General features: G+C 72.2%; 50 protein-coding genes and 1 tRNA gene. 32 read left to right on the top strand and 19 right to left on the bottom strand.

The window, feature by feature from the left end:
- From ACIPTO_RS24305 to ACIPTO_RS24290, 4 genes are all read left to right on the top strand, one after another.
- Positions 1 to 1,249, top strand: a 1,249-nt coding sequence (locus ACIPTO_RS24305; RefSeq protein WP_401195449.1) for a (Fe-S)-binding protein, incomplete at its 5' end; no start/stop codon positions are given.
- 312 nt (positions 1,250 to 1,561) lie between these two features.
- On the top strand, positions 1,562 to 1,966 hold the full coding sequence (locus ACIPTO_RS24300) for a hypothetical protein (protein ID WP_401195446.1): 405 nt from the start codon (positions 1,562 to 1,564) through the stop codon (positions 1,964 to 1,966).
- An 86-nt stretch (positions 1,967 to 2,052) separates the two neighbouring features.
- Positions 2,053 to 2,520 (top strand): hypothetical protein, encoded by a 468-nt coding sequence (locus ACIPTO_RS24295; protein WP_401195444.1) that lies wholly within the window; start codon positions 2,053 to 2,055, stop codon positions 2,518 to 2,520.
- A gap of 204 nt (positions 2,521 to 2,724) precedes the next feature.
- Positions 2,725 to 3,786: a Yip1 family protein gene (locus tag ACIPTO_RS24290; RefSeq protein WP_401195441.1), complete on the top strand. Its 1,062-nt coding sequence runs from the start codon at positions 2,725 to 2,727 to the stop codon at positions 3,784 to 3,786.
- A gap of 180 nt (positions 3,787 to 3,966) precedes the next feature.
- Here the strand turns inward: ACIPTO_RS24290 and ACIPTO_RS24285 are convergent, their stop codons facing one another.
- Entirely contained in the window at positions 3,967 to 4,464 is a 498-nt protein-coding gene (locus ACIPTO_RS24285) for a phosphoribosyltransferase (protein ID WP_401195439.1), read from the bottom strand.
- Positions 4,465 to 4,991: 527 nt separating this feature from the next.
- Here ACIPTO_RS24285 and ACIPTO_RS24280 point away from each other — a divergent pair.
- The 4 genes from ACIPTO_RS24280 to ACIPTO_RS24265 all read left to right on the top strand — a co-directional run bounded on the left by ACIPTO_RS24280 (position 4,992) and on the right by ACIPTO_RS24265 (position 7,773).
- Positions 4,992 to 5,744, top strand: coding sequence for a helix-turn-helix domain-containing protein (locus ACIPTO_RS24280; RefSeq protein ID WP_401195437.1), 753 nt, complete (start codon positions 4,992 to 4,994; stop codon positions 5,742 to 5,744).
- 129 nt (positions 5,745 to 5,873) lie between these two features.
- Positions 5,874 to 6,770 carry a thymidylate synthase gene (gene thyA / locus ACIPTO_RS24275; protein ID WP_401195512.1) on the top strand — a complete coding sequence of 299 codons (897 nt, stop codon included), beginning with the start codon at positions 5,874 to 5,876 and terminating at the stop codon, positions 6,768 to 6,770.
- 17 nt (positions 6,771 to 6,787) lie between these two features.
- Complete coding sequence (locus ACIPTO_RS24270; RefSeq protein WP_366318377.1) at positions 6,788 to 7,318, top strand: dihydrofolate reductase; 531 nt, start codon at positions 6,788 to 6,790, stop codon at positions 7,316 to 7,318.
- Positions 7,315 to 7,773 (top strand): HIT family protein, encoded by a 459-nt coding sequence (locus tag ACIPTO_RS24265; RefSeq protein WP_366318379.1) that lies wholly within the window; start codon positions 7,315 to 7,317, stop codon positions 7,771 to 7,773. The genes ACIPTO_RS24270 and ACIPTO_RS24265 overlap by 4 nt, the downstream gene beginning before the upstream one ends.
- A gap of 66 nt (positions 7,774 to 7,839) precedes the next feature.
- Here ACIPTO_RS24265 and ACIPTO_RS24260 read toward each other — a convergent pair whose 3' ends face one another.
- Together ACIPTO_RS24260 and ACIPTO_RS24255 are read right to left on the bottom strand one after the other, a co-directional pair.
- Complete coding sequence (locus tag ACIPTO_RS24260) at positions 7,840 to 8,715, bottom strand: deoxycytidylate deaminase (RefSeq protein WP_401195434.1); 876 nt, start codon at positions 8,713 to 8,715, stop codon at positions 7,840 to 7,842.
- Between the two features lie 55 nt (positions 8,716 to 8,770).
- The gene (locus tag ACIPTO_RS24255; RefSeq protein WP_401195431.1) at positions 8,771 to 9,361 is read right to left on the bottom strand and encodes an adenylyltransferase/cytidyltransferase family protein; all 591 of its coding nucleotides are present in this window, start codon (positions 9,359 to 9,361) and stop codon (positions 8,771 to 8,773) included.
- A 280-nt stretch (positions 9,362 to 9,641) separates the two neighbouring features.
- Between ACIPTO_RS24255 and ACIPTO_RS24250 the strand changes: the two genes are divergently transcribed.
- The 8 genes from ACIPTO_RS24250 to ACIPTO_RS24215 all read left to right on the top strand — a co-directional run bounded on the left by ACIPTO_RS24250 (position 9,642) and on the right by ACIPTO_RS24215 (position 16,066).
- Positions 9,642 to 10,670, top strand: coding sequence for a dCTP deaminase domain-containing protein (locus ACIPTO_RS24250; RefSeq protein ID WP_401195428.1), 1,029 nt, complete (start codon positions 9,642 to 9,644; stop codon positions 10,668 to 10,670).
- Positions 10,671 to 10,830: 160 nt separating this feature from the next.
- Positions 10,831 to 10,904: transfer RNA gene (locus ACIPTO_RS24245), tRNA-Gly, on the top strand.
- Between the two features lie 135 nt (positions 10,905 to 11,039).
- Positions 11,040 to 11,351 (top strand): hypothetical protein, encoded by a 312-nt coding sequence (locus ACIPTO_RS24240; protein ID WP_401195426.1) that lies wholly within the window; start codon positions 11,040 to 11,042, stop codon positions 11,349 to 11,351.
- Between the two features lie 225 nt (positions 11,352 to 11,576).
- Positions 11,577 to 12,080 carry an RNA polymerase sigma factor gene (locus ACIPTO_RS24235; protein ID WP_401195509.1) on the top strand — a complete coding sequence of 168 codons (504 nt, stop codon included), beginning with the start codon at positions 11,577 to 11,579 and terminating at the stop codon, positions 12,078 to 12,080.
- A gap of 77 nt (positions 12,081 to 12,157) precedes the next feature.
- Positions 12,158 to 13,093, top strand: a complete 936-nt coding sequence (locus ACIPTO_RS24230; protein ID WP_401195424.1) for a zf-HC2 domain-containing protein — start codon at positions 12,158 to 12,160, stop codon at positions 13,091 to 13,093.
- Between the two features lie 44 nt (positions 13,094 to 13,137).
- Entirely contained in the window at positions 13,138 to 13,974 is an 837-nt protein-coding gene (locus ACIPTO_RS24225) for an ABC transporter ATP-binding protein (protein WP_401195422.1), read from the top strand.
- A 50-nt stretch (positions 13,975 to 14,024) separates the two neighbouring features.
- A complete protein-coding gene (locus tag ACIPTO_RS24220; protein ID WP_401195507.1) occupies positions 14,025 to 15,425 on the top strand; it encodes a hypothetical protein in 1,401 nt (466 codons plus the stop codon).
- 38 nt (positions 15,426 to 15,463) lie between these two features.
- Positions 15,464 to 16,066: a hypothetical protein gene (locus ACIPTO_RS24215; protein WP_401195505.1), complete on the top strand. Its 603-nt coding sequence runs from the start codon at positions 15,464 to 15,466 to the stop codon at positions 16,064 to 16,066.
- A gap of 24 nt (positions 16,067 to 16,090) precedes the next feature.
- On the opposite strand, the gene ACIPTO_RS24210 is transcribed toward ACIPTO_RS24215, so the two are convergent.
- Together ACIPTO_RS24210 and ACIPTO_RS24205 are read right to left on the bottom strand one after the other, a co-directional pair.
- Positions 16,091 to 16,840, bottom strand: a complete 750-nt coding sequence (locus ACIPTO_RS24210) for a hypothetical protein (protein ID WP_366318408.1) — start codon at positions 16,838 to 16,840, stop codon at positions 16,091 to 16,093.
- On the bottom strand, positions 16,833 to 17,363 hold the full coding sequence (locus ACIPTO_RS24205) for a SigE family RNA polymerase sigma factor (RefSeq protein WP_401195420.1): 531 nt from the start codon (positions 17,361 to 17,363) through the stop codon (positions 16,833 to 16,835). The genes ACIPTO_RS24210 and ACIPTO_RS24205 overlap by 8 nt, the downstream gene beginning before the upstream one ends.
- A gap of 159 nt (positions 17,364 to 17,522) precedes the next feature.
- Here ACIPTO_RS24205 and ACIPTO_RS24200 point away from each other — a divergent pair, with 159 nt between their 5' ends.
- The 7 genes from ACIPTO_RS24200 (at position 17,523) to ACIPTO_RS24170 (ending at position 24,452) form a co-directional block, all read left to right on the top strand.
- Positions 17,523 to 18,737, top strand: a complete 1,215-nt coding sequence (locus ACIPTO_RS24200; protein ID WP_401195417.1) for a sigma factor-like helix-turn-helix DNA-binding protein — start codon at positions 17,523 to 17,525, stop codon at positions 18,735 to 18,737.
- Positions 18,734 to 20,614: a transglycosylase domain-containing protein gene (locus ACIPTO_RS24195; RefSeq protein WP_401195415.1), complete on the top strand. Its 1,881-nt coding sequence runs from the start codon at positions 18,734 to 18,736 to the stop codon at positions 20,612 to 20,614. Before ACIPTO_RS24200 ends, ACIPTO_RS24195 begins: the two co-directional genes overlap by 4 nt.
- A 107-nt stretch (positions 20,615 to 20,721) precedes the next feature.
- On the top strand, positions 20,722 to 21,153 hold the full coding sequence (locus ACIPTO_RS24190; protein WP_401195413.1) for a hypothetical protein: 432 nt from the start codon (positions 20,722 to 20,724) through the stop codon (positions 21,151 to 21,153).
- Positions 21,154 to 21,285: 132 nt separating this feature from the next.
- Positions 21,286 to 21,561 (top strand): hypothetical protein, encoded by a 276-nt coding sequence (locus ACIPTO_RS24185; RefSeq protein WP_401195411.1) that lies wholly within the window; start codon positions 21,286 to 21,288, stop codon positions 21,559 to 21,561.
- A 217-nt stretch (positions 21,562 to 21,778) separates the two neighbouring features.
- The gene (locus tag ACIPTO_RS24180; protein ID WP_401195408.1) at positions 21,779 to 22,933 is read left to right on the top strand and encodes a lactonase family protein; all 1,155 of its coding nucleotides are present in this window, start codon (positions 21,779 to 21,781) and stop codon (positions 22,931 to 22,933) included.
- Positions 22,934 to 23,118: 185 nt separating this feature from the next.
- On the top strand, positions 23,119 to 23,703 hold the full coding sequence (locus ACIPTO_RS24175) for a sigma-70 family RNA polymerase sigma factor (RefSeq protein ID WP_366318422.1): 585 nt from the start codon (positions 23,119 to 23,121) through the stop codon (positions 23,701 to 23,703).
- Positions 23,700 to 24,452: an anti-sigma factor domain-containing protein gene (locus ACIPTO_RS24170; RefSeq protein ID WP_401195405.1), complete on the top strand. Its 753-nt coding sequence runs from the start codon at positions 23,700 to 23,702 to the stop codon at positions 24,450 to 24,452. Before ACIPTO_RS24175 ends, ACIPTO_RS24170 begins: the two co-directional genes overlap by 4 nt.
- A gap of 14 nt (positions 24,453 to 24,466) precedes the next feature.
- On the opposite strand, the gene ACIPTO_RS24165 is transcribed toward ACIPTO_RS24170, so the two are convergent.
- From ACIPTO_RS24165 to ACIPTO_RS24155, 3 genes are read right to left on the bottom strand one after another with little or no spacing between them, the layout of a single operon-like run.
- A complete protein-coding gene (locus ACIPTO_RS24165) occupies positions 24,467 to 24,829 on the bottom strand; it encodes a hypothetical protein (RefSeq protein WP_401195403.1) in 363 nt (120 codons plus the stop codon).
- Positions 24,826 to 25,458, bottom strand: a complete 633-nt coding sequence (locus ACIPTO_RS24160; protein WP_401195401.1) for an Asp23/Gls24 family envelope stress response protein — start codon at positions 25,456 to 25,458, stop codon at positions 24,826 to 24,828. Before ACIPTO_RS24160 ends, ACIPTO_RS24165 begins: the two co-directional genes overlap by 4 nt.
- Positions 25,455 to 26,045, bottom strand: a complete 591-nt coding sequence (locus ACIPTO_RS24155) for an RNA polymerase sigma factor (protein WP_401195503.1) — start codon at positions 26,043 to 26,045, stop codon at positions 25,455 to 25,457. Before ACIPTO_RS24155 ends, ACIPTO_RS24160 begins: the two co-directional genes overlap by 4 nt.
- Positions 26,046 to 26,370: 325 nt before the next feature.
- Here ACIPTO_RS24155 and ACIPTO_RS24150 point away from each other — a divergent pair, with 325 nt between their 5' ends.
- The 5 genes from ACIPTO_RS24150 to ACIPTO_RS24130 all read left to right on the top strand — a co-directional run bounded on the left by ACIPTO_RS24150 (position 26,371) and on the right by ACIPTO_RS24130 (position 29,589).
- Positions 26,371 to 26,877 (top strand): Asp23/Gls24 family envelope stress response protein, encoded by a 507-nt coding sequence (locus tag ACIPTO_RS24150; RefSeq protein ID WP_366318430.1) that lies wholly within the window; start codon positions 26,371 to 26,373, stop codon positions 26,875 to 26,877.
- Positions 26,878 to 26,944: 67 nt separating this feature from the next.
- The gene (locus ACIPTO_RS24145; protein WP_366319209.1) at positions 26,945 to 27,130 is read left to right on the top strand and encodes a hypothetical protein; all 186 of its coding nucleotides are present in this window, start codon (positions 26,945 to 26,947) and stop codon (positions 27,128 to 27,130) included.
- Positions 27,127 to 28,128: a DUF6286 domain-containing Asp23/Gls24 family envelope stress response protein gene (locus ACIPTO_RS24140; protein WP_401195398.1), complete on the top strand. Its 1,002-nt coding sequence runs from the start codon at positions 27,127 to 27,129 to the stop codon at positions 28,126 to 28,128. Before ACIPTO_RS24145 ends, ACIPTO_RS24140 begins: the two co-directional genes overlap by 4 nt.
- The gene (locus ACIPTO_RS24135) at positions 28,128 to 28,712 is read left to right on the top strand and encodes a hypothetical protein (RefSeq protein WP_366318434.1); all 585 of its coding nucleotides are present in this window, start codon (positions 28,128 to 28,130) and stop codon (positions 28,710 to 28,712) included. The genes ACIPTO_RS24140 and ACIPTO_RS24135 overlap by 1 nt, the downstream gene beginning before the upstream one ends.
- Positions 28,702 to 29,589, top strand: coding sequence for a YihY/virulence factor BrkB family protein (locus ACIPTO_RS24130; RefSeq protein ID WP_366318436.1), 888 nt, complete (start codon positions 28,702 to 28,704; stop codon positions 29,587 to 29,589). Before ACIPTO_RS24135 ends, ACIPTO_RS24130 begins: the two co-directional genes overlap by 11 nt.
- A gap of 40 nt (positions 29,590 to 29,629) precedes the next feature.
- Here the strand turns inward: ACIPTO_RS24130 and ACIPTO_RS24125 are convergent, their stop codons facing one another.
- The 9 genes from ACIPTO_RS24125 to ACIPTO_RS24085 form a co-directional block, all read right to left on the bottom strand.
- Positions 29,630 to 30,298: an alpha/beta fold hydrolase gene (locus tag ACIPTO_RS24125; protein WP_401195500.1), complete on the bottom strand. Its 669-nt coding sequence runs from the start codon at positions 30,296 to 30,298 to the stop codon at positions 29,630 to 29,632.
- A 62-nt stretch (positions 30,299 to 30,360) separates the two neighbouring features.
- Entirely contained in the window at positions 30,361 to 31,167 is an 807-nt protein-coding gene (locus tag ACIPTO_RS24120) for a DUF1295 domain-containing protein (protein ID WP_401195395.1), read from the bottom strand.
- Positions 31,164 to 32,480: a class I SAM-dependent methyltransferase gene (locus ACIPTO_RS24115; RefSeq protein WP_401195392.1), complete on the bottom strand. Its 1,317-nt coding sequence runs from the start codon at positions 32,478 to 32,480 to the stop codon at positions 31,164 to 31,166. Before ACIPTO_RS24115 ends, ACIPTO_RS24120 begins: the two co-directional genes overlap by 4 nt.
- Positions 32,477 to 33,265, bottom strand: coding sequence for a DUF1365 domain-containing protein (locus ACIPTO_RS24110; RefSeq protein ID WP_401195389.1), 789 nt, complete (start codon positions 33,263 to 33,265; stop codon positions 32,477 to 32,479). The genes ACIPTO_RS24115 and ACIPTO_RS24110 overlap by 4 nt, the downstream gene beginning before the upstream one ends.
- 41 nt (positions 33,266 to 33,306) lie before the next feature.
- Positions 33,307 to 34,599: an FAD-dependent oxidoreductase gene (locus tag ACIPTO_RS24105; protein ID WP_366319150.1), complete on the bottom strand. Its 1,293-nt coding sequence runs from the start codon at positions 34,597 to 34,599 to the stop codon at positions 33,307 to 33,309.
- Positions 34,600 to 34,753: 154 nt separating this feature from the next.
- Positions 34,754 to 35,971 (bottom strand): serine hydrolase domain-containing protein, encoded by a 1,218-nt coding sequence (locus ACIPTO_RS24100; protein WP_401195386.1) that lies wholly within the window; start codon positions 35,969 to 35,971, stop codon positions 34,754 to 34,756.
- Between the two features lie 191 nt (positions 35,972 to 36,162).
- Positions 36,163 to 38,694 carry an FtsX-like permease family protein gene (locus tag ACIPTO_RS24095; protein ID WP_401195384.1) on the bottom strand — a complete coding sequence of 844 codons (2,532 nt, stop codon included), beginning with the start codon at positions 38,692 to 38,694 and terminating at the stop codon, positions 36,163 to 36,165.
- Positions 38,695 to 38,697: 3 nt separating this feature from the next.
- Positions 38,698 to 39,456 carry an ABC transporter ATP-binding protein gene (locus ACIPTO_RS24090; RefSeq protein ID WP_401195382.1) on the bottom strand — a complete coding sequence of 253 codons (759 nt, stop codon included), beginning with the start codon at positions 39,454 to 39,456 and terminating at the stop codon, positions 38,698 to 38,700.
- Positions 39,453 to 39,662 carry a hypothetical protein gene (locus tag ACIPTO_RS24085; protein ID WP_366318450.1) on the bottom strand — a complete coding sequence of 70 codons (210 nt, stop codon included), beginning with the start codon at positions 39,660 to 39,662 and terminating at the stop codon, positions 39,453 to 39,455. The genes ACIPTO_RS24090 and ACIPTO_RS24085 overlap by 4 nt, the downstream gene beginning before the upstream one ends.
- Before the next feature lie 166 nt (positions 39,663 to 39,828).
- On the opposite strand from ACIPTO_RS24085, the gene ACIPTO_RS24080 reads away from it, so the two are divergent.
- Positions 39,829 to 41,118 carry a sensor domain-containing protein gene (locus ACIPTO_RS24080; protein WP_366318452.1) on the top strand — a complete coding sequence of 430 codons (1,290 nt, stop codon included), beginning with the start codon at positions 39,829 to 39,831 and terminating at the stop codon, positions 41,116 to 41,118.
- Between the two features lie 65 nt (positions 41,119 to 41,183).
- Positions 41,184 to 41,843, top strand: a complete 660-nt coding sequence (locus tag ACIPTO_RS24075) for a response regulator transcription factor (protein WP_366318454.1) — start codon at positions 41,184 to 41,186, stop codon at positions 41,841 to 41,843.
- Positions 41,844 to 41,997: 154 nt separating this feature from the next.
- Here the strand turns inward: ACIPTO_RS24075 and ACIPTO_RS24070 are convergent, their stop codons facing one another.
- Positions 41,998 to 42,828 (bottom strand): hypothetical protein, encoded by an 831-nt coding sequence (locus ACIPTO_RS24070; RefSeq protein WP_401195378.1) that lies wholly within the window; start codon positions 42,826 to 42,828, stop codon positions 41,998 to 42,000.
- A 131-nt stretch (positions 42,829 to 42,959) separates the two neighbouring features.
- Here ACIPTO_RS24070 and ACIPTO_RS24065 point away from each other — a divergent pair, with 131 nt between their 5' ends.
- Complete coding sequence (locus tag ACIPTO_RS24065; protein WP_366318458.1) at positions 42,960 to 43,637, top strand: response regulator transcription factor; 678 nt, start codon at positions 42,960 to 42,962, stop codon at positions 43,635 to 43,637.
- The gene (locus ACIPTO_RS24060; protein ID WP_401195375.1) at positions 43,634 to 45,007 is read left to right on the top strand and encodes a sensor histidine kinase; all 1,374 of its coding nucleotides are present in this window, start codon (positions 43,634 to 43,636) and stop codon (positions 45,005 to 45,007) included. Before ACIPTO_RS24065 ends, ACIPTO_RS24060 begins: the two co-directional genes overlap by 4 nt.
- Before the next feature lie 13 nt (positions 45,008 to 45,020).
- On the opposite strand, the gene ACIPTO_RS24055 is transcribed toward ACIPTO_RS24060, so the two are convergent.
- Positions 45,021 to 45,812: a hypothetical protein gene (locus tag ACIPTO_RS24055; protein ID WP_401195372.1), complete on the bottom strand. Its 792-nt coding sequence runs from the start codon at positions 45,810 to 45,812 to the stop codon at positions 45,021 to 45,023.
- Positions 45,813 to 45,991 lie beyond the last annotated feature (179 nt).

Here is a 45,991-nt window from a genome sequence, read left to right as displayed (position 1 = left end):
CATGGAGGGCGAGGAGAAAGCCACCGCCGAACAGCTCGCCGGCGTTCCCGCGGCGGCGCTGGCCGAGGCCGAACGTCCGCTGATCGGCACCGCCGAGGAGGGCGGGGTGATCGACCCGGACGTGCTGTGGTCGTGCACCACCTGCGGCGCCTGCGTGGAGCAGTGCCCGGTGGACATCGAGCACGTCGACCACATCGTCGACATGCGCCGCTACCAGGTGATGATCGAGTCCGCATTCCCCTCCGAGGCCGGCACGATGCTCAAGAACCTGGAGAAGAAGGGCAACCCCTGGGGCCTGGCGAAGAAGCAGCGCCTGGAATGGCTCAAGGAGGTCGGCTTCGAGGTCCCCGTCGTCGGCCGGGACATCGAGGACCTCACCGGGGTCGAGTACCTGTACTGGGTGGGCTGCGCCGGCTCCCTGGAGGACCGCGCCAAGAAGACCACCAAGGCCTTCGCCGAACTCCTGCACATCGCGGGCGTGACGTTCGCGATCATGGGCGGGGACGAGAAGTGCACCGGCGACTCCGCCCGCCGCCTGGGCAACGAGCCCCTGTTCCAGGAGCTCGGCATGGACAACGTCATGGCGCTGAACACGGCGTTCGGCGAGGAGCTGGACGACGACGGCAAGGTGACCGCCGAGTCCCGCAAACCGAAGGCCGCCAAGAAGATCGTCGCGACCTGCCCGCACTGCCTCAACACCATCGGCAACGAGTACCCGCAGCTGGGCGGCGACTACGAGGTCATCCACCACACCCAGCTCCTGCAGCACCTCGTCGACGAGGGCAAGCTGGTCCCGGTGACCCCGGTCGAGGGCATCATCACCTACCACGACCCCTGCTACCTGGGCCGCCACAACAAGATCTACACCCCGCCGCGCGAGATCATCGCGAGCGTGCCCGGCCTGCGCAACGAGGAGATGCACCGCCACAAGGAACGCGGCTTCTGCTGCGGAGCCGGCGGCGCCCGCATGTGGATGGAAGAACGCATCGGCAAACGCATCAACAACGAACGCGTCGACGAAGCCCTCTCCCTCAACCCCGACATCGTCTCCACCGCCTGCCCCTTCTGCCTCGTCATGCTCACCGACTCCGTCAACGGCAAGAAGAACGACGGCAAGGCCAAGGAATCCGTCCAGGTCGTCGACGTCGCCCAACTCCTCCTCGACTCGGTCAAGAAGCCGACCGAGGACGAGCCCCCGGCGGGCACCTCGGAACCGGAGAACGCCCCGGAGCCCGAGCCGGTCAAGTAACAACCCGCTCGTCCACGCCTACGACAGCGCCCCGCGCCCTCACGAGAGGGAGCGGGGCGCTGTCGTGCGCCGGGGGTGCAGGACGGTGCAGGGGGATGGGGGGAGGGCGTTCCAGGGGGATAGGAGCGGGGGGCGGTGCGGGTGCAGGAGACAGGAGGCTGAGGGAGGACAGCGGGCTGGGGGGTGCAGCGGGCTGGGGGTGTAGCGGGCTACACCAAGCATCCGGGAGAGCGGCCCCTCGTGACGGCGAGCGCGCGACGGAATCGTAGAGGGCAGAGAGACCAGCCCCTCCCTCCTCCGAAGGAAGTCCCCGTGAAGTCGCTGCTCACCACCGCGAAGTCGTTCGTCACCAACCTCCTCCTGTGGTCGTCGTTCATCGCAGGCCTCGCCGCGAGCACGGCCTCCGGGGCGGTACTGGACGGCACGGCGAAGACCGCCGCCACCTTCACCGGCATCGCCGTCTCCCTGCTGGCCGGTTCACGCATCGCGAAGAAGCCGAGGATCAAGGCGTTCCTGTCGAAGCCGTCGACGCTGTGGTTCCTGTTCCTCTTCAACGGCGGTGTGGCGGCCTTCTGCTACTTCTCCATGGACGGCGCCAAGGGCATCGCGACCGCCGCGGGCATGGGCCTGGTGTCCCTGGGCGCGGCAGGCGGCCTGGTGTCGGCCCGCCGAGCCACACCCGCGAAGACACCGGCGACGCAGGAGCCCTGGGCCTGACCTGCCGGGCCCGCCTGGCCCACGTCAGCCGCGTCGAAGCCGTCTCCCAGCCTCCTCCTCCGACTCCGACTCCGAAGGGCACGCCCATGGCCAGACTCCCCCGCCCCAACCGCCCCCTCCACGTCCGCCGGGTTCACCGGGTCCGCCGCACGGCCGCCCTCGTGACAGTGGCCGCAGCCGTGGCGCTGACCGCGGGACTCCTCACGGCCTGCGACCCCACCGACACCTCGGACGTGTCCGACGCCTCCAACTCGCTGAACTGCCTCAAGAACTGGAGCACGATCTCCGACAGCCTCAAGGCGATCCACGACGCGGGCGTGGACGCGGCGAAGGATCCGACCCGTACCGACGAATCCATGAACACGATCGACGAGAACCTCACCAAGATCGACGCGGAATCGGACGACAGCAAGGTCGGCAAGGCGGTCGACGACCTCGACAAGGCGATCTCCGACTACAACAGGTCCATCCTGAACGGCGACACGACCCCCGACTCCAGCAAGATCGACAAGGCGGCGGACAACCTCAAGGACGTCTGCACCAGTAACCGGTAGTTGGTAACCGGTAGTTGGTAACCGGTAGTTGGTCACCGCTGGTTGGTAACCGCTGGTTGGTAGTTGATGGCCGGGACGTAGTTCGTCCCCACCCCTGAGGCAGCGATCCTCCGCCCCTTAGGGGATGTCACAGCTCGGCAGCAAAGCCCCTCCCGAAACCCCGCCCCGACACGTGACTCAGCGGAACCAGGTACGTTCGATGACGTGGCTGGATTCAGGATCGGACGCGGCAACCGGGACTCCCGGTCCCCGCAAGCGCGCCCTCAAAACCCCCCATACGGTCAGCAGGTGCCCCCGGGGCCCCAGGGCCGGCCGTCGTACGGCTACCCCGCGGCCCCGCAGCCGTACCCGCAACAGCACCCCCAGCAACACCCCCCGTACAGAGGTGGCGCGGGCGGCGCCGACCGGCAGTGGCCCCAGGGCAGCGCCCGCAACAACGGAAACGGCGCCCACCGCGACGAGCCGGAGTACTTCGGCGACAACGGCGGCTACGGCCAGGGCGGGTACGGCCAGGGACCCCACGGGGGCCAGGGCGGTCAGGGCGGCTACGGAGGCCAGGGAGGCTACGGAGGCCAGGCCGGCCCGAACGGTCACCCCGGCACCCCGGACCCGTACGCCGCGAACAACCCGGGCCACACCCAGTCGTTCGCCGTGGGCGAGGACCCGTACACGCAGGGCGGTACCTATCGCGCAGGCTCGGCCCAGGCCCCCAGCGGCCCGATCGGCCCCCGTCTGCACTGGAAGGACCTCCTGAGGGGCATCGTCTTCGCCCCCCAGCAGACCTTCCTCCAGATGCGGGACTACACGATGTGGGGCCCCGCCCTGATCGTGACGTTCCTCTACGGCCTGCTCGCGGTCTTCGGCTTCGACGGCGCCCGCGCCGACGCCATAAACGCCACCCTGTCGAACGCGGTCCCGATCGTCCTGGTGACCGCCGTGGCGATGGTCCTGTCGTCCTTCATCCTCGGCGTGGTCACCCACACCCTGGCCCGCCAGCTGGGCGGCGACGGAGCCTGGCAGCCCACGGTCGGCCTCTCCATGCTGATCATGTCCATCACGGACGCCCCCCGCCTGGTCTTCGCCATGTTCTTCGGCGGCGACGCGACCTTCGTCCAGGCCCTCGGCTGGGCCACCTGGGTAGCGGCCGGCGCCCTCCTCACCATGATGGTCAGCCGCTCCCACGACCTCCCCTGGCCCAAGGCCCTGGGCGCGTCGGCGATCCAACTGGTCGCCCTGCTGTCGATCGTGAAGCTGGGCACGTTCTAGAGGTCCCGAAGACGTTCCGAAGACAGTCCCGTTACGACGGCGAGGGGCTCCCGGTACACACCGGGAGCCCCTCGCCGTCGTAGGTACAAGGACTAGAGCTAGAGCTAGAGCTAGGGAGCGAGCCCCAAAGACACCCGGCCCCGCCCGTGCTCAGGCGTCGATCGCTCAGGCGTCGATCGCTCAGGCGTCGAGCACCTGCCCGGTACGCCGAACGACCGGGGGCTCGACGGACCAGGGAAAGTTGATCCACTCGTCGGTGCGCTTCCACACGTATTCGCACTTCACCAGGGACTGCGACTTCTCGTAGACGACCGCGCTGCGGACCTCCGCGACGGTGTCGAGGCAGAAGTCGCGGACCAGCTTGAGGGTCTTGCCGGTGTCGGCGACGTCGTCGGTGATCAGGACCTTCTTGTCGGAGAAGTCGATCACGTTCGGGACGGGCGCGAGCATGACGGGCATGTCGAGGGTGGTGCCGACGCCCGTATAGAACTCGACGTTCACGAGACTGATGTTCTTGCAGTCGAGGGCGTAGGCGAGGCCCCCGGCGACGAAGACCCCGCCGCGGGCGATGCTGAGGATGACGTCGGGCTCGTAACCGTCGTCAGCGACGGTCTGCGCGAGCTCGCGCACGGCGACGCCGAACGCCTCGTAGGTCAGGTTCTCCCGTTTGGCACTCATGCAGCCGCCCTCACACTCGGGTGGGCTGGAGGCAGGAGAGGGAACGGCGGGCCATGGGTCCGCACTCGGGACGCACATCGGTGTCGGAGAGAAGCACGTCCCGAGGATACGCAGTACCTACCGCTGCTTCTCCAGAGCGACCGGGACCACGCTGCGAAGCCGGGCGCACCGCGGGCACCGGATGAGCCTGCCCGGACCGAGCCGCTCGGCTTGCTGCATCGGAAGCGAAGCGGTGGTGAACACATGCCCTTCGGCACAACGGACGACGGTACGTTCCATCAAGTCCTAGAGTCCCTTCCCCAAGAACCACGCCTGAACTGCTACTTACACCGTTACAAAAGCCACATTACGGCATCAGGGAGTCAAGCCCGCGGACGGCGCTCCAACCCGCCGGCCCCTCTCCCGCCTCGACACCGTACGCCCCGACTTCCGCGCTCCGCAGCCCCGGTGGCGGTAGGACGACGGAGCGGCCTGGGCGTTAGTCTGGGCCGCGAAAGCCACCTGGACGGCAGGACGGAATCGTAGCGATGGCCCTTCCCAACCCCCTGCCTCCGGTTGCCCTGGAACCGAACGCGCCGCATGCCGAGTCCGACCGGTGCCGATTCAACGCCTACTTGGCCTCCGCCCTGACCGGGCTCGACGACGAGCAGCGGAAGCAGCTGTTCGAGATCTCCGACGCCGTGGCCGCCACCTGCGCCGACAACGACGTGCGACTGTACGAGCCGAGGAAAGTGACCGACCCCGTCCACCACACCGCGGTGCCGGACGTGGAAGTGTTCCGGACGGACCGCCACCGGGTCATCAACTCCGACCTCCTGATCTATCTCGCGCACCACCCGAGTACGGGCGCGGGACAGGAACTCGTCTTCGCCCAAGAAGCCATCGTCCCGATTCTGGTGATCGCCCATATCAACACCCGGATCAGCCGCATGGTGACTGGAATCCCCGGCCCGCTGACTCTCGTGCGATACGACTCGATCACCCGACTCACGGACCGGCTCGCACAGGAGCTCGTCGACATGGAGCCGAAGCTGCTGCAGCGCCGTATCGCCTTGGCGGAACTTGAACAGCACCGCGTGGGTACGCGCATCAGGGAACTGCGCGAGTCTCTGAACATGACCCGTCGGCAGGTCGCGGAATCCACCAGGATTCCGAACGCGTTCACCCCTGAACAGCTCGAACAGTGGGAACAGAACAGCGACAAGGTCAGCAACCTCAGCCTGACCCATCTCCAGGAGATCGCGTCCGCGCTGAGCGTGAGCATCAAGGATCTCGTGTAGTCCTTCCCGGAGCAACCAACCACCGAAGCTGTGAAGGCATGAATCCGTGAAGTGACGAAGCAACAGGCTCCGAAAGAACAGGCTTTGTCACGACCGGCTTCGCAACAACGAGCAAGAATAGAGAATTTCGTGGAGTATGCCGCGTACGCGGACCGTGCACCAGATTCGCAATATCGGACGGTCCTCGCTGCGATCCTGGAACACGGTGACGCGACCCCCACGCGACAGGGTCCGGCCGCCCTGACCCTTATGCAGCAGACCATGAGCTTCGATCTGATCCATGGTTTCCCGGTCATCACCGAGAGAAGCATGGCCAGGTTCTGGCGCAAACCCATCGGGGAACTCTGCGCGTTCATCAACGGAGCGACCACCCTCGACGAACTGGCCCAGTTCGGCTGCGACTGGTGGGGCCCCTGGGCGAGCGAGGGAAAGACATCGCGCCGTGGCCTCCCGCCGGGCGGTCTCGGCCCGGGATCCTACGGAGGGGCGTTCCACGACTTCCCCACCGTGGAGGGAAACGGCTTCGACCAGTTCAAGCACCTGGTCGAGCAACTGAGCGAACTCCCTAACGACCGCACCCATTTCGTCAGCCCGTGGATTCCGCAGTACCAGGTCCGCGGAGCGGGAAAGGTCCCGAAGACCACCATTTCCCCCTGCCACGGCTGGGTGCACGTCAGGGTCATCGGCGGCCGTCTCCATCTGCACATGTTCCAGCGCTCGGGGGACGTACCCGTCGGGGTGCCGTCGAACATGATTCAGTACGCGGCCCTTCTGCTGATGCTCGAACACCTCACGGGCATTCCGGCCGCGCGCTACTACCACACCATTTCCGACGCCCACATCTATGAGGACCAGGTCGACAGCGTCAAGGTCATGCTGGACCGGGAACCGCGACGGTTGCCGACGGTCACCCTCAACGAGAGCGGACGCCGGGTGAAGGACATCCACGGGTTCCGCGGCGAACACTTCGACCTCTCGGACTACGAGCCGCACGCCGCCATCGGTTCGATCCCGGTCGCGACGTGACGGCGACGGCGGGGCCGATGAAGAGATCCTTGATCGTCGCGGCCTCGGAGAACGACATCATCGGGCGGGAGGGGGACCTACCGTGGTACCTGCCGGGAGATCTGCGGTATTTCAAGGACGTCACACGCGGACATGCAGTGGTGCTCGGCCGCCTCACCCACGAGTCGATCATCAGCCGCCTCGGACGCCCGCTCCCCGGCCGCACCAGCGTGGTGGTCAGCACGTCTCCCCGCCCCGACGAGGAGAACGTACGGTGGCGGCCGTCCGTCCCGGCCGCTCTGGCCGAGGCTGAAGCGGTGGAACGGTCGTCCGGACAGGATGAGATCTTCGTGATCGGCGGGGCCACCGTCTATCAGCAGACCCTCCCTTCCGTGGACCGGATCTACCTGACACGGGTGCACGCACAAGTGGACGGCGATTCCCGGATGCCCGCCGACTGGCTGGAGAGCTTCACGTTGACGTCACGCGTCGATGTAGAGGCGGACGAGGACACGGGCGGTTCGTCGTTGGCCCACTCTTTCCTGCGCTACGAAAGGATGCCCGCGTGAGCCTCTACTACTTCGGCAACTGCCGTACGGAGGAACAGCGCGCGGAGATGGAGCGCCTGGACGACGCGGGAGTCTGCCTCTTCTGTCCCGCCGTCCTGCGCGAGCACGAGAAGCAGCAGATCCTCTGGGAGACCGCGCACTGGATGGTCACGCCCAACGAGTTCCCGTACGCAGGGACACGGGTGCATCTGCTGCTCATCCCCAAGGAGCACGCCACCGATCTGCTCGACCTCTCCGCCGAGGCCCGCGCGGACTTCTGGGAGGTCCTGGCCTCCGCGAAGGAACGGTACGGCCTGGAGCACTACGGGCTGGGGGCCCGCAACGGCGACTGCCGTTACACGGGCGGGACCATACGACACCTGCACGTGCACGTACTCACGGGCCACGGAGAGATCGCGGAGGACGAAGAGTTCACCCCGGTCAGGATGAGATTCACGTCGGCGCCGGGCCGCTAGCTGTTTTTTCGCCGGCGGCACGCAGGGCGGACCAGCGGCGGTTCCATAGACCGCAGCGCCGGGCGTTCAGCTCGTCGGGGCGCCGGACGCGTCCTCCGGCTCCGGGTTCATGTCGACCCAGACCAGCTCGACGCCTCCCGCGCGGAGGATCTCCTCCCCGTCCAGCATCGAGTAGGGGCCGGCGAAGAAACACGTCCGAAACCCGGTCTCGACGACCAGCCGGGCACAGGCGGGACAGGGGAACGTACTGACGTACAGCTCCGCACCAGAGAGACCGACTCCTTCCCGGGCAGCGTCGGCCACCAGGGACGCCTCGGCATGGATGGCGGTGGACAGATCCGGCCGCAGCCCGCGGCTGAAGTCGTTGCGTGGATCCCCGTCGATATAGGGCGCGTACTCGGTCGGATGGTGATGGTTGTGGGCGACCTTGAGGATCTCACCGTCCCGTACGGCGACCGCGCCGACCTGCCGCCACCAGTCCGAACTGCGCCGCGCTTCACTCACCGTCCGCGCCATGAGCCGCCGGTCCAGACCCGCCCGCGAGACACGGTGATCAAATCGCACGGGCTTGGTCGCGCGGCTCCATTCCCGATCCCAGCGCAGGAACGTCGTCTCGAATCGAAGCCGGGCCTCGGCGGGGAAGTCCGGCAACTCGACGAACTTGTGCATGATGTCCTCGTCCGGCAGAACGACGACGTCGGCGCGTACGGCGTCGGCCAAGTCCTCCGGCTCGAGTAGCAGGACCCGTGTGTCCGGAACGATCAAACGGGCGTGCTCCACCGCACGCTCCGGGCTCAGGGCCCTGATTTCCTTGGCGAGTTTAGGGAAGACGCCGCTGAACCGTCGGCCCAGGATCAGGATCTCGTCGGAGTCGGCATGCCGTTGAAGAAAAGCCTCGTAACCGGCGTGCACCACCGGCAGGTACAGGATCGTCTGCTTCACAGCAGCCCGTTCCTCTCTTTCCGTCTCTGTCCTCTGACGGGCCCGGACCGCTCCTTCACCCGCCATTGTCTTCAGTGAGCCCGAGTTGGAGGCGGCGCAGACGGGCGGAGGTGCTGACGGTGGCCATGCGGTCCAGCACCTCGACGCGGACGCAGTACTTCGCCTCCAGTTCGCGGATCTCCTCGGCCGTGTAGGTGTCGGCCGTGGCAACCAGTACGTCGGGGCGGACGGCGTCGATGAGACTCCAGCGAGGGTGGTCGACCTGCTTCAAAGTGACGAGGCCGACACCACGCTGATGGGTGACCATCCGCAGCCGTTCCATCTCCGGAACAGCAGGACGGTTGGGGCCCTTACGCTGCCTGATCTTCTCATCACTGTCGAGGCCGACGATAAGGAATTCGCCGTACTTTCGAGCAGCCTCAAGATACATCGAATGACCTTCGTGGATGATATCGAAGGAGCCACTCGTCAAAACGACTCGCATATGCAGCACACGGAGCGCCTGAACAATTTCTGTGATTTTTTCATAATTTTCCACGAAGCGCAACTCGAAATGCGATTCATCTGCGAATAGATCTTTGCCGAACATAGGATCCTCGCGAATCAAGTCATTGGCCCATGGGGCATTTTTTGACCTGCTCGTCATTTTCCTCTTGGCCTCATCGGGTCTGTCTGCGGGGGCTGCACGTCTGACTCCCCCACCACCGTCGGGTCACTGTCGAGGCAGGGGTAACACCCCGATCGTAGCCGCGCACCTGACCCGGCCGCTCCTCTCCGGCGCAGCCACCCCTCGGCACACTCTGGTCCCGCAGCTCATCTCGACCCGCCCCGTCGCACAGGGCCCTCCAAAATCCTTCCACAGTAGGCCAGTTCACCGTAAGGTGGGCACGGTTGGTCCGCCGCAGACCGCAAAGGAAGGCCAGGCAATGGTTGCTGAAAACGGTCGGCGCCCACAGCGCCCCGGTTGCCTCTTCTCCCAACAGGAACTGCTCGCCGAGCTACAGGGATCCGAACGCATCTTCCGATCAGCCTCCTGGAATCCCGAACAACTGCTCGGCACGGGCTATTCGGTCCGGCTCGGCGACGACCTGCTGGTGATTCCCGACAATCCCGGGGATTCCAAGTACACGGCCATCAAGCGCGACCACGTGATGCCCGAGTTCACACTGGCCCCAGGCGACACCGCACTGATATCCACGATCGAGAAATTCTCACTCGATTTCGACGTGACCGCGACGATCGGCGACCGATTCGGCCTTGCGGCCAAAGGACTCCTCATCCTGCACGGATCCACCGTCCATCCCGGATACGGCCGAGAGGTCGACCCGGAGAACGGCGGCTGGCGCCCCAAGTCCGATGAGCGGCTCTACTTCATCGTGGCGAATGTGGGCCCGAAGAACATTACGATGCGGAAAGGCGACTCCATTGCTTACCTTCAGTTCTTCGACATAGAGCGGGTGCCAGAAAAACTTGTGGCCAACGTGGGGTTCGACTATCTCAGCACCCTCTTCGGCGCGGGCGAGCACACGGAGGACGGCGGGCTGTCCTACTTCCGCAACGTGAAGGACCTTCGCACCGAAGTCGAGAACGAGCGCCGGAGAACCGACAGCGCGCTGGCGGACATGGAACGCACGATCAGGGCCAACCACACGGAGATGCGGAGGCGCGCGACGGACGCCCAAACGGCCGTCGATCGTGTCACCAACACGAGCAACATGATCGTCGTGTTCGGGGTGTTCCTGATCGCGACGACTCTGCTGGGGATCGCGGTGGTCATGCTGGGCGACCTGATCGACAAGCTGTCCGACATGGACACGTGGAAAGTCACCCTGATCGCCGTGCTGGGAGCGCTGTACGCCGGAGCGACGGTCACGGGAACGGTACTGGTGGCGAAGGCGGCAGGACAGGCTATCCGGCCCGGCGGAACGGCAAGCGGGAACGGCGACGGCGGCTGAGGTCTGCTCGCTCACGGCTGAATCCGGTGCAGGGCATCACGGAGCTCCGTCCCGCGCGGACGCCCCCCCTACCGGGCCGGGAGGCCCCGAATCGGTGCTGCGGATGAGGTACAGTGGGCGGGCAGTTAGGCGCTGACATCGTGATCGTCGTGCGCAAAATGCGGGTGTAGTTTAGTGGTAGAACATCAGCTTCCCAAGCTGAGAGTGCGAGTTCGATTCTCGTCACCCGCTCCAACACGAACCCCCAGGTCGATGACCCGGGGGTTGTTTGTTGTCTAGACCTGTGGGCGGGGTGCGCACCATAACCGCACCATAGGGGCCTGGTCAGCTGCCGGTGGGCTTCTCCTTGTGGTGCGCGCTGCTGTCGTTGTGGTTCTTCGCACGTTCGGCGCGGACCATGTCGTCGAGTCCCCCACGACGATCGACCTGGGCATGCGGCGCGACGGCACGGGCGACAGCACGATCGGCCGGCTGCCGGACAGCGTGAAGTCCGTACGTGCCTGGTACACCACCGACAGCGGCTCCACCTGGCACGCCGTCACCGCGAAGCTGTCCCACGGCACGTGGACCACCGCCGTCCACAACCCGGCCTCCGGCCGCGTCGGCCTGCGCTCGACCGTCACCGACACCCACGGCGACAGTTCGACGACCACGGTGTACAACGCGTACGCCGTGAGCTGAAGGCCGTCAGAGCCGCCACCGCCGACACCACCGCACCACCGCACCACCGCACCACCGCACCAGAAGCACGCCGGACAGAGCACTCGGGCGCCCCCACGGCACCACCCGGGTGTGACTCAGCTCACCCCTACAGGAAAACCCCCGCCCGCCGCCCCGCGTCTAGCCGGTGTGAGACGAGGCAGGAAAGTGCCGGGTGAGGTGGACGAGGAGCGGCTCGTCCGGCTGGTGGCCAGGGGCGACCGCGCGGCGTTCGACGAGCTGTACCGGCGTACCGCGCCATGGCTGGCCGTGCGGCTGCGGCGGCGGTGTGCCGACGAGCAGATCGTCGCCGAGGTGATGCAGGAGACGTATCTCGCGGTGTGGCGGGCGGCGGGGGCGTTCGCGGGGGCCTCGGTGGGCGGCACGGCCGTCGGCTGGCTGTGGACGATCGCCGCACGACGGCTCGTCGACGCCTTCCGGCGGCGGGCCCATCACGCCGAGCCACCGCCCGCCGCCGCTCCCGCCGGCGTTGCGCCCGCCGCCGAGGAGGAGGTTCTCGCGGCCACCGTCGGCGGGGACGTCGGTGACGCGCTGCGGTGTCTCGCGCCCGAACTCCGCCAGGTTCTGCAGGCGTTGGTGCTCGACGGGCTGTCCGTGCGCGAGACCTCCGTCCTGCTCGGACTGCCCGAGGGCACGGTCAAGACGCGTGCCCGCCGGGCCCGGATCGCGATGCGGAGGGCCCTGACATGAAAGCGGACGGCCCTGACATGGAGGCCGAGATGACAGCCGACGCGAAAGGCGACGTGCAAGGTGAACCGAGAGCCGACATGAAGGCCGACCCAACCGCCGACGCGCACGCCGACACGACCCCACCCCCCACCAGCTCCCCGCACAGCCCCACCAGCTCACCCCACAGCCCCACCACCTCCCCGCACATCCCCGCCCGTCTCCTCGACGGATACGCCCAAGGCCTCGTCGAGCCCGGTCTCGGGGCGGACGAGGTGTGGGCCGTGGAGGCGCATCTGGAGGGGTGCCGCGGGTGCCGGGAGCGGCTGGCGGGGGCTGTCGACGGGCGGGTGGTCGGGCTGGTCGAAGAAGTGTGGGCGGGGCTTGAGCCCCGGCTCGGCGCCCCGGTGGTCCGGCGGCGGTATCGGCCGGGGTGGGTGTCCGCGTGGGTGACGCCGGTGATGGTGCCCTGGCTGGGGATGGTCGTGAGTGTCGCCCTGGTGGCCCTGCTGCTTGATCTGGTCGGGGGTGGGTTCGGGTTCGGCGGTACCGGCGGGGGCGTGTCGCTCGTCCTGCTGTGCGCGCCCGTGCTGCCGGTGCTCGGGGTCGCGGTCTCGTGGGCCCAAGGGTGCGATCCCGCCTACGAGTTGACGGCCTCCGTGCCTCGGGCCGGGCTGTATCTGGTGTTGCGGCGTACGGCGTCCGTGCTCGTCGTGGTCGTGCCCGCGCTGGCCGTGGGCGGCTGGGCCACGGGGGTGCCGGGGGTGACTGCGGCGCAGTGGCTGCTGCCCTGTCTGGCCTTCACCTCCACGACGCTGGCGCTCGGCGGGGTCGTCGGGGTGACCCGGGCCGCCGTCGCGGTGGTCGTCGTATGGGCCGGGGTGGTGGTGACGCCGACCGTGGCCGCCCATCGCGCGACCTTCGCGCTGGAGGCGGGCGGGCTGCCGGTGTGGGGGGCCGTCCTCGCGCTCGGTGTCGGGGTCGTGGTCGTGACGGCCCGTAGGGGTGCGTATTCCGTGCTGGGGGTTCATCGATGAGCGAGCGGACCCCTGTCACGCCATCTACCGAGAGGGAGACTCACATGATGTCCGCGATGAGCGGGGTGGGCGGGGTGAACGCGGTGAACGCCGCCGATCTCGCGCCGACCGCCTACGCCTGGGAGATCCGGGCGAGTGGGCTGAAGGTCAGGGCCGGCCGGAAGCGGATGGCCGTGGACGGGCTGGATCTGTCGCTGGGTACGGGGGTGCACGGTGTCCTCGGTCCGAACGGGGCCGGGAAGACCACCCTGATCCGGGCGCTGGCGACCGTACTGCGGCCCGCCGGGGGGACGTTGGAGCTGCTCGGCGAGTCCGCGGGCGGGGTGGGCGAGCATCGGGCGCTGCGGCGGCGGATCGGCTATCTGCCGCAGGAGTTCGGCTACTACAAGCGGTTCACCGTGCGTGAATTCGTCGAGTACATGGCCTGGTTGAAGGAGGTGCCGAAGGCGGACATCCCCGGGGCGGTCCAACGGGCGGTGGAGCGGGTGGGGTTGGCCGACCGTGCCGACGACCGGATGAAGTCGCTCTCCGGGGGCATGGTGCGACGGGTCGGCATCGCCCAGGCCATCGTCAACGACCCGGCGATCCTGCTGCTCGACGAGCCGACGGCGGGGCTCGATCCGGCCCAACGGCTGCGGTTCCGGGAGCTGTTGCAGGAGGTGGGGGCGGACACGTGCGTGGTCGTGTCGACCCATCTGGTCGAGGACGTCGCCGCCGCGTGCAGCGACGTGGTGCTGTTCGCCGAGGGACGGCTGGTCTTCCAGGGCAGTCCCGGCGAACTGGCCGCGGCCGGCGGCCCCGAGCACGCGGGGGACAGTCCGCTGGAACGCGGGTACTCGGCGCTGCTGCTGGACCCCGAGCGGGAGAGGGGTTCCTGGTGAACGCCCGTACGCTGAGCGCCGGCGCGCCCTTCCGCGTCCCGCGCCCCGACATCAACCTCCGTGTCCTGCGTACCGAGTTGAGACGTTCCGTCGCCCCCTGGGCGGGCGGGGTGATCCTGGTCGGCGCGCTGGCGTTCCTGTATCTGCTGAACGCGGGCTGGTGGCGCGGCACCACCGCGTGGACGGCGCAGTGGACGTCCCTCGCGCTGTGGACCCGCGGTCTGCTGTTCTATCTCTGGCCGCTCGCCGTGGGGTTCGGGACGCTGCAGGGGCTGCGGGACCGCCGCTCGAAGATGGTCGAGCTGCTGACCAGCACACCCCGGCCCGCCCGGCACCGCGCGGCCGTGCCGGCGGGCGCGACCGCGCTCACGGTGGCCTCGGCGTTCGCGCTCGTCGTCGCCGTCGGCGGGGTGCAGGTGATGGCCAACACCGGCTACACGCACCTCCGTTGGCTGCCGATCACGCTGGTCGCGGTGCTCTTCCTCGTGGCCGGGGCCGTGCTGGGCATGGGCGTCGGGCGGGCGCTGCCGTCGGTGCTCACCCCGCCGCTGATGGCCATGAGCGCCTTCGCGTTCACCGCGCTCATGCACTCGACGCTCGGCCGTACGACGAAGCTCGACCCGGCGATCGGGATCCCGACCACCGAACCGAACCAACTCTCCCTGCTGTCGCCCGAGGTGGACGAGGTGCGCAGCACGCTCGTCACGCTCTCCTCCGCCGTGCACATCGGGCAGACGGTCTGGGTCCTCGGCATGGCCGCGACCGGCTTCGCCCTGCTGGTCGCCGCGAACCGGCGCGCCCGGCTGATCGCCCTGACCCCGGTCATGGCGGGCGCGGCACTCGCCCTGCTGATCCTGCCGTCCGCCCCGGACCGGATGTACGTCGTCGACACGGCCGCCGCCGCGCCGGTGTGCGACGGCCCGGTGTGCGTGGCCAAGGTCCACGAGGACCGGCTCGCCGCCGTGGCAGGCCCCGGCAAGGAGGCGCTACGGCTGCTGCACCGCGCCCTCGGTGACCGGGCGCCGGTCTCGGTCCGGGAGAACACCACCGTCGCGCCGTGGGGCTCCACGCCCAAGTGGTCCGCCACGACTGTGCTGTTCACCTTCGACGACGACCTCATCGCCGGCGCCGCGACCCGCAAGGAACTGACCTCGGCGCTGCTCGCCGAAGGCATGGTGCCGGGGTGCGATCCCGTCGGCTGGAGCGGTTTCGGGAGCGACCAGTACGCACAGTCCGTCGCGGTGGGCTGGATCCTCGGCGACCTTCGGCCGCTGCCCGGCACGCCGGAGACGGTAGGCGGCGAGGTGGAGACCAGGTCACGTCCTGTGTGGGAGAAGCTGAAGGCGCTCCCCTGGTCGGGACAGCTCGCGCGGATCAACGCGATGCGGGACGCCGCGCTGGCCTGCGAGGGGGATCCGTTCGAGGTGGTCTCCGGGCGGGGGACGCGGTGAGGTCGGCCCGCGGGGCGGTCGACCCGTCCCGGTTGCCGCTGAGATGGCTGACGCTCTACGCCCGTTCCCGCCAGGTGCCCGCCGCCTTCGCCGCCCTGGTGATCGGGGCCGTGACCGTGTGGGCCCTCGCGCCGAGCCGTGGTGTGGGGGTCGGTGGCGGGGTCCGGGTCGGGGCCGGCGGTGATCCGCGGTTGGCGGTGCTGGGGATGGCCGTGGGGGTGGTGGCCGTCTCGGTGGGGTTCGGGGGGCAGGATGTCGCGCTGGACCGGACGGCGGCGGTCCGGTGGGTGCCGCGCAGGGCGGCACACGTGGTGCTGGCCGGTGCGGTCGTCGCCGGGGTGTCGTGGGGATTGTGGGCGCCCGCGACGGAATTGGGCGGGGCCGGGGTCCTCGTGCGGGCCAGTGCCGGGCTGACGGGGCTGGCCGCGCTGGGGGCCGCCCTCTCGGGTGGGCAGTACGCGTGGACGTTGCCCTTCGGCTGGCTCTCGTTCTCGTTCTTCGCGCCGCCCGCCACCGGTACGGCGACCCGGGTGGCGAGCTGGATGCTGCTGCCGCCCGGCGCTCCGGCGGGGACCTGGACGGCCCTGGTCCTCCTGGTCACCGGCACATCGGCGTACGCCCTGGCGGGGCCGAGGCGGTAGCGGGCGAGGGCCGGGGGTCCGGGGTCAGGGCCGGGTTCCGGTCACCGCCAGGGACGTGCCCGTCTTCACCGACGCGTAGAACCACTTCGCGTCGGTCGCGCTCACGTCGATCCAGCCGCCGCTGACCCCGGGCCGGCCGGTGCTCTGCTTGTCGAAGCCGAGGGCCGCGCCGACGTAGACCGGTGTGTTGTCGGCGTCGCGCAGTTCGACGGCGTACGCGATCTCGGCGTGGTAGCGGGAGCCGTCGGCGGGGCTGGCGACGGTGGCGAGCTTGAGGTCGGGCCGCCGGTCGTACACCGTCAACGGGCCGGTGACATGGGGGGTGTTGGTGACACCGCTCGACAACGGGATGATCCGCTTCCCGACGATCATGACGCGTTTGTCCAGGTTGACGGTGCCGACCACGGGGGTGGCCCGGGCGGAGGCCGACGGTTCGCCCACGGGGGTGGCGGCCGAGGGGGTGGGCGTCGGTGCCGTGGCCGCCGGGAGGCCGTTCCCGTACCCCGGGGCCGCGGGCGGTGTGGAGTGGCGGGGGTTCGACGGGCCGGTCGGGTCCAGGGTCGAGGCGTAGGCGACCAGGGCCACGGCCGCGGTGGCCGCGACGAGGATGCCCGTCCTGCGGCGACGGGCCCGGCGCGCGGCCCTGACCCGTACCTGAGCGCCGGTGAGGGGCGAGTAGGTCTCGTTGCGGGCGGCGAACCGGCGCAGCGCGAGGGAGAGTTCGGCGTCGGAGCCGGTGGGGTCGGTGTCGGTGCCGGACAGTTCCTCAGACACGTCCGCTCTCCTTCCGGACCGGGGCGACCGCGGGAACCGGGGTGTCCGGCTCCTCGACCGCGAGGTGTTTCGCCAGGGCCGCCCGGCCCCGGAACAGCCTGGCCTTGACCGTCCCGACCGGCGCCCCCGTCTCGGACGCTATCCGCTCGACGCTCAGGTCGCACAGATGGTGCAGGACGATCACCCTCCGCTGTGCCGTGGGCAGTTGGCGCAGCGCGGCGACCAGGGCGGTGTGGTCGGGGTCGGGTCCCGGCACCGACTCGGGCGGTGGCGTACGGCGCACCAGTTCCAGCCAGCGCCGCGCCCGGCGCCAGCGGCTGACCGCCAGCCGCATGGCGACCGTACGGATCCACGCCTCCGGCGCCTCGTCGGCGAGGAAGTCCCCGCGCCGGTCCCAGGCCCGTACGAACGCCTCCTGGACCACGTCCTGCGCCTCCTCCCGGTCTCCGGTGAACGCCGTGAGCTGGCCGGTCAGACGGGGAAACGTGGCCGCGTAGAAAGCGTCGAACTCGTCCTCGGTCATGACCTCACCGGCGTCTTGGAATTCCCGTGCAACCTGACGGCCCTCGCGGTGCGTACAGGTCCCGAACGCCGCGTTCCTCACCACACGGCCCACAGGAAAGACGAAGAACACGCGTCTCTGGATCCACTTCCCCCACCGCAGCACCGGAGGACCACCGAAGTGCCCCACCCCCACGACGACTTCGCCGGGTACGCCCACGCGGGCCTGCCCCGCCTGGCCACCACCGCCCACCTGCTCTCCGGCGCCCCGGCCGACCCGGCGGAGGCGACCGAGCTGGTGCGCAGAACGCTGGTGCGGGTGTGCGCGCGATGGCGGCGCATACCGCGCGCCGACGTGGACTTCTACGTACGACGGTCCCTGGTGAAGGAGTTCCTACGGCGCTCCCGTCGCCGACCCGCGCCGTCCGAGGGGGTGTTGAAGGGGCTGTCGGCGGGGCAGCGGGCGGTGCTCGTGCTGCTGCACTGGGAGGGGCTGCGGGAGCCGGAGGTCGCCCAGCTGCTCGGCTGCTCCACGGGCGCGGTCAGGAGTCGGGCCCGGCGGGCGCTTGCCGCGTACGGGGGTGCCGCGGAGGGGCTGCGGGAGCGCCTCCGCGAAGCCGCCGGGGTCGCTCAAGTCGCCGCTGGGGAAGGGGCGTTCGAGGTTCCGCTCGATGTCGTCAGGCGGCGGGGGCGGGCGCTGCGGCGGCGGCGCAGAGGCGTGGCAGTGGGGGTGTGTGCGGCGGTGCTGGTGCCGGCGGTGGTGGTCGGGGCGGGTCGGTTCATGGGCTCGGGGTCCGGTGGCGGGGCGGGGAGCGGGTCGGCCGGGGTGGCGTCGAGTCCGATCCGGGTCGTCGCGCCCGGGGAGCGGGTGGACGCGGTGCCGGGGGTGCGGGTCTGGCTGACGGCCGACGGGGAGCACTGGTCGACTCCGCAGGGGTCGAGCCGGTTCCGGGGGCTCGACGACGGCAACCACGCGGACAGTTACTGGGAGAAGGTGCGGGGCGAGGACGGGGGCGTCGCCGCGAGTGCCGCCGCGGCCGATGACGGGCGCGGCGCCGGAGTCGGTGGCGGAAGCGGTGCCGCGGACGGCGACGGGAGCCGGAGCGGCACGGCGGGCGTGTCCGTGCGGCTCGATCCGGTGGGCAGCTCGTACTTCCTGTCCGGTCTGTACCGGGGGCTGTCCGGTGATCCGGCGCGGGTCGAGGTGAGCGTCGCCGACCGCAGGATCACCGGCACCGTCCTCACGCTGGCGGGCAGTCCGGGCTGGGGCGTCTGGTACGCGCGGTCACCGCTGTCGGCGACGGAGGCGAAGTCGAGCCTGTCCGGGGACGGTCCGACCGTCACGGTGTACGACACGGCCGGCAAGGTCGTCGCCCGGGGCGGGGTGGGCGAGTGAAGCGCCGTGAGCGGGACAGGCCGGCGGAGTCCGACGGGCGTTCCCCGTCGCCCACGCCCTCCGCCGGTGCGCCCGTACCGCCCGAGCCGCTCGGGCCTTCCGGCTCCCCGGAGCCGCCCGGCTCCCGTACGTCCCGGGCGCCTTCCGGCTCCTCCACCCGCCGTGTCCCCTTCCGCCTCCGTCTCCGTCGCAACCGGGGCCGTCACCTGCGCCGTGCGCTCGCCGCGCTCCTCGTCCTGGTCGTGGCCCTGTGCACCGCCGCGGTCGTCGCCTACCGGATGACGGACATCCCCGACCCGCACCCGGAGACCGTCACGCAGAGCACGGTGTTCGTCGACGACAAGGGGTCCTATCTGGGCCGGCGGGGGCCCGTGGACCGGCAGGAGGTGCCGTTGTCGCAGGTCCCGCGGTATGTGCAGGACGCGGTGATCGCGGCGGAGAACCGCACGTTCCGTACGGACGACGGGGTGTCGCCGCGTGCCATCGCCCGCGCGGTGCTGGCCTCGCTGACCGGTGGGGAACGGCAGGGCGGTTCCACCATCACCCAGCAGTACGTGAAGAACGCGCTGCTGAGCCCGGAGCAGTCGCTGTCGCGCAAGGCACGTGAGGCGCTGATCGCGATCAAGCTGGACCGGACGCGCTCCAAGGACGCCATCCTGGAGGGGTATCTCAACACCGTCTACTTCGGGCGGGGTTCGGCCGGTATCGAGGCGGCCTCGCGCAACTACTTCGGTGTGGACACCCGCCGGCTCACCGTCTCGCAGGGCGCCGCGCTCGCGTCGATCGTCAACATCCCCTCGTACTACGAGAAGGCGGGCTCCGATCCCGAGGTGACCGCGACGCTCCGGGCCCGCTGGGTGTGGGTGCTGGACGCGATGGCGGCGAGCGGCAGCATCACGGCGAAGCAGCGCGCCGACGCCTCCTTCCCGGCGTTCCGTTTCTATCCGCCCGGGACGACCGAGGGGCAGCGGCAGTACATGATCGACGTGGCGGCCCAGGAGGCGGCCGACCGACTGGGCATCACCGAGGACCAGTTGGCGCGCGGCGGCTACACCGTGCACACCACCTTCGACCTGTCCCTCCAGGACGCCACCACCGAGGCGGTGCGGGACCTCAAGGATTCCGGGGACTCCAAGGACGGCCGGAGCGACAAGAACAGCAAGAACAGCAAGCGCGGCGAGGAGAGCGAGGGAGTCACCCTGCACGCCGCCGTCGTGGCCATCGCGCCCGGCGACGGAGCCGTACGGCTGCTGTACGGAGGGTCGGACTACGCCCGGCAGCCGTTCAACGACGCGGTGGGCGGCGCGGTGGAGGCGGGTACGGCGCTGGACCCCTTCGGCCAGGTCCGGCCGAGCGGCCCGCTGAGCACGCTGCGGAAGACCGCCGCGCCCACCCCGCTGAAGCTGGCCTCGGCGTACGCGGCCGTCGCGGCGGGCGGAATGTACGCGGCCCCGTACACGGTCACGAAGATCACCCGGGACGGCCGGCAGGTGTACACCGCGCACCCGGACACCCGGCGCGTGCTGAACGAGAAGGAGGCGTTCACGGTCGACGAGCGGATGTACACGGCGTACAAGCCGACGGTCCCCGCGGCCCCCTCGGTCCGGGCGGTCCCCTCGCCCACCGCGGACGGCGACGTCCCGCCGGCCTTCTTCACGGCCGGAGCGGGCGGCGGGATCACCCGGCGGACCGTCTGGTCCACGGGCATGAACTCCCGACTCGCCCTCACAGTCGCCCTCTTCGCCGACCGCCCCGGCAAGAAGAAGAACACGACCGTGCCCGCGCAACTCCCGAACGATCCCCCGCCGACCTACTCCGCGGCGGCGACGGCGGCCCGGATCTGGCAGCTGGCCACCACGGGGGCGAAGAAGGGATGAGCCGTCCGGGACGACCTTCTTCGGGCTCGCGGGCATCGACCAAAGTCGTAGGACGCGCAGACCTTGCGCCGATGTGCGGTGCGGGGGTGTCGTCGCAGGCTGGGGGTATGGACATGGACGAGGAGCGGACAGAAGCGGCGCCGCGGGCCCGGGGCGACTACGTGGGGGCCACGGCGGAGGAGTTGCGTGCGAAGACCGGGGCGGACCGGGTGTCGGCCGGGGTCAGCCAGAAGGTGCTCTTCCAGCGGCGCGGGACCATCACCCTCGACGGCGACCGGCTGGTGCTCGGCCGGTGGGACGGAAGCACGGACCTGACCCTGCGCCGCGCCGAGATCACGGCCGTGGGAACCCGTTTCACCGAGTTGTACGGCCGTTTCCTGGGCGGTCTGCTGAACGCGGGCAAGCCGCTGATCCTGGACACGACCACGGCCGGGCAGGTCTATCTGCTGATCGACCGCAAGGAGTTCATGGAGACGACCCGGGACCGCGCGTGGGAGCGGCGCATCAAGGCGTGGCTGGCGGCCGGGCCGGGCCGCTGAACCCCGCGAGGACGTACGCCGAAAGTATGGCCCGCCGGCCGGAATGCCCGAAGTGTCTCCGTCTTGAGGCGGGTCCCCGGCTCCTCCCTCCCACCGACGACTCAACCTCCACGCCTTGGAAGGCTGTTGTGCATGGACATCTCGTCGCTCACCGTCGTGCTCAGCGGGATCGCCGTCCTGGCCGCCTCGGTGCTCATCGCGTTCAACGAACCTCCGCTGTGGGTCTACCTGTCGGGCTGCGCGGGTTCGCTGCCGCTGAGCGGCGCGCTGCTCGACGGGGTCGACGTCACCTCCGCCGTGGGGGTCGACTCCGGCGGGGTGTGGGCGCTGCGGGTGGTCGGCGCGGCCACCGTCACGGTCGTGCTGAGCTTCTTCTTCGGCAAGGACGGCCGCGTACGGGCGATGTGACGGTGGGTCAGGCGGTCGGCCCGGCAAGGGGGTTCGGGTGACCGGACAAGGGGGTTCGGGTGACCGGTCCGGCGGTGAGCCGAGTTCTTACGGGCCCGGGACATCCCTCCGGAGCGCACCTTTTGCCCGTTATCTCACCCTGGACTCGTTCTAGCATGGCGGCACCTGGTTCCCCTCAGGTTCCCTTCTCGCACGTTCCGCAGAGGAGTACGCCCGCATGTCCCTCGCCCAGACCCCCTCCGCCCGTCCCGCCGGGATCACCCGCACCCTCGCCGCCGTCGCCGCCGGTGCCGCCCTCACCGCCGCCGCGCTCGTCGCCGCGCCCGCCGCCGGGGCCGCGGACGCGCAGCACGGCCGTGGCTCCGTGGTCTTCGCGCAGAGCGACAACACGGACGCGAACACCGTCGTCGCCTACGAGCGCGCCGCCGACGGCACCCTCACCCGGAAGGGCGTCCACCCCACCGGCGGCAAGGGCGGCATGCTCGCCGGCACCGTCGCCGACCACCTGGCGTCCCAGGGGTCGCTCGCCTACGACCGGCACAGCCGGCTGCTGTACGCGGTGAACGCGGGCAGTGACACCGTGACCGTCTTCACCGTCCGCGGCACCCGGCTCCAGCGGGTCCAGGAGATCTCCAGCGGCGGGAGCTTCCCCGTCAGCGTGACGTTCCACGGTGACCGGGTCTACGTCGCGAACACGCTCGGCGGCGGTTCCGTGCAGGGCTACGCGCGCGTCGGCGAGCGGCTGGTGAAGGTCCCGGGATGGCACCGCGACCTGGGTCTGGACAAGGGGACCTCGGCGGTCGGGCAGATCTCCTTCACCCCGGACGGTTCGCAGCTCGTGGTCACCACCAAGGCGTCCGGGCAGAGCATCGACGTCTTCCCGGTCGACCGGCTCAGCGGCCCGTCCGCCCACCCCGTGGTGACCTCGACCCCGGGAGCCGTGCCGTTCGGTTTCGCCTTCGACTCCGCCGGGCGGATCCGGGTCACGGAGGCCGGTACCGACTCGGTCGGCACCTTCGTCGTGGGCCGCGACGGCAGGCTGACGCCGAAGGGGACCGTCCCGACCGGCCAGACCGCCACCTGCTGGGCGGTGACCGCCGGTGACCACCTCTACGTGTCCAACGCGGGCAGCGGCACCCTGTCCGGCTACCGGACCGGCCGCGGCGGCGGGCTCACCGCGCTCGGCGACACGGCCACCCACCCCGGCACGGTGGACGCGGCGGCCTCCTCCGACGGCCGGTACCTCTACGTCCAGACGGGCGTGCGGGGCACGGTCGACGCGTTCCGGGTCGGCCCGAAGGGGTCGCTCACCGCGATCGGCTCGGTCGACGTGCCGGGCGCGGTCGGCGGCGAGGGCATCGCGGCGGGCTGACGCCACCGGCAGGAACGGAGAAGAACGGAGAAGGGGCCCGCCGCGCCGCCGCGGCGGGCCCCGGACGTATGCTCGGGGCCGTACCCGTGCCCCTTCGCGCCGCCGTTTCGTTGGCACCGCATCCAATCCGGGGTCCCGGCTGGAACGGATTACGCCCGGACATGTCCCGACCGCGGAGGCCCTCGGTGAAAGAAGCAGTGCACATCGGCAGCAATCCAGCCGCAGGGCCCGACCTGGAGGAACTCCTCGGCCGGGTGGCCCTGGGCGACGAGGACGCCTTCGCCGGTGTCTACGACGCCGTGGCGGGGCCGGTGCTGGGGGTCGTACGGGCCGTGCTGCGCGACCAGGCGCAGTCCGAGGAGGTCACGCAGGAAGTGCTGGTGGAGGTGTGGCGGACGGCCCCCCGCTACCGGCGCGACCGGGGCACCGCCGTCAACTGGATCCTCACCCTCGCGCACCGCCGTGCGGTGGACCGGGTGCGCTCGGCGGACGCGGCGGCGGCCCGTGACCACAAGGCCGCCCTGCTGGACCGGCTGCCCGAGTACGACGAGGTGGCCGAGCGCGTCGAGGCCCGCCTGGAACGCGAACAGGTGCGCCGCTGCCTGCGCACCCTGACCGACCTCCAGCGCCAGGCCGTCACCCTGGCGTACTACCGGGGCCTGACCTACCGCGAGGTCGCCGAAGCCCTGGCACTCCCGCTGGGCACCGTGAAGACCCGCCTGCGCGACGGCCTCATCCGGCTGCGCGACTGCCTGGGGGTGACGGCGTGACGACCGCCGACCCGCACCTGCTGACCGGCGCCTACGCCCTGCACGCGCTCCCCGACGAGGAGAACGGCGCCTTCGAGCGGCACCTCTCCGGGTGCGAGGCCTGTGCGCGGGAGACCGCCGAGCTGTCCGCGACCGCCGCCCGGCTGGGTCTCGCCGTCTCCTCGACGCCCCCGCCGGAACTGCGCGCGCGGGTGCTGCGCACGATCACCACCGTCCGCCAGGAGACCCCGGGCAGGCGACCCCAGAACCGCACCGCCCCGGCCGGACCGCGGACCCGCGCGCTCTCCCGCTGGGCGCTGGCCGCCTGTCTCGCGGCGGCGACCGCGCTCGGCGGCACGGCCGTCTGGCAGCACCAGCGGGCCGAGGACGCCCGGGACAGGGCGCGGCAGGCCGTGCAGGCGTCGGACGAGATCGCCGCCGTACTGGCCGCGCCGGACGCGCGGACCCGGGCCGCCGGGCTGGCCGGGGGCGCCACCGGCACGGTGATCGTCTCGCGCGGCCGGGACCGGGCCGTGTTCGTGGTCTCCGGGATGGCCCGGCCGCCGGGCGGCAAGGTCTACCAGCTGTGGTTCGACGACGCCGGGACCATGCGCTCGGCCGGGCTGATGAACCCCGCCCGCAGCGACCAGACCGTCCTGCTGCGGGGCACGGTCGACGACTCGTCCGGCATGGGCATCACCGTCGAACCGGCCGGAGGCTCCCCGCACCCCACCTCGGCGCCGCTCGCCCTGCTGACCTTCCCGGCCTGAGGCGGCCGGCCGCGTCAGACAAGACCCGTGACGGTCACCGTGACGCGTGGCGCGGGCAGGGCCGGGGCCAGGGCGTCCAGCCGCCGTTCGACCGTGTCCCGCACCCCGCGGGCCACGTCGACGGTCCTGGCCCGCCGCACCGCGACGACATGGATCTCGACCTGCCAGGGACCGTCACCGTCCGCCTGGCTCATCCGCACCCCGGCGGGCGCCCCCGCGGCGCCCCGCGCCAGCACCGACCGCAGCCGGTCGGTCAGTCCGGGGCGGAGGAAGGCGACCCCCGAGACCGCCTCGACGGCGGCGGCGACCTCCACGGCGAGCGTCGCGTGGGCGGGGTTCTCGTGCAGAGCGGATGCGTCGCCGGGCTGCGCGGTCATGCCGTGCCGCCTTCCTGATCGTCGTCGTCGGACGGAGAGGTGGACACGAGGTCCGTCACGCGGATGTCGACCGCCGTGACGCCTATGCCCAGTTCACGGTCCGCCGCCTCCCACACGCGTTCGCGGACCTGGGCGGCGAGGTCGGGCAGCGGCGCGTCGGCCGGGGCGTGGATGTCGAGGCGGACCTCGACCGTGCCGGAGCCGGCGCCCACCCGGAGCCGGCAGGACCCGGCCCGGACCCCCCGCACCGACTCGGCCGCCGCGCGCAGCGCACGGGCCGCGACCGCCTCCATGATCCAGAGGTCCTCGTCGGGTTCGCCGAGCGGGAGCGGGCGGCCGGGGCGCAGTTCGAGGCGTACGACGTCCATGATCCGCCGGGTGAGCGGCTCGGTGTCGTAGGCGGAGGCGGTGGTGTCCGTCTCCGCCTGGAGGCCGCGCACGACGGACTCCAGGTCGTCGAGTCCGCGCACGGCCTGGCCGCAGTACGGGCAGGTGTGCAGGTGCGGGTCGTCCGCCCCCCGCTCCCAGTCGTCCCAGGTCCGGGACAACAGCCGTCCGCAGGGCAGGAGTTCATCGTCGTCGTCGGCCTGGGTCGGCGCGGTGTTCGGCTGGTCGGTGCGTTCGGTCATCGCCAGGCCCCCATTGCTTGGGTCAGAGATCGGCGGGCGCGGAACACCCGGGCGCGGACGGCCTCCTGACTGATCCCGACCGTACCCGCGATGAACTCGTAGGAACGGCCGTCCAGTTCGCGCAGCACCCAGCACGCGCGCTGTTCGGCGGAGAGCAGGTCGAGGGCCTCGCGCAGTTCGCGGACCGCGTCCCGCCCCTCGGCGATCCGGGCCGGGGAGGTCGTGTACTCGGCCGCGGCCAGGTCACCGGCGGCCTCCAGCGAGTCCACGGGTCTGCGGGCGCGCAGCACGTTCAGACAGCGGTTGGTCACGATCCGGTAGATCCAGGTGCCGAAGGCGCTGCGCCCCTGGAACTCCGGCAGCCGCCGCCACGCGCTGAGAAAGGCGTCCTGCACCGCGTCCTCGGCCTCCGCCGCGGTGCCGAGCAGACTCGTGGCGAGCCGGATCAGCGCCGGTGCGTGCCGTTGCACGAGCACGGCGAAGGCGTCCTCGTCCCCCTCCGCGGCCCGGACCGCCAGCAGGGCGTCGCCGGGGTCGGCCGCACTGCCCGCACCGCCCGCACCGCCCGTGCTCTCCGTGGCATCCATGGCATCCATGTCATTCACGCCGTCCATGTCGTCCGCGTCGGCCCGGCTGTCCGGTGGTGCGTTCTGCGTGCGGGGCCCCGCCACTGGGCGGCTCCTCTCGTCCGGTCTGTCCGGTCATTGGACACGGCGGCGCCGTCCCCGTTACGGAGAACTTCCGGGAAGGCGCTCGTACGGATGCGCCGGGGCGGCGAAGTCCGGCCCTCCACCACCACCCCCCGCGGGCCTCCGGACGGCCGATCGGAATCTCCGCGTCACAGACGCGGCCGGCCCGGGTCTGAAGAAGTGAGAGCACATCGGCCACGAGACAGAGCAGAGAGGGCACACCATGACCACTCAGACCGCACCCGTCGCCACCAAGGACCGGACCGGCGCCGACCGGACCGGCAAGGACCAGGCCACCACCGCCGTGTCCGGCGGAACCACCGGCGCCGACCAGCCCGCCGCCGACCGCGGCCGTACGTCGATCGCCGATGTCGTCGTCGTGAAGGTGGCCGGCATCGCCGCCCGCGAGATCCCCGGCGTGCACGCCATGGGCGGTGGCCTCTCGCGCAGCATCGGCGCCGTCCGCGACCGCGTACCGGGCGGCCGGCCCAACGTCGGACGCGGCGTGAAGGTCGAGGTCGGCGAGCGGCAGACGGCCATCGACCTGGACCTGGTCGTCGAGTACGGCGTGTCCGTGATGGACGTCGCCCAGGACGTGCGGGAGAACGTCATCAGCGCCGTGGAGCGCATCACCGGCCTTGAGGTCGTCGAGGTCAACGTCACCGTCAACGACGTCCACCTGCCCGACGACGACGAGTCCTCGAACTCCGGTGAGGCCCGCGTGGAGTAGGGCGGCCGGTCAGGGGCACGGGCAGGAGTGAAGTGGTGGATCCGGTGACAGGTGGAGGTGGACGGTCGTGCGCACACCGTTCGTGGGGATGATCGCGGGCATGGCCCTGGCGTTCGCCGGCTGGTTCGGCGGCTTCGGCGCCTTCCTGCTCGTGGCAGCGCTCGGCGGCCTGGGCTGGGCGGCGGGGCGCTGGTTCGAAGGCGGCGGCACCGTCCAGGACGTACGGGACGCGTTCGAGCGGAGCCGTCGATGACCACGGCCGCACAGCGGGAGACGGCCCCCCTCCCGGTCGAACAGGGCACTCCCGCACCGCAGTCGGCACCCCCGGCCGCCTCCTTCCGCGGCACGACCACCGTCTCCGAGCGGGCCGTGCGCAGGATCGCCGAGCGGGCGACGACGGAGGCGCTGCCCGGCCGCAAGGCCAGGGCGACCGCGGCCGTACGGGGCGGACGGGCGGAGGTGTCGCTCGGGGTGACCCTTCCCTACCCGGCCCCGCTGGCCGACGGCGCGCGCGACGTCCAGCGCCATGTGGTGGACCGTACGCGGGAGTTGACGGGCCTGGACGTGCCGATCGCGCACGTCGACGTCACCGCGCTCACCGCGCCCGCGTACTCCCGCACCCCGGTGTCCCCGGCCGAGGGCACCGGCTCCTCCACCACGGCCAGGCGGTGGTGGTCCGGCCGCCGGACACCCGTCACCCTGCTGACCCTGCTCGCCACGGTGGCCTGCGGAGCCCTCGCCTTCGACCTGATCCAGGTGCACACCGCGCACCGGACGGCGGCGGCCTGGCGCGTGTCGGCGGTCCACTGGCTCGCGGACCACGGCCCCGGCGACCCGGTGGTGGTGATCGCGGGCGCGGCCGTGGCCCTGATCGGCGTGTGGATGGTCGTCCTCGCCCTCACCCCCGGACTCCGCCACCGGTCCACCGTCGTCGCGGCGGCCGAACGGGTCGACGCGGCCGTGGACCGCTCCGCGGTGGAGTCCCTGGTCCGCGACACCGTCGGGGACGTACCCGGCATCGCGTCGGTACGGGTCCGGGCCCGCCGCCGGCGGGTCACCGTCCGCACCCGCCTGGCCTTCGGCGACCGCGCCCTCGCCCACACCGCCGCCACGGCCGCCGCCCGCGCCGCCGTGACATCCTGCCGACTACGACGGGAACCCCGACTGCGGGTCACGGTCACCCCGGACCCGGTGTGGCAGCCACCCGCGCCCTCCCCCACCCCTCGCGCCGCCAAGGAAGTCGACCAGTGATGCGTACCACCCACACGGCCGTCAACCGAACCGTCCTCGGCGCCACCGGCCTCACCCTCCTCCTCGCCGGAACCTGGCTGGCCACCACGGACCGCGCCCTCGCACCCCACCTGCCGTCCTGGTGGCCCACCGCGGCCCCGGGCACGGTCCTGCTGGACCCGGACCGGCTCGTCCGGCTGCGCGGCGAGGGCTGGTGGACACCGACCGTGCTGGCCGGGTCGATCGGCCTGACCGTGCTCCTGGCGCTCTGGACGCTGGGCCAACTGCGCACGGGCCCGGTCCGCCGGCTGGCCCTCCCCTCCCCCGGCTGCACGGTGCGCCCGCAGGCGCTGGCCGAGGCACTGGCGGCACGCGCCGCGGCCGTCCCCGGAGTGGCCCGCGGACACGCCCGGATCCTGCCCCGGCGCGGCCGGCGGCTGGAGGTGGAGCTACGGGTCTGGCTGGCACCGGACACCTCCCCCGACGCCGTGCTCCCCGCCCTGCGCGCGGTGACCGCGGAGGCGGACGCGGCGGCGGCCCCGTACACCGCGCACACCAGGCTGCGGCTGAGCGCCACCCCGCACCGCGCGCCCCATGTCCGCTGAGTCCGCCCTGGGCCGGGTCCGCCGCATCGCGGGGGCCCGGCCTCCGGCCGCCTGGTGGCCCGCGCTGCGCCGCACCCCGGTGTCCCTGTGGAACGACGACATCTCGGACTACGCGGCGGCCCTCACGTACTACGCCATCCTCGCGGTGCTCCCGGCGATGCTGGCCACGGTCATCGCGTTCGGCATGATCAGCCCGGAGACGGCCGAGGAGTTCGTCACCCATGTCACGGCGTACGCGCCCGCGGACTCCGGCACGGAACTGCACGCGGCCCTGACCCACGTCCTGCGCACGGACCGGACGGCCTGGCCGCTCCTGGTCGCGGGCAGCGTCAGCGCCCTCTGGTCCTCCACGAGCTATCTGGCCGTGTTCCGCCGCGCCCTGCACCGCATGCACCGCACCCAGGACCGCCGCTCCCCCTGGCGCAAGGCCCCCCGCATCGTCCTCACCGCGCTCGCGCTGCTGGGCCTGCTCCTGGTCGGCTCCCTGACCCTCCTGCTGACCGGCCCGCTGGCCCAGGCCGTGGGCCGCATGGCAGGCGTCGACGAGACGGCGGCCTGGGCCTGGGACCTGCTGCGCTGGCCGGTCCTGCTGTGCCTGGTGGCCCTCCTCGTGGTGGTCGTCTTCCACACCGGCCCCACCGGAGCCCGCCGCCGCAGCCACAGCCTCCCCGGCGGCATCCTCGCCGCCGCCCTCTGGCTCATCGTCTCCGCGGGCTTCTCCACCTACGCCACCACCCTCGGCGCGTACAGCAGGCTCTACGGCTCCCTCTCCGGAAGCGTGGTCTTCCTGATCTGGCTGTGGCTGTCGAACCTGGCCCTGCTGAGCGGCGCCCAGTTCGCGGCGGAACTGGACAAGGGCAGGGCGGCACCCGAATAACTCCCCGCCCAGGCCGGCCCCTTGAGCCGGCCCACCCCCCTCACAGCACCGGAATCTCCCCGCCCCCGTAACACCCCTCGGGCAACGGGTCCGGGACGACCCCGGGATCCAGCACATGGGAAACCACCGCGGCGGCGGTGTCGTGCCACAGGCCATAGCGCCGCAGCATCCCGTGGTCACCCTCACCGACAACCGCCATACCGGCCCGCACCGCACCCCCCTCCCGGACCCTCCGCACGCAGTCCGCCGTCTCCCCGGGGGACGTGACACGGTCCCGCTCCCCGTGCAGCGCGACGACATGCCTCCCCGCGGCCTGCGAGACCGGCTCCCCCGGCGGCCACCACGGCGCGAGGGCCACCACGCCCCGCACCAGCGGGTGCCCCGCGGCGCGCAGCGCGGCCCGGCCTCCCATCGAGTGCCCGAGCAGCACCGTCGGTACGGGACCGGCGAGTTCGGCCAGGGCGTCCAGCGCGCGCAGGGCGTCCCGCGCCGCGTCGGCACGGTCGCCGTTCCAGCCACGGACGCGGTAGCCGACCCGGGCCACCAGCACCTCGGGGAACGGCAGCCGGGCCACCACCGCGCGCTCCACGGAGTTCATCCGCAGCGCGGCCAACTGCCAGGGCCTCGCGGGTCGTTCGCTCTCCGACTGCCCGCCGTGCAGGACGAGAACGGCGGCCCGGGGGTGCGGCACCCGCCGCCGTACCCTCAACGCCGCCTGCTGGTCGCCCTGTTGGGTGATGCCGTGCTCTGCCTCGATGACGTACCCCTTCCTCACGTGCGCCTCGGCGGGAGCGGGAAGAAACCGCTGGTGCGGGCACGGTACTCGGCATACCCCGGCCGGTCGGCCATGTGCCGCTCCAGGAGGCGCTTTCCGCTGCCCTGGGTCAGCAACAGGCTCATCACCAGCGGCGATACGACGGACACACAGGCCGCCGCCCAGGAGTCGCAGGTGAGGATGAACAGCCCCCACCACACGCAGAAGTCACCGAAGTAGTTCGGGTGCCGGGTCCAGGACCACAAACCGCGGTCCATGAGCTTGCCCCGGTTCGCGGGATCGGCGCGGAACCGGGCCAGTTGGGCATCCCCGACCGCCTCGAACGCGATCCCGACCGCCCACACCGCCGTACCGGCGACGTAGGTGAGGAGCGGCGGACGGCCCGGCACGTACTGCGCCGCCTGCACCGGCAGGGACACCAGCCAGACCAGCGCGCCCTGGAGGAGGTAGACCATGCGCAGGGCGTACGCGTTGCGGCTGCCGGGCGCCTTGGCCAGCATCTTCTCGTAGCGCGGGTCCTCGCCGTGGCCTCGGCCCCGGCGCCCGATGTGGATCGCCAGCCGCAGCCCCCAGACCGCGGTCAGCACCGTCACCAGCAGCCGTCGTACGACATCGCCCTCGTCGGCGGAGGCGGCGAAGGTCACCACGGCCACCGCCGCGAAGGCGGCACCCCAGGCGACGTCGACGATCCGGTGCACGCCGATGCGGACCGCCACGGCGAAGGTCACGAGCATCACCGCGAGGGAGGCCGCCGCAGCCCAGGCGAGGTTGAGCGCGAAGGCGCTCCAGGGGAAGCCGCTCATCGCGGGTCCCGCGCCTCGGGGTGCGGCTTGGTGAACAGGTACTGCTGGACGTCCAGGTAGCCGGCGCGGAATCCGGCCTCGGAGTAGGCGAGGTAGAAGGTCCACAGCCGGTGGAAGACCTCGTCGAAGCCGAGCGCGGCGACCTCGTCGGACCGCTCGGTGAACCGTTCGCGCCACAGGCGCAGCGTCTCGGCGTAGTGGGCGCCGAAGGCGTCGCGGCGGGCGAGGCGCAGGCCGGTGTGGTCGCGGACGGTCTCCTCGATCGCGTCGGTGGAGGGGATGAGGCCGCCGGGGAAGACGTACTTGTGGATCCAGGTGAAGGTGTCCCGGGAGGCGAGCATCCGGTCGTGCGGCATGGTGATGGCCTGGAGCGCCAACCGGCCGCCGGGCGCGAGCCGTTGGTCCAGCGCGCCGAAGTACACGGGCCAGAACTCGGCGCCGACCGCCTCGATCATCTCGACGCTGACGACCGCGTCGTACGTCCCCGACGCCTCGCGGTAGTCGCACAGTTCGATGGAGACCCGCTCGCCGAGGCCCGCCGCGCGCACCCGTTCCACGGCCAGGTCGCGCTGTTCGCGGGAGAGGGTGAGCGAGGTGACGTGGGCGCCCCGGGCCGCGGCCCGCAGGGCGAGTTCGCCCCAGCCGGTGCCGATCTCCAGGAGCCGGGTGCCCTCGCCGACGTCCGCGAGGTCCAACAGGCGGTCGATCTTGCGGTGCTGGGCCGCCGGGAGGAGATCGTGGCTCGCGGGGAAGCCCCGGAAGACGGCGGAGGAGTAGCTGAGGGTGTCGTCGAGGAAGAGGGCGAAGAGGTCGTTCGACAGGTCGTAGTGGCGGCTGATGTTGGCGCGCGAACCGTCGGGGGTGTTGCGCTCTCCGTGCGGGTGGCGGGGCGCCCACACGGTGCGCAGCCGCTGCAGCGGGGCCGGGATCAGCTCGGCGGCGTGACCGGCCAGGACGGTCAGCGCGGCGACCAGGTCGGGGGCGTCCCACTCGCCGGCCATGTAGGACTCGCCGAAGCCGATGAGTCCCTCGGTGCCGATGCGGGCGTGGAACGCGGCCGGGTCGCGGACGTCGATCAGCGGGCCGCCCTTGCCGATGTCCGGGGCGCCCGCGAACCGTGCCCGCAGCGGGAGCCGGGCCAGGGCCCGGCGGACGAGGGCCTTGGTGACGGCGGTGCGGAGGCGGGAGGCGGGGGGTATGGCGGCGAGGTCGGGCCAGGGGGCGGGGGCGGCGGGGCGCGGGTGGCTGGCGGACACCGCACCGGCGTTGGCGATGGGCGTGCCGGTGGTGGCCCGGCGCTCTGCTGTCGTCATGTCGCTGTCTCCGAAGTGCGGTGCTCTGGGCGGTCGTCGGGCGGGAGTCCGGTGCGGTCTCCCGCTGGGGGGCGGGGCTGGACGGGCAGGCCCCGCAGGTAGAGGCGGATGCCGTGGAACCGGATCGCGGCCGAGACCGCGAGCGTGGACAAGGGGTGGCGCACCGCGAGCCGCAGCAGGCGCGCGGTGTTCGCCTCGCGCCGGGTACCCCGTACCGTCGCGGTGAAGGCACGGCCGCCCTCGCGGTCCAGGTGCACGGTCAGGGAGAGCTGCGGTCCGGGCACCGGCAGCCGCATGCGGTAGTGGCCGTCGACCGGGAAGAACGGCGAGACGTACAGCGCCTTCTCCGTGTCCGCGGTTCCGGTCGCGTCCGGCCGGAGGAGGTAGCAGTGCCGTCCGCCGTAGGTGTTGTGCACCTCGGCGACCACACACCGCAGCCGCTCGTCGGGCCCGTGGCACCAGTACAGCGTCAGCGGGTTGAACACGTACCCGAACACCCGCGCGTGGGCCAGCATCACCACCCGGCCGCCGTCCAGGTCCACCCCGTGTCCGGCGAGGAAGGCGTCGAGCCCGGCCCGGATCGAGGGCGCGCTCCCGTCACCGGTGAAGTGGTCCCGCGGGTCGAAGCGGGCCAGGGGGCGCAGCAGGCGGGGGAGCCGGGGCGGCCGGTCGGGGTCGACGAGCCACATGTACGTGCGGTGGCGCAGCGCGTAACGGCTCGGGGCGGTGCGGACGTGGGCGATCGTGCAGGAGTACAGCGCCGGTACGGCGCTCCGCGGTGACACGGCCTCCCCCGGTGCGGAACTCACCGACGCCGCCTGCCTGTTCACCAGCGCACCCCCAGCGCCGCCGCGGCCTCCACACCCGACCGGCACCCGTCCTCGTGGAAACCCCAGCCGTGATAGGCGCCCGCGAACACGCAGACGTCACCGGCGAGTTCGGGCAGCCGCTGCTGCGCGGCCACCGACTCCGGGGTGTAGACGGGGTGTTCGTAGACCATGCGGGCCAGCACCCGGTCCGGGTCGACGCGGTCCTCGCCGCCGAGGGTGACCACGAACGTCTCGGCGGCGTCGAGGCGTTGGAGGCGGTTCATGTCGTAGCTGACCCGGACCCGTTCGGCGCCGACCTCGCAGGACGGCATCAGATGGTTCCAGGACGCGCGGGCGCCCGGCGCGCGGGGCAGCAGCCGGGTGTCGGTGTGCAGGAGCGTGGTGTTGCGGGAGTACGGGAACGCGCCGAGCAACTCCCGCTCCAGCTCGGTCGGTTCGGCGAGGAGCCGGAGCGCCTGGTCCGGGTGGACGGCGATCACGACGGCGTCGTAGGACTCGGTGGTGCCGTCCTCGGCGGTGACCTCGGCGCGGTCGGGATACCGTCGTACGGACCGCACGGGGGTGTTGGTCCGGATCTCGCCGATGTGCTTGGCGACGCGGTCGACGTAGGTGCGCGAGCCGCCGGTGACCGTGCGCCACACGGGCGAGCCGCCGATCGACAGCATGCCGTGGTGCGCCAGGAAGCGGAACAGATAGGCGGCCGGGTAGCGCTGGGCGGTGACGGCGTCGCAGGACCAGACGGCCGACACCATCGGCGTGACGAAGTGCGAGCGGAAGTAGGCGGAGTAGCCCTCCCGGTCCAGGAACTCCCCCAGGGTGAGCGACTCCTGGCCGCCCCGGGCCAGCAGGCGGCGGGCCGCGCGGTGGAAGCGGGGCACCTCGGCGAGCAGCCGCAGATAGCGGGAGCGCAGGAGGTTGCGGGGCTGGGCGAAGAGCCCGACGGGACCGCGCGCACCGGCGTACTCCAGTCCGCAGCCCTCGCAGCGGACCGACATGCTCATCTCCGACTCCTGGGTGGGGACGCCGAGTTCATCGAAGAGCCGCAGCAGGCGTGGGTACGTGCGCCGGTTGTGCACGATGAAGCCGGAGTCGACGCGGTGCACCCGGCCGTCGTACGGCGAGGTCAGTTCATGGGTGTGCGCGTGTCCGCCGAGCCGGTCGTCCGCCTCGTAGAGGGTGACGTGACCGGCCCGGCCCAGGAGGTACGCGGCGGTCAGCCCCGCCACCCCGGAACCGATCACCGCGGTCCGGCGCCCGTACCGCGCCGTCCGCTCCGTCTCCGTCTCCATCTCCGTCACGTCTCCTTCCGCAGGTCAGGAATCCACGCGTAATCCGGATCAGGTCGGAAGTCGGATTGGCCGAATGTCGAAACGGGTGCCGAGGCCGCCATGATCGACAGGAAACCCCCAGGTCAACGACCTGGGGGTGGGTGCCGAGCGGGCTCTAGCGCGTGGGGGTGGAGCCGTCGTAGACGTGGCCGGGGGTGGCGATCTGCGTGACCGCGCGGGCGACCAGGGTGGACGGCTCCTGGCCGCCGGTGGTGATGTCGGTGTTGAGCAGCACGACCAGGGTCGCCTTGAGGGCGGGGAGGTAGACCGTCACGGACTCGTAGCCCGGGATGGACCCGTTGTGCCCGATCCAGCCGCCGGTCTCGAAGATCCCGAGGCCGTAGTCGAGGCCGGGGAAGCCGGTCGGCAGCACCTTCAGGCGCTGCTTCTGGGTCTCCGGGCTGAGCAGGGTGCCGGTGGCGACGGTCTTCGCCCAGCTGCGCAGATCGTGCAGGTCCGAGATCATCGCGCCGGCCGACCAGGCCCAGCTCGGGTTCCAGTCGGTGGAGTCGGTGACCGCGCCGGTCAGCGTCTGGTTGGTGTAGCCGTGCGCGTGCGGCTCGGGGAACTCGCGGACGGTCGGGCCGTCGGGGAACAGCGTGTGCTCCAGGTGGGCCGGGCGCAGCACCCGCCGCTCGATGACGTCGGCGACATGGTGGCCGGTGACCTTCTCGATGACCAGGCCGAGCAGCACGAGGTTGCTGTTGTTGTAGACGAACACCTTGCCGGGCGCGCCGGTGTTGCGGTGCTTGTAGCCGTACGCGAGCAGCTCACGCGGGGTGAACGTGCGGTACGGGTCGCTCAGCAGGTCGTGCGCGAAGTCGGCGTCGGCGCTGTACGGGAACAGTCCGCTGCGCATCTCGGCCAGGTGGCGCAGGGTGATGCGGCGGCCGTTCGGTACGCCCCGGACGTAGCGGTCGACCGGGTCGTCGAGGCGGACGCGTCCCTCGTCGACGAGCTGGAGCAGCGCGGTGACGGTGAAGGTCTTGGTCTCGCTGCCGATCCGCGAGGAGAAGCCGGTGCTCATCGGGCGCCCCGTGGCCTTGTCGGCGACGCCGGTCGCGCGGACGTAGCAGCCCTTGCCCGGCATCCACAGTCCGACGGCGACACCAGGGATTTTGGCGTCCCGCCGGACCCCGGCGATGGCCTTGTCCAGCCGGGCCGCCATCCCCCGGCCGAGCCCGGCGCCCGTGGAGCACGCGTCGTGGTCACCGCCGTGGGCACGGGCCGCGCCGACGGCGGTCGCGGCCGGCGCGGCCGTCATCGGGGCGACCAGCACGGACGCCGCCAGCAGCGCGGCCGCGAGGAGTCGTCGGGGAGGAGTACGTCGCATGTGGGGGCGCTTCTTCCGGATCGGGGGGCGGGTGCGTCAGGGTGGGAGTTCCACGGCACCATCCGCGCGCCGCCGCACGACCGTCCTGCGGCACGCGTCCCCCGGAGACCACTCGATCGGACCGATGTTCGCCTGCGGCACGCGTGTCCTCCGGGGCGGTGGACGGGGGCGGCCGGTCAGGGGGCGGCCGGTCACTGCGCCCGGATCGCGTCCGCCGGCGGGGTCCGCAGTGCCTGGCGGGTGGGCAGTTCGATGGTGAGGAAGGCGGTGAGCGTCACCGTGAGGGTGAGGCCGGGCAGGAGCCAGACCGGGCCCGCCGGCCAGGGGTGACCGAGGAAGCCCTGGCCCAGCAGGGCCAGCGGGACCGCGGAGAGCAGCAGGGCCGCGGTGAGCGCGGTCGCCGCCGTCATCGCGGCCTCGCGGCGCATCATCGCCCGGATCTGCCGGGGGGTGGTGCCGTTGAGGCGGAGGGCGCCCAGTTCGACCCGGCGCTGGGCGGTGGCCGCGACGAGCTTGTTGGCGATGCTCAGCAGGAGGTAGACGAGCAGGACCACGATCGTGGCGAGGTTGATCCACACCTCGGGCGGTGCGTCCTTCAGGCCGCCGGTGGACGGGGAGTGGGCGGGTCCGAGGGTCAGGCCGGGGTGGGACGCGGCGAACGCCGTGACGTTCCGGCGGGCCTGCTCCGTGCCGTCCGTGCGGATCAGGAGGGACTGGTCGAGGGCCGTCGTGGTGTGTCCGGCGGCGAGGTCGTGGGCCAGCACGACCGTGCCGAAGCCGAGGCCGCGGCCGTAGACCGCGACCACCTCGGGATGGACCTCCGTGCCGTCCCCGAGGACCAGGTCCACCGTGTGCCCGACCGTCGCGGACCGGGTCCGGGCGACATCGCTGCTGACGGCGACGGTCGCGCCGGTGAGCCGGCCGAGGCTGCCGTCCCGTACGTCGAGGTCGAGGACGCCCGCCGCGTCCGGGGTGAGGATCGTCGCGGGACCCGCATCGGACACCGGGTCGCCGAGCTGCCGGTACGTCCACACCACGGTGGTCGAACCGACGGGCGCGGCGGCCCGTACGCCCGGCGTCTTCCGTACGGCGGCGGGCGTGCCGTCGGGCAGTCCGCCCAACGCGGGCGCGCTCAGCCGGAGTTGGGCCAGGGTGCCGTCCGTCGTGTCCTGCGCGGTGGCGGCCAGGACGGTCGTCTGGGTGAAGGTGTACGTCAGCACGAACACGACCGCCATGGCCAGCGTGGAGACGATGCCCGCGTTGCGCAGGGCGTAGGCGCGCAGGTTGGCCGTCGCCAGCCAGGTCGGCGCGGAGCCGCCGTGCCGGGTCGCACGGGCCGCCGCCCCGCCGATGCCCCGCACCAGCGCCGGGCCCGCCAGGGCCAGCCCGATCGCGCCGACGATCCCGGCGATCGAGGTCGCCGTGGCGCCGATGACCGTACGGGAGAACAGCGGCAGCACCGACATCACGGTCGCCACGGCGATGACGGCCACGCCGGTCCGGGTCCGGGCCCGCGAGGGATCACGCGGCTCGCTGCGGGACTCGGCGACCGCCTCGGTGGCCGGCATCCGCGAGGTCCGCCAGGCCGAGCCCCGGGCCGACACCTGGACGGCGAGCAGCATCAGCACGACCGCCGCGAGCGCGGGCAACGGGCTGAAGGTGAGCGGCAGTTGGTCCGGTATCACCCCTCGGTCCGCGAGCAGTCCCCTGAACTGTCCGGCCAGCAGATACCCGAGCGCCACCCCGGGTGCCACGGCGACGGCCGCGACGACGGTCGACTGCGCGGCGGCCAGCCGCCGGATCTGCCTCGGCGTCGCGCCCACCGCCCGCATCAGCGCCAGGTCCCGCCGCTGCCCGCCGATCGCCACGGCCAGCGCGCTCGCCATCACGAACCCGGTGATCAGCAGCACGATCCCGGACAGCGAACCGGCCAGCAGCACCAGCAGCGACCGCGAGGCTCCGGCCCCGGGCGCCGCCGTGTCGCCCCGCCCGGCTCCGGTGACGGCCAGGAGTCCGGTGCCCCGCAGCTTCGTACGGACGTCGGCGGCGACCCGTGACTCGGCGCCGGGCGCGGTGCGCAGACCGACCAGGTCGACACGGTCGGACAGGCCGGACAGTCCTGCGGCCGTCCGGTCCGCGAAGTAGACACCGGCGACCGGGGCGGTGACGACCGCCGACACGCGATAGCCGGTCGCGGGGCGGGAGCCGACGACGACCTCGACGCGGTCGCCCGGCTCGATCCCGGCCGCCGCGGCGGTCCTGTCGTCCACCGCGACCTCGTCGGCGCCGGCCGGCGCGCTGCCCCGGACGCGTGCGTCGGCCAGCAGCTTCGTGGACGACCAGCCGTGCCCCGTCACCTGCGGGTCCCCGGACGGCACCGTCACGACCCGGCCGTGCGCGTCGACGAGAGCGGCGGGGAAGCCGATGTCGCCGACGGCGGCGGTCACGCCCGGCAGTCCGCCGAGTTCGCCGACGAGCCGGGCCGGGACGCGGTGGCGTTCGGGGAGGGCGAGCGGGAGGTCGCCGGGCGGGTGGAACTCCTGGTCGGCGGCGATCACGACGGAGGCTCCGGCGAGGCGGCCCGCGGGCAGGTGGGAGCGGAGGCCGGACTCGGCGAGGACGCCGGTGGCGGTGATCAGGGCCGCGCCGCCGAGGACCGCGCAGGCCACGGCGATCAGGGCGGTGACGCGGTGGCCGACCATCTGCAGGGCGAGACGGAACATGGCTCAGGCCCTCCCCAACTCGACCAGGCGGCCCGCCAGTTCGGCGGCGGTGGGCGCCTTGAGGGCGTCGACGACCCGGCCGTCGGCCATCACCAGCACATGGTGGGCGCGGGCGGCGGCGGCCGGGTCGTGGGTGACCATCACGACCGTCTGCTGCAGGTCGTCGACGAGGTCGCGGAGCAGGCCGAGGACGTCGTGGGCGCTGCGCAGATCGAGCGCGCCGGTCGGCTCGTCGGCGAACACGACAGCGGGGCGGGCGACCAACGCCCGTACGACGGCGGCCCGTTGCTGCTGGCCGCCGGACAGTTCGGCCGGGCGGTGGGACAGCCGGTCGGCCAGCCCGACCCGCTCGACCAGCGTGCGCAGCCAGTCGCGGTCGGCGGTGCGGCCCGCCAGCCTGAGCGGCAGGGTGATGTTGTCCTCGATGGAGAGGGACGGGATCAGGTTGTACGCCTGGAACACGAACCCCACGCGCTCGCGCCGGAGTTCGGTCCGTCTGGTCTCGTCGAGCCCGGCGATCTCCCGGCCGTCGATGCGGACGCTGCCCGACGTCGGGGAGTCGAGCCCGGCGGCACAGTGCATCAGCGTGCTCTTGCCGGACCCGGACGGCCCCATCACGGCGAGGAAGGTGCCGCGCTCCACGGTCAACGACACGTCGTCCAGGGCCCGTACGCCCCCGGGGTAGGCCTTGCTGACGCCTTCCAGGGCGATGGCGGCGGCGGTCACGGCGGGATGCGCGGCGGTGTTCCGGATGTGCTTCATCGCCGGCCCCGCAGGGCGCGTACGGCGAGGGTGCCCGCGCACAGCACGGTGACCGCGCCGCACACCAGGTGCACCCAGGTGTCGGCGCCGCCGAAGGACGCCGCCATGTTGGCGACCGCGCTGGTCACCACCGCGGTCCACAGCAGGGTGCGGGCGATGTCCCCGGGGCTGAGCCGCTCGGGATCGGTGGTCGTCGGGTCCGGCATGGGTGCTTCTCCCGTGGTCGTGTGCCGTACGTCCTGTCGTCACCGACGCTATGGACCGGCACCCCCCGCGGCCGATCCCGCAGCCCGCCCGGTTCGGGGTACAGCAGGCTGTACTCCCCGCTTCCCACGCCCCCGGGGAACCCCCGTTCGGCATAGGGTCCCTCGCATGACAGCGAGCACGCGCGAGGCCGGTGACGAGGCGGTCGCGGCCGTCCCCCGCGAGAGCGCCGGGGACATCGCGCTGCGGACCCTGCGCGCCGCCGCCCGTGCCGTCGCGCAGCTCGCCTCCGGCCTCAACACGGCACTGCGGGCGGGGCTGTTGATGCTGTGGCTGGCCCTCACCGCCGTGACGAGCCTGGTCGGGGTGGGCCTGCTGACGGCGCCCGCGGCGCTGCGCGCCCTGCACTCCCTGGCCGGACGGGAGCGGGACCGGCTCGCCCGCTGGGGCCCCGAGGTCGCCGCCCCGGAGCCACCGCCCACCCGGCTGCGGGCGGCCCTCGTCGACCCCGCCACCCGCCGTGAACTGCGCTGGCTGGTACGGCACTCCACCGCCGGGGCGCTGCTCGGCACGGCCGGTGTGCTGCTGCCGGTCCTCGCGGTGCGGGACACCGCGTTCCCGCTGTACTGGACGTTCATGCCCGCAGACACGACGGCCACCTCACTCGGCGTCGGCAACGCGCACACCTGGCCGGACGCCCTCGCCGTGGCACTGCTCGGCATCGGCTGGATCGCCATCATCCTGGGGCTGACGCCCGGCATGGCCCGGCTCCAGTCGGCCCCGGGACGGCTGCTGCTGGCGGCCGGGCCCGATGTGGACCTCTCCCTGCGGGTCGCCGAGCTGACCGCCACCCGGGCCGCCGCGCTCGACGCCCATGCCACCGAACTCCGGCGGATCGAGCGGTCGTTGCACGACGGCGCGCAGAACAGGCTCGTCTCGGTGGCCGTGCTGCTGGGCGCGGCCCGCCGCATGGTGGCCCGCGACCCGGACGGCGCCGACGAACTCCTCGAACGCGCCCAGTCCGCCGCCGAACAGGCGCTGGCCGAACTGCGCACGGTCGCGCGCGGCATCCTCCCGCCGGTGCTCGCCGACCGGGGTCTCGCGGGCGCGCTCTCCGGTCTCGCCGCGGACTGCGCGGTGCCGTGCCGGACCGACGTGGACGTGCCCGTGCGCTGCGCGGCCTCCGTCGAGGCCACCGCCTACTTCGTCGTCGCCGAGGCCCTGACCAACATCGCCAAGCACAGCGGGGCGCGGCACGCGACGGTCACGGCACGCGGCAGCGGCGACCGGCTGCTGCTGCGCGTGGAGGACGACGGCCGGGGCGGCGCGGACGCGGAGGGCGGCTCGGGTCTCACCGGCATCCGGCGCCGTGTCGCCGCGCACGACGGCGCCCTCACCCTGAGCAGCCCGGCGGGCGGGCCGACCGTCCTGGCCGTGGATCTCCCGCGCGGTACGTGAGGCGGGAACCGGGACGAGCGTTGAGAGCCTGCGATGCGGTACTCGAACCAGGAGGACGGACGGACATGCGGATCGTGATCGCCGAGGACGACGCGCTGCTGCGGGAGGGGCTCGCCCTGCTGCTGCGCGCGGAGGGCCTGGACGTGGTGGCCACCGCCGGCACCCCGGACGAGGCCCTGGACGCCATCGACGTCCACAAGCCGGACGTGGCCATCCTCGATGTGCGGATGCCGCCGACCCACACCGACGAGGGGATCGTCGCCGCCGTCGAGGCCCGGCGGCGGCGCCCCGACCTCGCGGTGCTCGTGCTGTCCGCCTACGTCGAGCAGAGCTTCGCCACCGAGCTGCTCGGCGGCGGGGTCGGCGGGCTGGGGTATCTGCTGAAGGAACGGGTGGGCCGGGTCGAGGAGTTCCTCGACGCGCTGCACCGGGTGGCGGCGGGCGGCACCGCCATCGACCCCGAGGTCGTCGCCCAGCTCTTCACCCGCTCCCGCCAGGACACCCGGCTCGACCGGCTCAGCCCGCGCGAACGCGACGTACTCGCCCTGATGGCCGAGGGGTTGGGCAACTCCGCCATCGCCGGAAAGCTCGTCGTCACCGACGGCGCCGTCCACAAACACATCCGCAGCATCTTCGCCAAGCTCGACCTGTCCCCCACGGACCAGGTCGACCGCCGGGTCGCGGCGGTCCTGCGCTATCTGGAGGACCTGCGGCGCCAGGCGTGACCGGCCGCCGGGTCACCTTCCTCGGTACGGCAGGCGGTACGGCGGACTCCTGCTGATGTCCCGGCACCGGAGCACGCTCCAGGAGGGCGTGGACGCCGTCCAGCAGGCCGGGACGGTCGCCGTCGTCGCCCGGGGCGGCGTCCCGCGCCCGCGGTCAACCGCCCTGCGCCGCCGGCTCGATGACGTCCTTGCGGGTCACCGCCAGGTGGACGACCAGGCCGAGGATGACGGCCAGGAACAGCGCGCTGGTGACGACGGTGCCCAGGCCGATGCCGCCGTCGCCGGTGGGCTGGGAGAGGTAGTCGCCGATCGAGGCGCCGAGCGGGCGGGTGAGGACGTAGGCGATCCAGAAGCTCCACACCGCGTCCAGGCCCAGCGCGCGGTGGGCGACCGCGACCGCGCCGATGGCGAGGGCGAAGAGGGCCGCGGCGAGCCAGTAGCCGAGGTTCAGGCGCTCGGAGACCAGGTCGCCGGCCGCGGTGCCGAGGGCGAAGGTGAACAGGACGGCCAGCCAGTAGTAGGCCTCGCGGCCCGTCGTGTCGATGCTGTGGATCGACAGGGTCCGCTCGCGCCGGTACCAGACGACGAAGACGGCCGCGAGGGCGAGCGCGAACACCGTGGTGGTGGTCTCCAGCGGGACGCCCATGTTGTCGGTGAGGTTGTCGCTGATCAGGGTGCCGACCACGCTGATGAGGGCGACGGCGAGCCAGTAGACGCCCGCGCGGTAGGCGGCCGTACGGAACTGGACGGCCAGGACGACCGCGAGCAGGGCGCTCATCAGCAGCGACACCCCGGTCAGGCCCAGGCCCGCCTTCTCGTTGAGCAGGTCGGCCGCGGTCTCGCCGACCGTCGTGCACAGCACCTTGATGATCCAGAAGTACGCGGTGACTTCGGGGACCTTGTTGCGGCGCGGGCGGCGGGGACGGGGCAGGCCGGGTGGCGGCGGGGCGGCGGTGTCGCGGCCGCGGGGGATCTCGTGGGTCATGGGGTGCGACGGTGCCAGCGGGTGCCTGAACGCATCCTGACTGCCGCGGGGCGCCGCGGTCGTCTACAGTTCGGTAGACCGTCTACATGACTGTAGTCACCACAGTCGCGGCAGTCAGCACAGGGAGGACCATGCGCCCGGCCATCCTGGTCGTCGAGGACGACCACACCCTGCGGGACGTGCTGATGCGCGGGCTGCGCGACGAGGAGTTCGACACCGTGCCCGCGCCGGACGGGGCGACCGCGCTGCGGCTGGCCGGTGCAGACATCGCCGCCGTCGTGCTCGACATCGGGCTGCCCGACGCCGACGGACGGGACGTGTGCCAGGCGCTGCGGGCGAACGGCTTCCGCTCCCCGGTCGTCTTCCTCACCGCCCAGCACCGGCTGCCCGACCGGCTGTCCGGATTCTCGGCGGGCGGCGACGACTATCTGACCAAGCCGTTCCATCTCGTCGAGCTCGCGGCCCGGCTGCGGGCGGCACTCCAGCGGACCGCGCGCCCGCCCGCCGCCCCGGAGCCCGAGCCGCCGGAAGGGGACCTGATCCTGGACGCCGTACGGCACGCGGTCGGCGTCCGGGACACCCGGGTCGGGCTGACCCCGACCGAGTTCCGTCTGCTGGCCGCGCTCATGGCGGCCTCGGGCGGGCTCGTGGGCCGCCGCGAACTGGTCCGCGCGGCCTGGCCCGAGGGCGCCCGCGTCCACGACAACACCCTCGACCAGTACCTGACCCGCCTCCGCCGCAAACTCCGCGCGGCGGGCAGCACCCGCACGATCGGCACCGCCCGCGGGGTCGGACACCGCCTGTCATGAACGGCACCCGGGGCGGGCCGCTCGGCACGGTGACCGCGCTCCCGCTCGCGCCCCGCACCCTCCGGGGCCGGCTCTCCCTCGTCGCGCTCACCACCGCCGCCCTGCTGATGCTCGTCCTCACCGTCGCCTTCAACACCGTGGCCGGGCACCGGCTTCAGCACCAGGCGGACGACGAGCTGCGCACCCGGGCCGCCGCCGTCGCCACGACCGTGGACACCGGCGGGCCGGACGTCCGCGTCCTGGAGACCCCGCACGACGACCTCCTCGACGCCGACGTGTGGATCTACGACGGACACCGGCTGCTGGAGGGGCCGCCGGGCGACGGCCCCCTGAACCGGGCCGCCGGCGCGCTCGCGGCGCGGAGCGGACCGTCCTGCGTCACCGCCGAGCCGCGCGGCACCCTGCGGCTGTGCTCCCGGCCGGTGCGCGGCGGGCGGAGCGCGGCCACCGTGGTCACCGCGCTCGACCTCGCCCCGTACCGGAGTTCGGCCCACACCCTCCTCATGGGCTCGCTCGCCCTGGACGCGGTCATGCTCGCCTGCACCTACGGGCTGACCCGGCTGGCGGTCGGCCGTGCGCTGCGGCCCGTGCGGACGATGACCGAGCAGGCCGCGCAGTGGAGCGCCGTGGCGTCCGGGGAACGGTTCGGCGGTCTCCGGCAACCCGCCGAACTCGCCGCGCTCGGGGCGTCGTTGGACTCCATCCTCGACCGCATCCGGTCCCTCCTGCGCCACGAACGCCAGCTCACCGGGGAGCTGTCGCACGAACTTCGCACCCCGCTGAGCCGGATCGTCGCCGAACTCGACTGGTGGCGGACGCGACCGCGCACCGCCGGGCAGACCCGCGCCACCCACCAGGTCATCGGGGACGCCGCCGAGTCCATGCGCACCATCTGCGACACGCTCCTGGCCGACGCCCGCGAGGACGCCCCGACCGCTCCGGGTGTCGCCGAGGTGCTGCCCACGCTGCACCGGCTCGTCGAACTCCTCGGTGTGCCGGGCCACTTGACGGTGGCCGTCGACGGCCCGCCGCTGACGGCGGGCGTCCCGCCCGCCCGCCTCGAACGCATCGTCAGCCCCCTCCTCGCCAACGCCTGCCGCTACGCCCGCACCACCGTCGCCGTCCGCGTGCACCGCGCGCCCGACGGCGTACGCCTGGACGTCGTCGACGACGGGCCCGGCGTACCGCCCGGGTTCGCGGCGCACCTCTTCGAACCCGGCCGCCGCGCGGACCCCGGCGACGGCCACGGCGGCGCGGGCCTGGGCCTGCCGCTGGCCCGCCGGCTGGCCCGCTCCTCGGGCGGCGAGGTCTCCTACGACCCCGGGCCCGCACCCGGAGCCCGGTTCGTGATCGCCCTTCCGGCGGGGTGACGGCGGCGCCGGGTCACACCGCGGTGTCCCGGCGGACGTCCTTGCCCGTGGACGCGAGGTAGCCGACGAAGGCGAGGATCGCCAGCGTCCAGGCCGCCGTGACCGGGCCGAGTCCCAGCGCGAGGCCGCCCCGGCCGTGGCCGACGGCCATCCAGTCGGCGACGGAGGCGCCGAGCGGGCGGGTGATGACGTAGGCGGACCAGAAGGCGAGGACCGCGCCCATCCGGCCGGCGCGGTGGGCGACGGCGGGGACGGCGATGGCCACCGCGTACAGGACGGCGGAGCCGAGGTAGCCGAGGCCGATGGTGGCGGTGAGGTCGCCCGCGGCGGTGCCGAGGGCGAAGGTGGCGAGGACGGCGGCCCAGTAGAAGGTCTCGCGGCGGCGGGTGGTGATGCCGTGGATCGACAGGGTGCGCTCGCTCGCGTACCAGAGCGCGAAGACGGCGGCCAGCGCGAGCAGGAAGAACGGGGTCGAGAGGGCGTAGGGCACGCCGAGCCCGACGTGCAGCACGTCCGCGGCCATCGTGCCGAAGACGCTGACCATGACGATCGCCGTCCAGTAGATCCAGGCGACGTACCGGCGGGCGGTGAACTGGACCGCCAGCGCCGCCACGAGGGCGAGCCCGCCGAGGCCGACCGCCGGGACCGGGCCGAACAGATGGGCGAGGAAGTCGGAGGCCGTCTCGCCCATGCCGGTGGTCAGCACCTTGATGATCCAGAAGTAGACGGTCACCTCCGGCACTTTGCTCGCCGCGTGCGGAATGTGGCGCGGAGGCCGGTCGTGGGTGAGGTGATCTGTCGTCATGGCGGCACCCTGACACGGGGTCCGGCCCGCGCCCCAGCCCCCTTTGCCAGAGCTTTTGCGCTTGCGGTGCATGAGTTGCCCAAGGCCCGCGCGGACCTGAAAGCAACCTGAACGCGAGCACGGAACCGCTGGTCAGCGGCGTGCGCGAGGTGCTATCGGGGCCCGCGAACCACCCTTGC

The sequence above is a fragment of the Streptomyces sp. NPDC090083 genome, assembly GCF_044747445.1.
GTDB lineage: Bacteria > Actinomycetota > Actinomycetes > Streptomycetales > Streptomycetaceae > Streptomyces.
This window is presented reverse-complemented; position numbering and strand designations above follow the sequence as displayed.

Coding starts and splice junctions, on each gene's coding strand:
- ACIPTO_RS24295 (WP_401195444.1), top strand. CDS start 2,053: ATGGCCAGACTCCCCCGCCCCAACCGCCCCCTCCACGTCCGCCGGGTT.
- ACIPTO_RS24285 (WP_401195439.1), bottom strand. CDS start 4,464: ATGAGTGCCAAACGGGAGAACCTGACCTACGAGGCGTTCGGCGTCGCC.
- ACIPTO_RS24280 (WP_401195437.1), top strand. CDS start 4,992: ATGGCCCTTCCCAACCCCCTGCCTCCGGTTGCCCTGGAACCGAACGCG.
- ACIPTO_RS24270 (WP_366318377.1), top strand. CDS start 6,788: ATGAAGAGATCCTTGATCGTCGCGGCCTCGGAGAACGACATCATCGGG.
- ACIPTO_RS24255 (WP_401195431.1), bottom strand. CDS start 9,361: ATGACGAGCAGGTCAAAAAATGCCCCATGGGCCAATGACTTGATTCGC.
- ACIPTO_RS24250 (WP_401195428.1), top strand. CDS start 9,642: ATGGTTGCTGAAAACGGTCGGCGCCCACAGCGCCCCGGTTGCCTCTTC.
- ACIPTO_RS24230 (WP_401195424.1), top strand. CDS start 12,158: ATGAAGGCCGACCCAACCGCCGACGCGCACGCCGACACGACCCCACCC.
- ACIPTO_RS24225 (WP_401195422.1), top strand. CDS start 13,138: ATGATGTCCGCGATGAGCGGGGTGGGCGGGGTGAACGCGGTGAACGCC.
- ACIPTO_RS24205 (WP_401195420.1), bottom strand. CDS start 17,363: ATGACCGAGGACGAGTTCGACGCTTTCTACGCGGCCACGTTTCCCCGT.
- ACIPTO_RS24190 (WP_401195413.1), top strand. CDS start 20,722: ATGGACATGGACGAGGAGCGGACAGAAGCGGCGCCGCGGGCCCGGGGC.
- ACIPTO_RS24185 (WP_401195411.1), top strand. CDS start 21,286: ATGGACATCTCGTCGCTCACCGTCGTGCTCAGCGGGATCGCCGTCCTG.
- ACIPTO_RS24180 (WP_401195408.1), top strand. CDS start 21,779: ATGTCCCTCGCCCAGACCCCCTCCGCCCGTCCCGCCGGGATCACCCGC.
- ACIPTO_RS24165 (WP_401195403.1), bottom strand. CDS start 24,829: ATGACCGCGCAGCCCGGCGACGCATCCGCTCTGCACGAGAACCCCGCC.
- ACIPTO_RS24160 (WP_401195401.1), bottom strand. CDS start 25,458: ATGACCGAACGCACCGACCAGCCGAACACCGCGCCGACCCAGGCCGAC.
- ACIPTO_RS24155 (WP_401195503.1), bottom strand. CDS start 26,045: ATGGATGCCACGGAGAGCACGGGCGGTGCGGGCGGTGCGGGCAGTGCG.
- ACIPTO_RS24150 (WP_366318430.1), top strand. CDS start 26,371: ATGACCACTCAGACCGCACCCGTCGCCACCAAGGACCGGACCGGCGCC.
- ACIPTO_RS24140 (WP_401195398.1), top strand. CDS start 27,127: ATGACCACGGCCGCACAGCGGGAGACGGCCCCCCTCCCGGTCGAACAG.
- ACIPTO_RS24135 (WP_366318434.1), top strand. CDS start 28,128: ATGCGTACCACCCACACGGCCGTCAACCGAACCGTCCTCGGCGCCACC.
- ACIPTO_RS24130 (WP_366318436.1), top strand. CDS start 28,702: ATGTCCGCTGAGTCCGCCCTGGGCCGGGTCCGCCGCATCGCGGGGGCC.
- ACIPTO_RS24120 (WP_401195395.1), bottom strand. CDS start 31,167: ATGAGCGGCTTCCCCTGGAGCGCCTTCGCGCTCAACCTCGCCTGGGCT.
- ACIPTO_RS24115 (WP_401195392.1), bottom strand. CDS start 32,480: ATGACGACAGCAGAGCGCCGGGCCACCACCGGCACGCCCATCGCCAAC.
- ACIPTO_RS24105 (WP_366319150.1), bottom strand. CDS start 34,599: ATGGAGACGGAGACGGAGCGGACGGCGCGGTACGGGCGCCGGACCGCG.
- ACIPTO_RS24100 (WP_401195386.1), bottom strand. CDS start 35,971: ATGCGACGTACTCCTCCCCGACGACTCCTCGCGGCCGCGCTGCTGGCG.
- ACIPTO_RS24095 (WP_401195384.1), bottom strand. CDS start 38,694: ATGTTCCGTCTCGCCCTGCAGATGGTCGGCCACCGCGTCACCGCCCTG.
- ACIPTO_RS24090 (WP_401195382.1), bottom strand. CDS start 39,456: ATGAAGCACATCCGGAACACCGCCGCGCATCCCGCCGTGACCGCCGCC.
- ACIPTO_RS24085 (WP_366318450.1), bottom strand. CDS start 39,662: ATGCCGGACCCGACGACCACCGATCCCGAGCGGCTCAGCCCCGGGGAC.
- ACIPTO_RS24080 (WP_366318452.1), top strand. CDS start 39,829: ATGACAGCGAGCACGCGCGAGGCCGGTGACGAGGCGGTCGCGGCCGTC.
- ACIPTO_RS24075 (WP_366318454.1), top strand. CDS start 41,184: ATGCGGATCGTGATCGCCGAGGACGACGCGCTGCTGCGGGAGGGGCTC.
- ACIPTO_RS24070 (WP_401195378.1), bottom strand. CDS start 42,828: ATGACCCACGAGATCCCCCGCGGCCGCGACACCGCCGCCCCGCCGCCA.
- ACIPTO_RS24065 (WP_366318458.1), top strand. CDS start 42,960: ATGCGCCCGGCCATCCTGGTCGTCGAGGACGACCACACCCTGCGGGAC.
- ACIPTO_RS24060 (WP_401195375.1), top strand. CDS start 43,634: ATGAACGGCACCCGGGGCGGGCCGCTCGGCACGGTGACCGCGCTCCCG.
- ACIPTO_RS24055 (WP_401195372.1), bottom strand. CDS start 45,812: ATGACGACAGATCACCTCACCCACGACCGGCCTCCGCGCCACATTCCG.